This window comes from Parafrankia colletiae, from assembly GCF_001854655.1.
In the GTDB taxonomy this organism is placed as follows: domain Bacteria; phylum Actinomycetota; class Actinomycetes; order Frankiales; family Frankiaceae; genus Parafrankia; species Parafrankia colletiae.
On record NZ_MBLM01000117.1, the window covers coordinates 1 to 57,671 of the forward strand.

A 57,671-nucleotide genomic window follows, 5' to 3' on the forward strand; every position below is an offset into this window, starting at 1 on the left:
TCACGGTTTGCCCGGCGAAGCTCCCTCAGGTTCACGACCGCCCAGTGCCGCGGACCCCGGCCGGCCAGGTCGATCTGCCTTACGACGTCGATGTCGAGGCCTGACGGGAAGCATGTGAACTCGTCGAGGACGCCAAGTGCCTCCAGACCAAGCATGGTCCGCAGGCACTTCTCGCACCGACCGCAGTTGTAGTCGCCGTCCGGATTCTCCCAGCAGACCCGAAGATTCTGCTGGACCATCGGATGCCGGGCGATGAAGGCGACCTTGTCATGGCGGGTGGCGTCACACCCGTGGTGTTCGATCGCGACCTGATCGCCGGACAGCAGCGGATCGGTCAGCGGATGGGAGGCAAGTGGCTGGAGCTCGTGATACGCCAGGGTCCCCGCGATCAGAGCCCGGTTGAAGCGCCGCGACAGCACGTGTGCCACCGTCGCCAGACCCGAGGAGACATAGGCCGGCCAGGTGACGTGCGGGTCCGACATCCTACGGAGATCCGTCTCAAGCTCGATGAGCTCCTTGCCGAGCCCGTTCATCGTCCGGCGCAGGCTGCCAGCGACGAGCGACCGGAGCGCCGTGTCGTCGACGCTCACATCGAACCCGTGGACATAGACCGCCGCGTCCACCCGGTCGATGTTGCGCAGGAGGGTGTAGAAGYTGTCGACGCCGCCGGAGAAGAAGCAGAAGGTTTCACTTCCCTCGGCCCGGGCCGGCTGCCGGGTAGCCGCGAGGACCTGCACCGGCTTCAGGCGGGGATACCACCGGGATATCAGTGCCTGATAGTCGTCGGCCCTGGCCGAAAGCACCCGACTGATCGGCTGCATGATTTCGAGAGGTTCTCCGCGGCTCATAGCGAGAGTCAGAGCCGCGGTCAGGCCGGCGTCCGCCGTCTCGGCGAGCTCCGCCTGCGAGGACCGAAAGTAAATGTCCTCCACCCCGCTCAGACCACGCGCGGCCAGGGAGACGAGGTCCCCCGACGATGACGACACAGTCACCTTCATGATCTTCCCCCCACGTGCGATCACCATAGTGCGGTCCCCTGACGACCGAGCCAAGCATAACGAGGCGGCGTCCCGACGCCTCCCCCATACCGGGATTGCCTCGGCGCCGGCCGCCGAGGCGGGAGTCGCTCGGCGGGGCCTCCAGCGCTGGTCACCGAAGCTTCGCGCCAGGCCTCCCGGCACCATCTGTGACCTGGCGGCGGGCGGAGGGGGCCRCATTCTCGTCCGACGGTTGCCATAAAGAAATCCGGTCGCCTGTCGCCCTCCCAGGAATGCCGTCCGCCTGCCGGGCACAAGCCGGGGTGCGGGACATTCCGGATGACGACCGGATGCCTGCGACAGCGCCCCAGACAGAAGTCTGCGTTGCCGGGTCCGAACGCCACGTGGTCGGCCCGGGCGTGGTCCCGACCTGGGCACGGACGGCCTGGCCGCCGCCCGCCGAATACCCGCAGCACCGCAGCAGCGCACCGCGACCGCAAAGCGGAATTGCACTCAGTTGATCACGGAAGGTGATGGGAACCTGCCGCTCAGCTCATGCCCCCACATGTGTTCTAACCCGTCCAGGTGTGTGCTTAAATCATGCCTGTTCTCAGGGGGAGGGAGCCCGCGACGTGGGGCCGCTGGCTACGACCAGCACCACACTCTGGCATGTCGCTGATTACAGAGCGTAACCAGACCGCGAATCGCAGGTTCTCGAGCCGGACGAACGCCGGGAACTCTGGGTGTCGCGTTGGCGACACCCGTCGACAGCAGTTGTGTCAACGCGTGGTTTCGCGTTGATGGGGGGAAGGCAAGGAACGCATGATTGTCCGTCGAAGTATTTATGACCTGAGCCTGTCCGAAGTGCAGGCGTTCACCAGCGCACTGAATACTGTGAAGCTGTCGGGCGCCTACGACGAGTTCGTGCGCCGGCACCACATCGCGATGATGACGCTCACGCCGACGACGCAAGGGATTCGGAACGCGGCCCACAAGGGTCCRTCCTTTCTCCCCTGGCACCGTCAGTCACTTCTCGAGTTCGAAGCGCTCGTGCACACGGTCCTCCCGGACTTCGGCATCCCCTACTGGCCCTGGGAGCTCGACGCCGCACTGCCCAACCCCAAGGTGGCGACGATCTGGACCGCGGCCTACTTCGGCGGGAACGGCGCGTCGAACCGGAGCTGGTACATCCAGGATGGGCCCTTCGTCAACTGGCAGGCCATCATTCYGGACAGTACGACCAACCAGCTCGTTCCGCGTTCGAGGGTCGGCCTCGTCCGCAAGTTCGCGAGCGACGCCGGTGCGTTGACTCTGCCGACACAGGCGGACGTGGTTGACTGCCTGACCGAACCTCAGTATGACGCGGCCCCGTGGTACGACTCACAGACCACGAACCCGAGTTTTCGCAACCGGATGGAGGGCTTCCTCCGCCACGGTAGCGAACCCGCAAACCAGGCACGGATGCACGGCAGGGTGCACCGCTGGATTGCTGGCGACATGGGGGCCAGCACGTCCCCGAATGACCCGATCTTCTGGCTGCACCACGCCAACATCGACCGCATCTGGTCGGTCTGGCAGGCGAACGGCCACGCCACGGACTACCTCCCGGTCTCGGGAGGGCCGTCCGGTCACAACCTGAACGACCCGATGGTGGGTCTCGCAACGTCGGGTGTGACGCCCGCGTCGGTGCTGGACATCGCTGCCCTCGACTACAGCTACGCATAGGGGGATAGAGACATGAGTGAGATGTCCCGCCGCCGGTTGCTGACCAGCACCGGAGTTGTAGGCCTGATGGCAGCGACCGGGTTCGTCGCCACGCAGCCCGCGACCGCGACAAGGGTCGATGCCGCTRTCACTGATCAGTTCGGCCGGTTCCGAGCCGGCCAGATCAAGGATCTCAAGGTCGGCGGACGGCTTGTGAGGATCGGTGAGAGTTCCTCCGACCTGGTCGTCACGGTGGACGGTCGCCAGCTCAACCACGTGCAGGTTCACCGGGAGTCCCCTCGCGGACGCTACCTGTCGCATCTGTTTCCTCACCACGAGTTCACCGATGCCCAGTCCCTGGTGAAGATGCTGATCGAGGGCGACAAGACGCTTTTCCTGCTCTGACTTTGCCGCGTAACCATCCTGCGACCGCAAAGCACCAGTACGTAACGTCAGTACGCACGACTGTGGGCTCCGGCTTGTACAAGCCGGAGCCCACAGTTCGTCCTGGCGAATGTCAATTTCTGCCGACCAGCGAGGCGGACGCCTAGACCGCCGCCTCGCGGCCAAGGATGGCCCTGGACAGCCAGTCTCGGCACCGACCAGGCGGCAGAAGTCGCATCACCTCACTTGCATGAGGGGTCCTCGTTGACGGGACGCCCTGTGTCGGCCCAGACATTCGAGTTGTCAAACTTCACCTGGGAGTTCTCCCGGAAGTACTTGATTCCCCAGATGCAGTTACGACCGAACCGGTTGTTCACAAAGGTGACGTCACCGGCGCCGTTCAGAGTGTAGCCGCCACCGTTGATGAAGTTGCCGTCGAACGTGACCTTCGCGATTGGGCCGAAGTTCTGGCCGAACATGTAGCCCGCGTTCATGGACTCGCCGGTCGACTCGTTGATGGGAATCAGGGTGTTCCGCCGCAGCACAATGTTACTGCCGCCGGTGGACTGYACCGCGTCATTGTGGCTTTCGCCGATCCGGGCAAGATGATGCACGTAGGAGTCCTCGATCAGAACGTTCTCGTTGACGTAGAAACCGTCAGCGCTGTTCGAGATGTTCACCCGTCGCGCAGTGAAGTTTCCGGGTGCCAGACCGGAGCCCGATCCGGCCTGTCCGTCGATGGTGACGTCCTCCACCACCAGGCCGCTACCCACGGTGTAGATCACCGGACTACCGCCGCCCCGGCAGGAGACCTTCGAGTTCCGGATCACGACGTTGTCCGCCTCCACGCGGATACAGCCTCGGACGTCCCGGTTCTCGATCACGGTTCCGGCCCGGGTGATCCGCTGGTCGCCGGAGAGCACGGTCAGGACCGTTCCCGGCCGGACACCGGTGTTCGATGCGTTGGGCATCCCGGCAGGAATCGGCGTGTAGCCATTCCCTGGCGCTGCTGTCGGCGGCGCCACGGTAGGCGGCGCTACTGTCGGCGGCGCCGGGCTCGGCGGTGAACCGGGGCCCTGCGTCGGTGGCGGGCTGGCGGGTGCCGTGGGCTGCTGGCCCCCCGGCTTCGCTATCAGGAGCGACGCGTCGTCAGCGTAGACGAACTTGCCTGCCGGCACGTTGTTCGYGATGACGGTGAAGTCCATCCGGTGGYCGGTGCCAGCCGCTTTCAGGGAGACCTCGATCCGCTGCCACCGCTGGTCGGTCAGCGTGATGTTTGTCCACGACCGCGCTGCCGTCCGCCGTCCGTCCATCTCGGTCAGCTTGAGCTGCACCCGAGTTCCCGGCGCACTTGTCTGTACCCAGATGTTGCCGATGTAGGTGAGTCCACGACCGGTCCAGGAAACTGCGTCCGGAGTGTCGGTCAAGGTAACTGTTGTCGCCCGGTCGATGGCAGTCAGCACCGCCGCGCCGGAACCGGTCCGCCCCGGAACCGTATGGGTGAGTCGGCCCATGGGAGCAGGGCTGGCCGACCATCCCGTGACGTCGTCGTCGAATCCCGGATTCCGGAGGAAGTTTATGCCGGTCTGGAACCTCGGCTCGGCGTCAGCGAGTTGAATGGTCCGTTCCTCGGCCTTGTCGTCTCCCAGGACGGACTGCAACACCACGCCGCCTGTTCCCGCGAGCAGTGCGGTGACCGCGAGGCAGGAAAAGAGAATCTTGCGCCGTGCCGACAGGATGGCACGGTCACGGGTACGGCGGTCGCGCCTCCGTACCCGTCTGCGGGGGGTACTAGAGCTCTCTTGCGGACCGTCCGACACTGCTTCTTCCTGGATGGCGCCCCGATGCATTTATAGCCAACTCCACAGTAGATGGACGACCGGATCCTCAGGCGACTGCYCGGACCGGTTGGCAAAATGTGCACCCCCCCGATGAGCTTTCCAGCCCCCCGGTTCTCCCGGAAGTGGCCGGACACGCGATCGTTATGCAATCAATACAGCCCTCCTGATCTTCGATCGCRGGAGTACGTTATGAAATCATGTGAGCCCCCGCCACTCATACACATCTCGACCCGCGGCCAGCCGATTCCGTTGCGGAGATCGCCGAACTCGTGGACAGGACCTCACAGCGTACCGTGGAATCGYGCACTGATCTACGGGCGACAGAACAGCTGGCGAGATCTTCGCACTCAGCCGGCAGTGTCACCGACCAGGTAGGTCGCACCGACCTCGGAAGGTGATGACGACGCCCGCCGTGTCGGCGTTCGATGAACAGACAGTGAGGAATTCGACGCCGAACCTGAGGCGAATCCAGTGCGAGGCGGAAGTTAAGGATCAGCTGACGCGGCGCACGACGATACGAAAGATTTAGCTGCTGACCCATCAGGTGATTCGCAATGCGTGGGTCGACAGGGCGCGATATCGAAGGGCGGCTCGTCAGTGTCTCCCCCCCGGTCGGGCTGTACGCATGTCAGACCGGGATTCCGCCTGACCACACCGTCTGGCGGCCAGCCCCAGCAGCACCGCTCTGTGGGCCGCGTCGCGCCATCCTCACCGCACCGCCGGCAGCATGCCATCGGCGATGACCATCACCGCCGCCCAGCGCCACACACGCCGAGTTACGGTCGCTCACCAAGCCAGCGAGGGTGGCGACACCAAAGATCAAGCGACCCTCAACGCTGGCAGCATGCCAGAGCGACAGTGAACTAGCGATCGGGTCTCAGGTTACCATACGCAGCGACTCGAACACCCCCGAGTTTCCCAATTCTCAAAGAGAATCCAAACGGGACGACACTCCCGCACACCCTGTCGACCAAGTAACGGAAAAATATTTACTTCTTTGTCGACCGTCAGTCATGTTCACTGATCGTGCGGGCCTGCGGAGCCACACTCTGCCGCCTGATCGTCGCGGGATACATCGGCGTAGCCCCCGGGTGCATCCGTGGCCTGATCGGCATCTCGTGCGGCGAGGACGGCAGCGTAGACCTGCCTGGGCGACAGGGAGTGCCGGCCGGCGACCGTTTTGCGGGCGTCCTTCGGCAACATGCCGCTCCCGGTGAGGGCCGCGACCTCCGCCGCAAGGTCCGCCGCGGCGCCGGCGCCGGCCGGGTCCTGACTGCCGGCCCGGCTCGGCCCGCCCTCGACCACCAGGGTGAACTCGCCGCGGATCTCCCGGCCGTCCGTCGCCCAGTCCACCAGGCCGGCCAGATCCGTCCGCACGATCTCCTCCCAGGTCTTGGTCAGCTCCCGGCACAGGGTCGCCCTCCGACCGCCGCCGAGGACGTCGGCCRCCTCGCGCAGCGCTGCCACCAGACGATGCGGGGACTCGAGGAACACCATGGTGCGGGGCTCGGCCGCCAGGCCGCGCAGTCGGGAGCGGCGCTCACCGCCCTTGCGGGGCAGGAACCCCTCGAAGGTCCATCGGTCCGAAGGGAGCCCGCTCACCGCGAGGGCCGCCGTCACCGCGGACGGGCCCGGCACGACCGTGACCGGCACGCCGGCCTGTGACGCCGCCGCGACCAGGCGGAAACCCGGGTCCGAGACCGCGGGCATGCCCGCGTCGGTGATCAGCGCGACGGTGGAGCCGGCGAGCAGCTGCTCGGTGAGCATCGCGGCGCGCGCGCCCTCGACCGCGTCGTAGCAGGAGACCACCCGGCCCCGGATCGTGATCCCGAGCGCATGGGCGAGCCGGCGCAGGCGCCGCGTGTCCTCGGCGGCGATGACGTCCGCGGTAGCGAGCACCTCGGCGAGCCGAGGGCTGGCGTCGCGTGGGTCACCGATCGGGGCACCGCACAGCACCAGGGTCCCGGACACCCGACCAGTCTGCCAGGGCCCAGGACCTACCCTGATCGGTGTGACGGCGACGACGGCGCATCTTTCCCGTTCCGAGACCGGACCGCCGGGTCCCGACGCGGACGTGGACGCGGGTGCAGACGCGCCGACTGCCGCCGTCCCGGCCGGCCGGGCGGAGCGGGAGCGGCAGGAACGGCGGGCGAAGCTGTGCCCGCCGATGCCGGGCGACCGGCTGGTCGGCTGGGTCGCCCCGGTGCTCGTCGCCGTCGCCGCCGGCGTCCTGCGCTTCTGGCGGCTCACCGAACCCCGCGGGCTTTACTTCGACGAGGTCTACTACGTCAAGGACGCCTGGGGTCTCATGACCGCCGGGTACGAGATCAACTCGAAGACCTGCGACGGGCCCGCGTACGTCGTCCACCCGCCGCTCGGCAAGTGGCTCATGGCCGCGTCGCAGTGGCTGTTCGGCTATGTCGACTGTGCGGGCACCGCACACGGCAGCCCCGAGCTGGGCTGGCGCTTCTCGTCCGCGCTCGCCGGCACGCTGGCCGTCCTGGTGCTCGCCCGGGCCGCGCGGCGGATCTTCCGCTCGACGCTGCTGGGATGCTTCGCCGGCCTCCTGCTGGCGCTGGACGGGCTGGCGTTCGTGCAGAGCCGGATCGGCATCCTCGACATCTTCCTGATGACGGGCATCGTCATCGCGCTGGCCTGCCTGGTGCTCGACCGCGACGACGGCCGCCGGCGGATGGCCGCCCGGCTCGACCGGATGGAGCCGGGCGCGGCCGGGTCCGCCGACGCACGATTCGGACCGAGGCTCGGCCCACGCCCGTGGCGGATCCTCATGGGGGTCGCGCTCGGCGCGTCCATGGGCGTGAAGTGGAGCGCGCTGTACACCGTGGTCGGCTTCGCGGCGCTGGCCCTGGCGTGGGACGTCGGTGCCCGCCGCACGGCAGGGGCGCCGTCCCCCTTCCTGGGGGCGCTGCGCCGTGATCTGCCCGGCTGGCTGGTGGGCTTCGTCGCCCTGCCCGTCGTGACGTTCCTCGCGACATGGACGGGCTGGTTCGTCACCGACGGCGGCTGGAACCGGGACGCGCACGGTGACGGCTTCGTCAATGCCTGGCACAGCTGGTGGGACTACCAGCGGCAGGTCCTGAAGTTCCACGAGGGGCTGTCCGACTCCCACCCGTTCCGCTCGACACCGATGAGCTGGCTGGTGCTCGGACGTCCGATCGCCTACTTCTACAGCTCGCCGGCGTTCGGCGCCGAGGGCTGTACGGCACCGGGTGGCTGCTCGCGGGAGGTCATCGCGCTGGGGAACCCGGCGATCTGGTGGGGCGGCACGGCGGCGCTGGTCGGCTCGCTGGTGCTGTGGGTGCGCCGCCGCGACTGGCGGGCGGCGCTGGTGCTCGTCGGGTTCGGCTCCGCGTTCCTGCCCTGGCTGTTGCTCCCGGGCCGGACGATGTTCTTCTTCTACGCGCTGCCGTCGCTGCCGTTCCTGGTACTGGGCCTGACGGCGATGGCGGGGCTGGCGCTGGGGCCGCGGGAGGCATCCGACGTCAGGCGGCTCACCGGCGCGCTGGCAGTCGGCGTGTACACGGTGGCTGTGGTCCTCCTGTTCGCCTATTTCTATCCGATTCTGGCCGCCGAAGTGATTCCGTACTCGTCCTGGCGGATGCGGATGTGGTTCCCAGGATGGATCTGACCGTTTTCGGCAGCTTGCTGCTCCCGAGCCGGCACGGACAGCTGCTCCCGGGTGCCGCGGGCGACGGTGCGACCGCCGCAGTGCCGCCGGGAGCGGAAACAGGACGCAGGATGCCCCTCAAAGAAGACCACGGTCGTGTCCCATGTCACCTTTGCCGAAAACTCCCCTGAATGCCGGCGACGCCACGAGATGGGACCATCACCGAGAGATGACCTCGGTCAGGCGAGGTCGGCACGGGGGAGACGTTTTCGACCATGGCAAGTCACCGAAAGTCCACAACGCCGACGGCTACCAGCATCGCCACATCCCCGAACGAGGGGGGTCACGCACGCGCCGACAAGCCGATCGGGGATCGTGGATCGGTCACCACGTCCCTTGGCCGCGGGGATGAGGCGGTCCTCAAGGGCCTCCTCGGCACGATCGGCCACCGGCCACGGGTGTCCGGGGGACCTGAAATGGGAGGAAAGAGCATGGCGGATGTGTCGGTACGCTTCGCGATGACCGATGACAGCGAGATCGTCCTCAATCTCTCGCTCACCCAGGCAATCCGGCTCACCGAAGCCATCGCGTCGAAGGTCAGCCAGGCCATGACCGAGCAGCCGCGCGCGGGCATGAACGGCAACGCCTACAGCCCGGGGGTGCGTCCGGGGCCGTACTCGACTTCCTGAGCGCGCGCGGCCCCGCCCTCGGGGGCCCTGAGTCCGCGGCGGTCCGGGTCCCCGCCCCTCCCGTCGGTTGACGGCCAGCGGCGCCGCGGCTCTCTCACCACCGGATCAGGCGCACCGGGCCGACGCGGTCCCCCGGCTCGCGATCGGTGCGCCGGGTTGTCTCCGGGTCATCTCCGGGGCCGTGCCTGCGGCCCGGAACCGGGCAGCGGGCCCGTCCCGGGGTTCGCGGTCGCCCTGCCCGGCGGGCCGGCCACCATGTCCTCGATATCCATGTCCGGACGTCCGACGAACACGTCAGGGCGCCCGCCCGGGTCCGGGTGGACCTGCGGGCCCGTGGCCGCGCCGTCACCGGGTCCGCCGACCATCACGTCGGGGCGAAGCACCGCGGCCGCAGGCCGCTGCCCGCCCTCGGGACGCTGCCCACCCTCAGGGCTCTGCCCACCCTCGGGACGCTGGCCGCCCTGAGCGCGCCGCGTCATCCCGTTCGGCTGCGCGGGCTCAGCCGGCAGGTATCCGCCGACCACGACCTCGCCCCCCGCGGGGGCGGACCCGCCCGCGGCAGGTCGGGCCGGTTCCCCCGGCCCCGGGATCCGGGGACGGAAGCCCGGCGGGACGGCGTCAGGACGTCCCACGCTCACCCCCGACCGGGGCACACCGACGCCCGGTCGAGGCGCGTTCCCGCTCTGACCGCCCGGCGCAGCGCCCGGGCGCCCGACCGCCGCCGCTGGACGCCCGGCGTTCGGGTTCCGAGCACGCTCCCCGCTCGTGTCGGCGGGCGCGGGGACCGGGGGTGGAGAGACAGCGGGTGGGGAGACGGGGGATGCGGGGGCAAGGGGCGCGGTCCCGGTCGGCGTGACGGCGGGCATCGGTCYGGCGGACCCGGTGCCGGCGGCTGTCCTTCCGGTGGGCGCGACGCCGGTGCCGGTCATCTCGGCGATCAGAGCGTTGAGCAGGCCGAGGTCCCTGCGCCGCTGCTCGGCCGCCGAAGCGGCGTCGGTGTGGCCCGGCGTCAGCGCGGCGCGCACCCGGCCGAGCCCGGCACGCAGCGCGATGACGGCCTCGGGGGGCAGCAGGTCCTCCTGCAGCACCAACACCACCTGCCCGCCGTGGTCCACCACGTCGCAGGGCTGGTTCATCGGCATCGTGACCACGCGGATGCCCACGGGAGCCTCCTGGTCGTAGACCAGGCAGAGCTTGTCCTCCGCCAGCACCTCCGCGGAGCCGTCGTCCCACAGCACCGTCGCGCGGGCGCACCCGGAGGTGGCAGCGGGGGTGGCGTCCACCCGCACGCCGCCGGACGAAGGCTGCATCTCCTCCCACGACAGCGGGTGCACGGACAGCACCGTCCCACGCCTGGACCACACACCGCCGCCGAGGTCATCCACCGGAAAGACCCTGTCGCCGCGGGCGAACATGACAAGGCCGGCTCGGCCGTCCGCGATGGCCGGCCACTGCTTCGTCATATCGTGATCGTAGGGTGCCTGCCCGGACGCCGGACACCCAAGACCCCGGGCCCGTGCGGGACCACCCGCGCGGTCCATGGTCGCCGCGGTCGCCCCCGAAGGCGACCCGACTGTCAGAACTGGCGGTTCATCTCGCCGGAACCGGTCCCCGCCCGCCCGGCCGGGGCAGGCCGTCGCCACCCCGATCGGGTGGTCGGGGGCACCTTCGGCGGTGCTCTCCGGCCCGCCGGAGAGGCCGGTCCGCCCGTCGGGGCGGGGTACCTTCGGCTAACCACGCCGACGTGGGCGCAGTGACCACCCGGTGGAAGACGCACGGAACCTTCAAGGACCTGCCGCTTCCCAGGACTTGCCGCACAGCCCGTCTCTCCGGCTCGTCCGGACATCCCACGCGCGGAGAACTGCATGCCCGGATCCGACTACCCGCCGATCGAGGAGCACGGGGTCATCGGTGATCTCCGCACCGTGGCCCTGGTGGCCACGGACGGAACGATCGACTGGTACTGCCCGCAGCGCTTCGACGGCGCGTCCGTCTTCGCGAGCCTGCTGGACGCTGACCGCGGCGGCTCCTTCCGGATCCACTGCGGCGAGTCGAAGGCCAAGCAGCTCTACCTGCCCGACTCGAACATCCTGATGACCAGGTTCCTCACTCCGTCCGCGGTGGGCGAGGTCGTGGACTTCATGGTCCCGGTCGACAACGACCGCACCGAGACGCCGCACGTGATCGTCCGGCAGGCCCGCGCCGTGCGCGGCACGGCCGGGTTCCAGCTGCGCTGCGACCCCCGTTTCGACTATGGACGGGCGTCCCACACGGTGACTCTGGTGCCGGGGTCGGGGGCGGTCTTCGAGTCGGCGTCCGGCCGCCTCGTCCTGCGCACGGCGCTGCCGCTGCGGGTGGTGGGAACAGCGGTCGCCTGYGACTTCGAGCTGGCGACGGGCGAGACGTCCGACATCGTGCTGGAGTGGGACTCCGAGATCCGGCCGCTGCAGACCGGGGAGGCGGACACCCTGTTCGCCCGGACCCTCGGGTACTGGCAGACCTGGCTGCGCTCCGCGCGGTACCAGGGCCGCTGGCGGGAGATGGTCCTCCGCTCGGCCCTGGTCCTGAAGCTGCTCGTATACCGCCCGACCGGGGCACTCATCGCCGCCCCCACGACCTCCCTGCCGGAGGAGCTCGGCGGAGTGCGCAACTGGGACTACCGCTACACCTGGATCCGGGACGCCGCCTTCACCACCTACGCGCTCATGGCACTCGGCTTCACCGACGAGGCCGCGGCGTTCATGGACTGGCTGGAGCAGCGGTGCAAGGAGGCACCCCCCGATCAGGGCCTGCGTGTGCTTTACAGCGTGGACGGCAACGCCGACCTGGACGAGATCGTGCTCGAGCACCTCGCGGGCTACCGCGGGTCGAAGCCCGTCCGGATCRGCAACGGCGCCGCCGACCAGCTCCAGCTCGACATCTACGGCGAGCTGATGGACTCGGTCTACCTCTACAACAAGCAGGTCCCGATCTCGTTCCAGCTCTGGGAGGCGCTCGGRCGCCAGCTCGACTGGCTGGCGCAGCACTGGGAGCAGCCCGACGAGGGCATCTGGGAGACCCGCGGYRGGCGGYAGCGGTTCACCTACTCGGCGGTGATGACCTGGGTCGCGTTCGAGCGGGCCTGCCGGATCTCCCGCCAGCGCGGTCTTCCCGGGCCCACCAACGACTGGAAGGACCACGCCGGCCGGGCCTACCGGTTCGTCCAGAACGAGGCGTGGAATCCCCAGCTCGGGGCGTACATGGAGTTCCCGGGCTCGCCGCGGCTGGACGCGTCGCTGCTCTGCATGCCGCTGGTGAAGTTCTCAGGCCCGACCGACCCCCGCTTCCTGTCGACCCTGGACCGGGTCGGCACGGACCTGGTCAGCGACAGCCTGGTGCGCCGGTACGCCGCCGACGGCAGCGACGGGCTGACCGGGGACGAGGGCACCTTCAACCTCTGCTCGTTCTGGTACGTCGAGGCGCTGACCCGGGCCGGGCGTACGGCCGAGGCCCGGCTGGTGTTCGAGAAGATGCTCACCTACGCCAACCACGTGGGGCTCTACGCGGAGGAGATCGGCCCGTCGGGTGAGGCCCTGGGCAACTTCCCGCAGGCGTTCACCCACCTGGCCCTGATCAGCGCGGCGATCCACCTGGACCGGGCGCTCCCCTGACGACGGTGCCCGGTGCCCGGTTCCCGTCGCGGCACCGGGCCGGCCGGGTCCTGTCTTGCCACGGACATCCGGCCCGGACGGGGGGTCTACCGACCTATCCTGGCAACCCGGCCAGGGAAGACGGCGTCAGGCCGGCAGGTCGGATCTAGGAGGCACCGGCGGTGATCGGCGCGCAGTCACCCCGCGACCGGCAGCCCCGCCCCGGCGGCCGCCCCGACGGGCACCCCACCGCACGTCCTGACGACCAGCCCGACGACCCCGCCGACGGGCCGACCACGTTCCTCGCGGGCCCGGTGGCCCCGCCACCGYAGCCGGCACCGCCCACACCCTCGCGACCGCCCGCACCGCCCGCTCGGCCCGGACCACCGCCACCAGCACCGGCCGGACCGCCCGTACCGCCCGGCCGGACCAGGTCTCCGGCCCCCGCGCAGGCCAGCCACCCAGCCCCGGTGCGCGGGGACCTCACCCCCGCGCTGGTGGAGACGTCGGTCTGGACGGACGGCATGCTGGCCCAGGCGGGCATCCCCGTCCACGACACGCCCCTGGTCACGGTGGGCGGCGGCATCGGCTCGTTCGTCCTGGTCGACTACCTGCGCATCGCGGGGGCGCCGACCTCGGCCATCCGGGTGCTTTCCAACATCGAGACGCCGTGGCAGACCTACCGGTACCTGACCCGGGTCTCCCAGATCCCCGACCACGAGCGGATCCGGTCCGATTCGGGGTCGACGCCGGACAACATCTGGGCGTTCCCGTCCTACGCCGTCCGGGAGGCGTTCGCCGCCCGCGGCCTGCGCGGTTTCGTGGAGCCGCTGTTCCGGGTCGCCACCGAGCCGCTGCTGTCGGACTACTTCACCCCGCGGATCGGGGCGGTCCTCGACAGCATGGCCCGGGAGGCGGCGCGGATCTCCTACCCGCAGATGCTGGTCCCCGGCCAGGTGCGGATGGTCCGCCGCCGCGCCGGCGGCGGCTACTTCACGGTCATCACTCCCCCGAGCGGGCGGTCCGAGACCCGACGGGTGGCGTTCCGCAGCCGGCACGTCCACCTCGGGGTCGGTTACCCGGGCCTGAAGTTCCTCCCGGACYTGCAGGAGTACCGGTCGCGATACGGGGACGTCCGCCGGGTCGTCAACGCCTACGAGCCGCACGAGCACGTCTATGACGAGCTGATCCGCCACCCGGCGACGGTGGTGGTGCGCGGCGCGGGCATCGTCGCCTCGCGGATCCTCGACCGACTTATCACCGACCGTGACCGGCATGGCGCCCGGACGCACATCGTGCACCTGTTCCGCACCTACGTGCGCGGGTCCCACGGGCCGAGCGTGTTCATGCGCCGCCGCGGTGGCGACGGCTGGGCCTACCAGGGGTTCAACTATCCGAAGTCGGTGTGGGGCGGCCAGCTCAAGGCCCGCATGCGCGCGCTCGAGGGCGAGGAGCGCAGGGCGCTCTACGAGACGATCGGCGGGACGAACACCCCCCGGCGGCGCAAATGGCAGGAGCAGCTCGCCCGCGGCCGGCACGAGGGCTGGTACGCGACCAGGGTCGGCGAGGTGGAGCGGCTCACCCCCGGACCGGGCGGGACGGTGGTCACCCGGGTCCGCACCGCCGACGGCATGCTCGAGGTCCCCGCGGCCTACGTCATCGACGCGACCGGGCTGGTGGCGGACATCCGCGAGCACCGGGTCCTCGCCGACCTCCTCGACCACTCCGGTGCCGGTCACAATCCGCTCGGCCGCCTCGACGTGGAGCGCACCTTCGAGGTCCGCGGCACGCGCAGCGGTTCGGGGCGGCTCTACGCGTCGGGCGCGGCGACCCTCGGCGGGTACTTCCCCGGGGTGGACACCTTCCTGGGGYTGCAGATCGCCGCCCAGGAAATCTGTGACGACCTGGCTTCGCAGGGATTCGTACCCCGGTTGGGGGTGGCCCGTTCGGTGTCGCAATGGGTGCGTTGGATGCGCAACCAACCGGTCTGACGCCRTACCGATCGGAGAATGTGAACGATGGTGCCGACACTGGCCGGACGACTTCAGACCAGGCTGTTCCTGCTGGCCACCGTCGGCACTCTTCTGACGGTGCTGATCACCCCCGTGCTGCCCACCGACGCACCGCTCGGCGCGGCCTGCCGGGCGAGCTTCGGGGTGCTGTTCACGGTCGCAGTGATCGGGCTGGGCTGGGAGCTCGCTTATCACGGCCTGCAGCAGTTCCGCTGGGAGAAGGACTGGCCGATGCTGTTCGGCCTRCTCACCGCGCTCAACGAAGGGCTGCTGGTCTGGCTCGCGGTGCGGGCCGGCGCGGTGCCGGGGGCGGACGGGCTGGCCGGCGCCGCCTTCCTGGTCCACTTCGCGGTCGTCTGGCTGGGCGTGTGGCTGACCGCGAACGGCCCCATGCGCGTCCCGTTCCTGCGGTGGCGCTTCCGCGGCGGGCGGCTCATCTGAACGCCCCCGGGCCAGCGCCCGGCGGGGCGGCGGTGTCCGGCCGCGCACTGCCCGGTCTGACGATCACGCCAGGCCGCGTCCGCGCGGGTGATACCACGGGAGAGAAGGCGGCCGCACGGACACCCCGACCGGAGGTGAACATCGGACATATCGGCTTACCGTGGCGATCCGCCCGGCAGGATAAGTACGGTACGGCGCGCGGGGGTGCCGCTAGTCTGAAGATCGGTACCGTTTGCACGACGCGGAGAAGCGGCGAAGGGCGAGGCAATGGCGGGACTGGACCGTTTCCGGGTCGTGGTCGGCACCGGGCACGGCGGGCAGGCAGGTGTGGTCGTCAGGCGGCCCGGTGTGCTGGTCGTCGCCTCCGTGAGCCGGCCGGAGACCATTGAGACCACGAAACGGCTGCTCGCGCTGTGTGCCGAGGTCACCAGCGAGGCGGGCAGCCCGGCCACCACTGGTTCCCGCCTCGTCCGCCGCGTGGCCGGCCTCCTCGTCGATGCCGAGGCCGAGCGGGTCCCCGACTTCGGCCTGCTGACAACTGTCAACGACCGGATCGCCGCGCTGGTCCACGGCGCGATGGACGTCGTCACCGGCGGCCCCACGCCAGTGTCCCTCTCCGGGGTGGACTCCGCGACCTGGGTGGACCGGCTGCTGCCACTCGAGACCACCAGGGTCGACATCGGGCCGACCGAGGCGATGCCCGGCCTGTTGCATGCGGGCCTCGCCGGGCTCACCGGCCTGCGCGGGCTCGACGACCTCGGCTTCCCGCTGGACCTGCGGGTCGGCGCCGTGCCGGGCACCGCTGCGAGCCTGATCGTGGACGACGACGCTGCCGTCGCGGCCGCGTCCCTCGGCTCCGGCGACGCGTTCCTCTCCGGGTTCGAGCCGCCGCGCGAGCCGATGACGGAGGCCGCGCCCATCCCCACTCCGGGCCGGCGGATGCCCGATCAGCTGTCCACCGCCCCGCCGGCGCTCACCCCGCTGCTCAGCAAGGACGACGAGGCGCACCGCCGGCTCGCGGCCGCTGCCGAGCCGACCCAGGCCGCCGACTTCGACGAGCTGGACGAGGACCCCCCCACCACGCTCGCCGCGCGCGAGCTGGCCGCCCGCAGCCAGGGCCACGACGGGCACGGTGCGGAGCACCTGCACGACGACCTCCACGACGATCTGGACGACGACCAGGACGCGCTCACCCAGCTGCCCGGCGACCCGACCTTCACGGTGTCGGACCTCATCGAGGACGACGACGCCGAGACGATGCTGCCGAACGCGGCGCAGCCGCAGGTCGAGGGCATCATGTGTGCCAACGGCCACTTCAACCACCCGCAGGCGCCGTACTGCGCGGAGTGCGGGATCTCCCTGGCCCAGCAGACGAACCGGACCGTGCTCGGCCCGCGGCCGCCGATCGGCGTGCTGGTGTTCGACGACGGCCAGACCGTCAACGTCGACATGGATCTGGTCATCGGCCGCCAGCCCGACCGGGACGAGGCGGTCCGCGCCGGCAACGCCCGCCCGCTGCCCGTGGAGGACGGCGAGAGCGCGGTGTCCCGCGTCCACGCGGTGATCACCCTGAACGGGTGGGACGCGGTGATCACCGACCGCGGGTCGGCCAACGGGACGTACATCGCCCCGCCGGAGGCGACCGTGTGGACGCCACTGAGCCCGCACCAGCCCGCGCCGCTGGTACCCGGTACCCGGGTGCAGGTCGGCAAGCGCACGTTCGTCTTCAACTCCCACATCCAGGTCTGACCACTCGCCGGACGGAACCCGGGGCCGGGTGGCCCGGCGCTCCCGGGCAGTTCGCCCCTGACCGGGCGCCGCCGGTGGGTCAGACTGGACGGTGATGAGCCGATCCGACGACGATCAGGGCGTGTCCGCCATGCCGCGTGAGCACCAGACCACCAGGGACGTGACGACGCCCGAGGAGACCGCGCCCGAGGAGACGACGCTCGCGGAGGCGACACTCGCGGAGGCGACACTCGCGGAGGCGACGGCGCCCGAGGAGACGACGCCCGAGGCCGCTTCGGGCGCGGCGCCGGCCGAGCGTTCCCCCGCCTGGGTGCGGCTCTGGTGGACGCCGCTCGTGCTGTTCGCCGTGGTCGGGCTCCTCGCCGCGGGCGCCGGGCTGCGCGGGCTGCTCGACCGCCCACCGGCTGACAGCTCGGTGGACGTCGGGTTCGCCCGGGACATGTCCGAGCACCACTCGCAGGCCGTCCAGATGGCCATGGTCGAGTTCAGCCGGGGCGATGACGCCGTCATCCGCAGCGTCGCCCAGGACATCGCGCTCGGCCAGCAGCAGGAGATCGGCGTCATGTACACCTGGCTGGCCGGCTGGGGCCGGCCGCCGACCTCCGCCCGTACACCGATGGCGTGGATGACCGACCCGAATGACCCGGCCGGTCAGGGCGGCGGCCACCCCGGTCACGGGGAGATGCCCGGCATGGAGGGGAACTCGCCGGCCGGGAGCGCCTCCGGCGGGGGCGCCGCTGCCGGGGGCGCGGCCGCCGAGGAGACAGCAGCAGTGCGGATGCCAGGCATGGCCTCCGAGGCGGAGCTGGCTCAGCTGGCCGCGGCCAGCGGGCGTGACCTGGACGTCCTGTTCCTGACCCTGATGATCCGTCACCACCGCGGCGGGGTCGAGATGGCCCAGCACGCCTCGCTGCACGCCGCCGACGACCGGGTGCGCGCGCTGGCTCGGGCGATGGTGGTCAACCAGGCCAAGGAGATCACCACCATGCAGGCCGACCTTGAGCGGCTCGGAGCGCCGCGGGCGTGAGCAGAGGGCCCGTAGATCCGGTTCGAGGGGCTTTGTATCGTCATATCTGACCTACCGGAAGAGTAGGGGATGTCCTCCGCCGTGCGGCCGGGGCACCGTCGCCCGGCCACCGGGCCACCCGGGCCCATGCGGCCGGAGGTGGTCCGCGCCGGGGCCGTGTGCCGGCCCGTCCAGGCGGGAGCCCCGACAACCCGACCGGTTCATCCCGGATGGTGTCTCGACCGCACCACCACCTCGCGCCTGTGAGAGTTCAGCGTGCCTGAAATGTCCCTGGGCCAGCCCGGGCCCGCCGCCGCCCGCACCCGCCCGCTTCTCGTGCGGGTGCGGGCGAGGCTGCCCAGGCTGGCCGGGGCGGCCCGGCCAGCCTGGCCAGGGCTGCGCACGGTCCGGGTCGAGCTGCTGGCCGGCCTGGTCACCGCACTGGCGCTGATCCCGGAGACCATCTCGTTCTCGGTCGTCGCCGGGGTGGACCCGAAGGTCGGCCTGTTCGCCTCCTTCACGATCTCGGTCGTGATCGCCGTCGCCGGCGGCAGGCCCGCGATGATCTCGGCCGCGGCCGGGTCGATGGCCCTGGTCGCGGCCCCGCTGGTGCGGGAGCACGGCCTGGACTACCTGCTCGCGACCACCGTCGGCGTCGGCGTGACGATGTTCGTCCTCGGTCAGCTCGGCGTGGCGCGGCTGATGCGGTTCGTCCCCCGGACGGTGATGATCGGCTTCGTCAACGCGCTGGCGATCCTGATCTTCACGGCGCAGATGCCGCACGTGATCGGTGAGTCCCCCGCGGTCTACATCCTGGTCGGAGCAGGCCTGGCCGTCCTGCTCACCGTCCCGCGGATCACCCGGGCCGTGCCGCCGCCGCTGGTCGCGGTGGCGCTGCTGACGCTGACCGCCGTCACGTTCGACCTCTCGGTGCCGACGGTCGGGGACGAGGGAAGCCTGCCCAGCTCCCTGCCCGTACCCGGGCTCCCCTCGGTACCGATGACCTGGGAGACCCTGCGGATCATCGCGCCGTACGTCGTCACCCTCACCGCGGTCGGCCTGCTGGAGACGCTGCTCACCGCGCAGATCGTCGACCGGATGACGGACACGTCCCACGACGCCAACCGGGAGGCGTGGGGGCTGGGGCTCGCCAACATCGTCAACGGGTTCCTCGGCGGCATGGCGGGCTGCGCCATGATCGGCCAGACGATCGTCAACGTGTCCTCGGGCGGCCGGACCAGGCTGTCGACCTTCGCCGCGGGCGGGTTCCTGCTTCTCCTTGTGGTCCCGCTGCGCGAGGCGGTCGGCGTGATCCCGATGTCGGCTCTCGTCGCCGTGATGATCCTGGTCTCGGTGATGACCTTCGAGTGGCGCAGCATCGCGCCGCGCACGTTGCGGCGGATGCCCCGCTCGGAGACGCTCGTGATGGTCGTGACCGTGGGGGTGGTCGTGCCGACCCACAACCTCGCCTACGGGGTGCTCGTCGGGGTGGTGCTGTCAGCTCTGCTGTTCACCCGGCGGGTCGCCCATCTCACCAAGGTGACCAGCGTTCTCGACCCGGAGGGCGGCGAGCGGATCTACGCCGTGAGCGGCCCGGTGTTCTTCGCCTCCAGCAACGACCTGGTCAACGCGTTCGACTACGCCCACGACCCGCCGCGAGTCGTCGTCGACCTGTCCGAGGCGCAACTGCTGGACTCCGCCGGCGTCGCCGCGCTCGAGGACGTGCAGCACAAGTTCCGCGAACGCGGGATCACGGTCCGGTTCGCCGGGGCGGCCGGTAACACCGCGGCGATGCTGTCACGCTGCTCGGCGCCGGAGGAGCCCGCCGTCGGCTCGACGGCGGAACCGGAGCCGGAGGAGCCGGCTGTCAGCCCGCCGCCGCCACCGAGGGCAGACGTCCCCGGGTCGGACGCGGAGGCCGAGCCGCCCAGCGCGCCCCGCGGGTAGCACCGCAGCTCAGGCGGCCATGGCGACGAGAACGGACGGCGACGCCGCCGGCAGACGCGAGCGCGGCAACGTGGCGGAGCGCGACACGCCCCTGACACCGCATCATCAGGTTCCACTCAGGTTGTGTGTGCAACATTGCCGCCAGGAACGTTCGGACCTTCACAAGGCGGGTGACCGGTGGCAGACAGCACGCCTCGCGGAAAGCGGCGCTGGCCGCTGTACCTCATCGGCGCGGTCCTCGCGGTGGCCGTCCTGGTCGTCGGCGGTACCGCGTTCTACATCAACGTCATCAAGGAGGACGCCCCGGAGGAGTTCGCGCTCGACGACCAGGYCACCGGGACGTCGACCGGGGGCTCGACCGCCGAGACGGCCGCCGCCGGATCCCTGGACGGTGCCTGGAAGGTGACCTCGGGCTCGGAGGCCGGCTATCGCGTCGAGGAGGTCCTCTTCGGCCAGAACACGACGGCGGCCGGCCGCACCTCGGACGTCGCCGGCACGATGACCATCTCCGRCACCGAGGTCTCCGAGGCGAACTTCGAGGTCCAGATGGCGACGGTGCGCAGCGACGAGGACCGCCGCGACAACCAGTTCCGCAACCGGATCATGAACGTCGACACCTACCCGGTGTCGGAGTTCACCCTGACCCGGCCGATCGAACTCGGCTCCGTCCCGGCCGGCGACGAGAAGCGCACGTACAAGGCCACCGGCACCCTGAACCTGCGCGGGGTCTCCCGCGAGGTGACCATGGACCTGCAGGCCCAGCGCCTCGGCGACCAGGTCCAGGTGGTCGGCCAGATCCCGGTGACCTTCTCGGACTACGACATCCCGAACCCGAGCATCCCGGGTATCTCCACCGAGGACCACGGGATCATGGAGGTCTCGCTGCGCTTCGCGCGCGGCGAGGCGATCGAGTAGCAGCCGCCGGTGCCGGCCCGACGCCCAGCCCGACGTCCGGGCCGGCTCCGACAGCATGAGCAGGACTTCGCCGGTGCCGGCTCGGTTGCCGGTGCCACGGCGGTGGGCGCCGGGCCGGCAGCGGCCGCTGCGGCGGCACGCCGTGCACCCGCTCCAGCTCGATCTCCTCCGCGTCGGGCACCCGCGGAGCCGGTTTCGTCAGGTCGAGGGATCAGGCGGAGGTCACGCCTCCGCGAGGGCCTCCAGCCGCTCGCGGTCCCCGCGGGGCTGCTCGGCGATCGTCACCGGCACCGCCGGTGGACGTCCGGGAAGCAGGCATGCGACCACGCCGGCGAGCAGCAGAAGCCCGGCCGAGATCACGAAGGCGAGGGAGTACCCGGAGGTCAACGCCTCCGCCTCCAGCGTGCCGGCCGCGAGCCGTCCCTCGCTGTGATGGTGCGCGATGGTCGCCAGGAGCGCCAGGCCGACCGCCGCACCGATCTGCCGACCGGTGTTGAGCAGCCCGGACGCGAGACCGGCGATCTGCGGCGGCACGCCGGACGTCGCCGCCGTGGTCACGGCGACCATGTTGATGCCCATACCCAGGCCGAACAGCGCGAGCGGGCCGAAGACCTGCGTCCAGTACGAGCCGTCGGCGCTCAGGGCGCCGAGCCAGGCCATGCCGGTCGCCGCGGTCAGCGTGCCGGCGATGACGAGCGGACGCGGGCCCAGGCGGCCGACCGTCCGCGAGCTGAACTGCGAGCCGACAATGATCAAGAGTGGCATCGGCAGCATCGAGAGACCGGCCTCGAGCGGCTCCTGGCCCTGGATCCGCTGCAGATACAGGGTGAGGAAGAAGAACAGCCCGAACATGACGGTTCCCATGATCAGAATGATCAGGTTGGCGTAGCGCAGCGCACGGCGCCGGAAGACACCCAGGGGCACCAGCGGGTTGGCCGTCCGTAGCTCGATGACCACGAACGCGGCAAGCAGTGCCACCGCGGCGGCCAGCCAGCCGAGAGTGACCGGGGAGCCCCAGCTGCCCGACTCCGTCCGAACGATGCCGTACACCAGCGCGACCAGGCCGCCGGTGACCGTGACCGTGCCGGGCACGTCCAGATCCCGCACCCCGCGTGCCTGGCCGCGGGACTCGATGAGCGCGATCCGCGCACCCGCGATCAGCGCCAGCCCGATCGGCACGTTGACGAAGAACACCCAGCGCCAGTCCGCGATCTGGGTCAGCAGGCCGCCGGCCAGCACGCCGAGCGCGCCACCGCCGGCAGCGGTCGTGCTCCACAGGCCGAGCGCACGAGCCCGCTCACGCGGATCCGGGAACGAGGTCATCAGCACGCTCAACGTGGCGGGCGCGAGCACCGCGCCGCCGAGCCCCTGCACCGCGCGCGCCGCGATCAGCGTGGCCTCGGTGGTGGCCAGACCACCGGCCAGGCTCGCCGCGGTGAACAGCGTCAGCCCTGTGACGAAGACCCGGCGCCGACCGAACAGGTCCGCGGCCCGCCCGCCGAAGAGCAGGAGGCCGGCGAAGGCGAGGGTGTACCCGTTCACCACCCACTGCAGCCCGGACGCGGAGAGTCCCAGGTCGGACTGCATGGACGGGAGCGCCACGTTCACGATCGTCACGTCCAGGACGACCATGAACTGGGCCAGGCAGCACACGGCCAGCACCGCCCACGCCGGCGCGCGGCGTGCCGGGCCGCGCTTCGGAGCCTGCGCCGCGGCCGGGACCTCCTCCGGCGGCTTCGCCGCCGCAGGTTCGGCCGTGCGAGGCTCAGCCGCTTCAGCTGTTGTCGGCACAGCGGCCGCCGCCGTCCCATCGGCTGCCGCGGAAGCCACCGGAGGAACGGCCGCCGTGGGCTTCTCCACCGCGCCGCCTTCGTCGCCGCTCTCCGCTCCGCTCCCTGCCAGTGCCCCGTCGTCCGCCATCGCGCCTCCCACAGCCCACGCCTGTCGTCGCTGCGGCGGTCCGAAGCTCGGCCCCGCCGCACCGCCCGCCCTGTCCGCGTACGCTTCGTACGCTGTACGGGCAACCAGCCGGTCGAGCGTACGCCGTACGATTGACGCCCCACAAAGACGATGTCCCTGGCGGGTGAGATGAGCACCACAGGCACCGTTCCGGCCGACGTCGAGCGCCCATCCGGCGCGGCCGGAGAGCCGCCCGGTCTGGTCGGCGGCGAGCTCGACGCGGCCCGCGCCGAGCCAGACGCCTTCGGCGACCCGGTTCCCGCCTTCGGCGACCCGGTTCGCACGGACAGCGGGCAGGGCGCGGCGCCCAGACCGCCGACCCGGGCCCGCGAGCGGCAGGCCACGCCCCGCTCCTCCCTCACCTCCGACCGGATCGTGGCCGCCGGCCTGGGGATCGCCGACGCCGAAGGGCTGGAGGCGGTCTCGATGCGCCGCGTCGCGGCAGCGCTCGGGGTCGGCACCATGACGCTGTACACCCATGTCCAGGACAAGGACGCGCTGCTCGCGCTGATGCGGGACGCGCTGTTCGCCGAACATCTCGTCACCGACCTCGGCCCCGACTGGCGCACTGGTCTCACCCGCATCGCCCGGCGGACGCGTGAGTGCCTGCTGAGCCACCCCTGGGTGCTCGCCCTCGGCCTGCGCCCCGCGCTCGGTCCGAACAAACTGCGCCACATCGAGCAGGTACTCGCCGCGGCCTCGGGGATCACCAGCGACACGGCGGCCCAACGGACGATCATCCACGCGGTGGACGACCTCGTCATCGGGTGCGCGACGCAGGAGCTGGCCGCGAAGGCACTCGGCGCCGACGTCCCGCAGCCGATGTGCGGACTGCGCCGCCGCATCGACGCCGACCCGGCGCTGCGCGGGCTCCTCGACAGCGGGGTGTTCCCCCACCTCGCCCAGATGCTGGCCGACGACGCCCCGTTCGCCGCGGAGCGGTTCGAACAGGCGCTGACCTGGCTTCTCGACGGCATCGAACGGACCTACCGCGACGGCACGTGAACACCCGCCCGCGCGCGGGTCAGGACCACACCGGCGGGACCAGCCGTACCGGACGGGGACGATCCGGGCTTCACGGAAACGACCCGAACGACTACCTTCGACCGGGTGAGCACCCTCGGTCAGCCCCGCGTCACCCGTGAAGCGCCGGTATGACGACCGGCCTGCCCTGGCATGCCCAGCCGCCACTCGCGAGCGACCCGACCTCGGTCGGGCCCTACCGCGTGCTCGGCCGGATCGCGCAGGGCCCGGCGGGGCCCGTGCTCCTCAGCCGCGCCGTCGGCGGCGCCTGGGTCGCGCTCCATCTGCCTGACCCGGCCACGGTCCAGGGCACCTGGCCCGAGCCCGCCGCCCGGGAGCAGGCCAAGAAGCGGCTGCGGGCACGGTTCACCGCGGTCGCCGAGCACGCTGCCGCCGCTGCCCACCCCGCCCTCTGTGCTGTCCTGGACGTCGGAGTCATCGGCGACGGCAGCGTCGGCGACGGCCTTCCGTACCTGGTCACCGAGTACGTCGACGGCCCGACGCTGGCCCAGGAGGTTGCCGAGCGCGGGCCGCTGTCCTCCACCGAGCTGAACCGGGTCGCCGTCACCCTGCTCGACCTGCTGGCCTCGCCGGCCGGCGCCGACATCCGGGCGGGTGTGCAGTCGGCCCCGGCGGCCGAGGAGATCGTCCTGTCACTCGCCGGGCCGCGTGTGGTCTCCCTTGGTCTCACGTCCAGGCCGCCCGACGGGAAGGCCGCGGCGGATCCGGCGGGCACCGCCTGGGCCCGTGTGGTCGCCTTCGCCAGTACAGGGCAGCTGGCCCCGCCCGGCTGGCCGCGGCGCAGCGCGGCAGTGGCGGGCACCCGACGCCGCGGCTCCCCGGCGGTCGACCGGACCACCGCGGCGGTCCTCGACGCGCTGCCGCACGGCCGGGCCCGCACGGCGATGCGGGCCGCGGTGGCGGGAGCACCCTGGCTCCCCGACGTCGCAGCGCCGGCGGAACAGCCCCGGGCACTCGCGGCGGGCATCGCCCGGCCGGCCCCGCCGCGGCCCGGCTGGCCGTTCAGGTCCGTCCGCACGGCAGAGGCCGTCCGCACGACGAAGGCCGCACTCGCAGCGGAGCCCGCACGCACTGCGGAGCCCGCACGCGCAGCAGAGCCTGCCCTGGTGGACGGGCGGCGGCCGAGGCCGGCCGCGCGGTGGCGCCCGGTCTCGGCCGCCGCGCTCTGTGCGGTCACAGCGGTCGCGGTCGCCGCCGTCGCCGGCCCCTCGGCCGGCCCGATCACCGCCACCGCCGCGGCACGCACCACGGCGGTGCTGCCCGAGCCGGCCGCGGCCGACCGCCCCGCCCCGCCGCTTCCGGAGCGCCCCCGGCGCGGCGCCACGCCGCGCCCCGCGGCGGAGGAGGCGGAGGTCCCCGGTGCCGGCACCGCCGTCGCACCGGGCAGCTCCGCGAGCATGCCCCCCACGGGCGCCACGGAAGCAACAGAGCCGGCTCTCCCCGCGCAGCTCCCGCAGGCCCCGCCGCGGGTGGCCGCCGCGGCGGAGGTCGCGCCGGGCCCGCAGGCGCCGCGCCCCAGGCCGGCACGGGTTCCTCAGCATGCGGTCCGCCCGGCACCTGACGCTCGACCGGTGCCGGGTGCGGCTGCAGTGGCCCAGCCCGCTCCGCCAGCCCCACCACCACCGGCCGCGGCCGCCGGCACCGGCCCGGCCGGCGCGGCGGTCACCCCCGCGGCCCCGAACCCGCCGCCTCCGGCGCCCGGCCCCACCAGCGGCCTCACGCCGGTACAGATCAGTGTGGTGCCGCTGGCCCCTCGCTGACCCGGGCGATCACCGAACGGGTGACTGCTCGACCGGGCGGTCAGTCGCGCACGGCGCCCTGCGGCCACACCACGTGGACCGGCTTGTTCCTGCTTCGTGCGTAGGCGACGACGTCGCCGGTGCCGGCGTAGTCGCGCGCGGGGCGGCCGTCCCAGACCGCGATCAGCTCGTCCGACTCGTCGACCATCGCCCGGCTGGCGGCCATCAGCGCCTCCAGGTCGACCTCGGCCAGCTCCAGGGTCCGCACCCGGATCGCGGCGCCCCGCAGGCGGTCGTACTCCGGCCGGTGCTCGGCCGGCAGGAAATCCCGGTAGTTCCGTGCGGGGACGACGGCGACGAGGCTGCCGCCGATGGTGAGGATCAGGTCGGCGAAGGTGCTGTCGGTGCCTTCGGCGAGGCAGCTCACCCCGACCAGGTCACCGGACGGGTGCCGGCGTAGCAGCCGCAGCGTCTCGGCGGTCGTGTACTCCGTGATGGTGGGTGACAGGACGCGGTGCCCGGTGATTCCCACGACTGCCATCGCCGATGACATTCCTCTCGTCGGGATACGGCCTCCGTTCGAAGCGTATGCGCGATCTGTCCGCGACCAGGCCGCCTCCGTCAGGGATGCAGCCGGAAGCGCGACACAAAGGCCCAGATCGCCTCGTTCGCGTCGAGATCGCCGTTTCCGCGCCCGAGGATCTGCCCGGGGAGAAGCGGGTCCCCGCCGGGCCAGAGATGGCCACCGCCGACGATCTCGTCGAGGATGACGGGGGTGCCCGGCGGGCATCCGGTGAACTCGTGGCGCACGACGGTGGTGCCGTCGGCCCGGTCGCGGTCCGGCAGCGGGGTGTCCAGGGTGGTCTGCGCGCAGCCGGCGGCGTCCGCCCAGCCGCGGGCACCGGCCTCCGCCTGCCCGTAGTTGATCACCTTGTCCTCGCGGCCGTGGATGACCAGCATCGGCACCGGCACCGGCACCGGCGGCCGGGACGGGCAGCCGACGCCGGGGGCCGACCCGGCGACGGTCGCGAACGCGGCGAAACGGTCCGGGTACCGGCAGGCGAGGCCCTGGGTGAACAGGCCGCCGTTGCTCATGCCCGAGGCGTACAGCCGGGACGGGTCGGCGCCGTACCGGGCGACCACCAGATCGGTCAGCGCACGGACGAAACCGGGGTCGTCAACGGACGGCGCGTCCTGCCCACCGGGTACGCCCTGCCAGCCGATCCCCTCATGCTCGGGGATCACCAGGAGGTAACCCGCACGGTCCGCGAACGCCGCCAGCCCGGCGGAGGCGTTCGCGATCTCCGGCGTCTCGAACATGCCCGGGAAGTGGAACAGCGCCGGCAGCGAGCTGCCCGCCAGGGCCGCCGCGGCCGGCAGATGCACGACGGCGTGGCGGTCGACCCCAGCGTGGCGCAGCCGGATCAGATGCTCCCCGGGGCCCACTCCCGCGCCGGCACCCACCCGACCGGGCCGGGTGGGTCCATCCGCACTTGCCGACGCCGGGGTGAGGCAGGCCGCGACCGCGAGGACAGCCGCCGCAACCACCGTCCTGCTCGCGACCACCGTCCTGCTCGCAGCCGTCGCCTTACCCGCGGCGGCCACGCCGGCCACCCCACTGCCCGTTGCCGCCCAGCAGCGCGCGGACGGCCTCCTCCAGCAGGTTGACCTCCGCCTCCCACAGACCGGCGAGATCTCTGGACCCGGGCAGCCCGGCGTCCGCCGCCGTGCCGACGCTGACGGTGTCGCCGAGGCCGCTGAGATGGCAGGCCAGCCGCTGCCCCGGGAACAACGTCGGGATCGGTACCGCCGCGGTGATCGGCTGACCGGCGACGGCCAGCGGGCCCGGTGCACCAGCCTGGTTGGACACCGACAGCGCGGACGACCGCCCGCTCAGCCCGGCGCCGAACAGGCGGGGGCGGATCCGGGCGGGCAGCAGCTCGAACAGCAGCCGCTCCCCCACCCCGAGGGTGCCGCCCTGCTTGAGCCGGTCGGTGCGATCCCGGACGGCCAGCAGCCGATCGAGGGGCAGCGGCTCGGCGCAGGGCAGGATGATCCGCGCCCCGGCCACGAAGTTCGCGAGCATGGCACGCTCCCCCGGCTGGCGGGTGCTGACCGCCATCGCCACCGGCAGGCCCTCCGTGGCCTGGCCGGTTCCCCCCCAGCGCCGCAGCGCCCCGGCCAGCCCGGCGAGGAAGACGTCGTTGACCGTGCCGCCGACCGGGGCGCCGATGGCCCGCAGCCGGGCCAGGGAGGTCGTGGCCCAGCTGTGGGTGGTCCGCCCGAGCCAGGGGGCGGTGAACGACGCCGACCTGGTGGTGGGAGCCAGCCACTGCAGTGAGCGCGCGACGGCCGCACCGACCTCCCGCGACCGGGCCCGCCCCGGCTCCCGGCGCTGCGGCGGCACGAACGCCGTCGGGTCGGAGCCGACCCCGAACAGCGCCGACAGCACCAGGTTCTTGGCGGTGCCGTCCTGCTGGATGTGGCTCGCCCGGTACAGCAGGGCGAACGCGGTGTCGTCCGCGGAACGCAGCAGCCACAGCTGCCAGGGGGGCCCGGCAACGGGGACGACCGCGCCGCTGCGGCGCTCCACGAAGTCACGCAGCTCCGTGCCGGCGAAACCCGGCTCGCCGGCGCCATCGCCCCCGCTGGGGACGCCGGCGGGCGGGTGCTCCCGAACGAGGTGGCCGAGGTCGACGTYGGGATCCGCGCGCCACCCGTACCGGGCCCGGCGTCCGGGCAGGCAGACCAGCCGCTCGGTGAGCAGTGGGAACCGGAGCAGCCGCTCGGACACCCAGGCCCGCAGCGCCTCGATACCGGGTGCCGGGCCCGTCCCGACGAGCAGGCAGTTGACGTTGATCGGCACGTCGGCGTGCAGAAGCTGGTAGTCGAGCAGGGCGGTGTCGAAGGCGTTGAGGGGGCGGATCCGGTCCATCGGCTGACGCTCGCTTCCTGCCCCGAGGCCACCGACGGTGCGGAGYCACCGCCGGCTCGGAGCTGCTGCGCGGGCTGGACGCCGTCCGGAAACGTAACCCCGGTCCCCGGCCCCGGCGACCCGGCGGCCCGTTTCCGCCCCGCCGGGGCACTCGCCCGGCCGGCGCCACTCGCCCCACTCGCCCGCACGCGCGGGAGGCTCCGCGCGCCGGTCGGCCGCCGCCCGGGTCAGGCAGCCGAGAAGGTGGTCACGGTCAGCTGGTGGACCGCTGGGTCGCGGCAGGTCTGCACTCCGTCGGCCACCGGCGCCAGCACACTGGCCCGGTCGTCTGGCGGGTAGACCCGAAGGCTTGTCCCACGCACCGTCTGATCGGTGCTCTCGCACCCCGGCAGCAGCCCGGGCTGCGTGATGGCCAGCGTCGCGGTCGCCCGGCCACCCGGTGCCAGCGTCACGGGTTCACCCGCCGGCCCGGTCCGGTCGGCCGGTGCCCCGATCTGCCGACCCGCGTCGTCCACGACCGAGACACCGGGGTACCCGGTGATCATGCAGGACGTCGAGCCGTTGTTGGTGAGTACGAGGTGCCCGTACACGTGGCCCGCCGCGCCTTCGAGATCCGCCACGGCCGCGGTGAGGCCGGACGCCGCGCAGGCGGGCGGGCCGTCGCTCATGCCAGTCACCGCCGTGGTCGCCGGGCCGCCCGCGGCCGGCCGGGACGGCGCGCTCACCCCCGCGGTGACCGGGGCGGGCTCGACGGCCTGGTCAGCCTCGCCCTCTCCGCCGCATCCGGTGAGCAGCACTGCGAGTGACGTCACGGCGGCCAGGAGAAAGGGGCCGGATCTGCTTCCAGTGGTGCGCATGCAGACCTGCCTACCCCGCCGCCGTGCCCAGTGACCACCGGGCGGGCCGGTATGACCCCCTTCGGCCTCCCCGGTCGCGCAGCGCCGCACCCGACACCCGACACCCGGCACCCGGCATGACGTGACCGGCCCGGTTCGGTCAGGACGTCCTCGTACCCGGCCGGCGTGGAGACGGCAGGTCCGGCTCGGACTGAGCGGCGGCACCGCCGGTCCGGCGCCGGTACGCGGACGGCTTCTCACCGCAGTGCTGGGCGAACGCCCGCGCGAACGCGCTCGGGTTCTCGAAACCCACCGTGGTGGAGACCTCCAGCACCGACATCGCCGGGTTGGCGAGCAGCGCCATGGCACGCAGCAGCCGTGCCTGCAGGAGGTACTCCCGCCAGGACATGCCCAGCGTGGTCTGGAACTGGCGGCGCAACGTCCGCTCGGAGACCCCGACCGCCCGGCCGACCTCCCCGACCGAGACGGCGTCGAGATGYGCCTGGGTGTAGGCGATCGCCGCCGCCACCACCGGGTCGGACGAGGTCGGCAGGCTCAGCGGGGCCTCGTGCTCCAGTGCCTCGGCGACCAGGTGGCCGAGCGTCCGGAAGAAGCCGTTGGAGACCGGGTCGCCGCCGGGCCGCGCGATCGGCCAGCGCACCGCGTAGATCATCATTTCCCGGATCAGTGGCGGCACCGCCAGGATGCGGGCTCGGGCGTCCGAACGGGGGATGATGCCGGGGTCGAACAGCACGGCGATCGTGCGGGCCCCGGGGTTGAGCGTGGCCTGGTGCTCGAGGCCGGCGGGGATCCACGCGGCCTGCTGGGGCGGGAGCAGGTAGTGGGCGCTCGCCGTCTCCACCTCGACCACGCCGGCCATGGCGTACTCGATCTGGTGCAGGTTGTGGGAGTGCCACCCGGTGACCATTCCCGCACCCTCGTGCAGGTAGCTGCCGCCGAGCGCGGTGCCGCCGCGGCGCATGTCCACCAGGCCGACCCTGACCGTTTCTGCCGGTCTCTCGGTCAGATGAGCAGGTACGGCCATCTCGTCAGGGTAACGGAGCCACGCACCGGCCGGACGGCTTCCACGCGGCGCGTGACCGTCCCGCGACTATGCTGTGCGGGTGCCGAGCTCCTCGCCTCCGGGAACCGGGGAGGCCAGCGCCACCGGCACGGCCCCGGCCCGCCGTCTCGGCGGGGAGGACTCGAAGACCCGCGCGGCGCTCCTCGACGCCACCGCGCAGATCATGCTGGAAGAGGGGTACGCGGCGGTCAGCTCACGCCGGGTGGCCTCCCGGGCGTCCATCAAACCGGCCCTCGTGCACTACTACTTCCGCTCGATGGACGACCTTTTCCTCSCCGTCTTCCGCCGCGGCGCCGAGACGAACCTGGCCCGCCTGCAGCGCGCGCTGAGCTCACCGCGCTGCCTGCGGGCGCTGTGGGCCATCGACATCGACCCGCGCGGAACGGCGATGATGGTCGAGTTCATGGCCCTCGCCAATCACCGCAAGACCATCCGGGCGGAGATCGCCGCCTACGCGGAGCGGTTCCGCGAGGCGGAGCGGGCCGCCCTCGCCACCGTGCTGGCGGCCCGCGGCGTCGATCCCGCCACGCTCCCGCCGCTGGTCGCGACGGTGCTGATGTCGAGTATCTCGCGCGTCCTGGTCATGGAAAGCGCGCTGGGGTTGTCCCTGGGGCATCAGGAGACCCTGGAGGTGGTGGAGCGCTGGCTGGAGGCGCTCGAACCCGCGGATCCCGCCGCGGGCGTAACGGCCGGGCCCGGGACGGTAACGGCGACGGGTTCGGGATCCAGCGGTCCCGGCTGAGACCGACCCGACCAGCTGCGACCCAGCCGACGGCCGAGGCGGAGCGCGCCGGTCACGACGAGGGCGACGGCGGCCCCGAGGAACGGGAAAGCCGGCGGCACATACCGGTAGTCGAAGCCGGCGGTGGCCGGCGGCAGGAGCAGTGCCAGCAGGGCGACCACGGCCAGCAGCAGCAGGGGCGCGCGCAACGCCCGGTCGCGGAGGGAAAGCAGCGCACCGGCCAGCGCCGCCGCCAGCAGCAGCCCGATGGCCGGCGCGGGGACGCGCACGTTCCGCTGGTAGGAGACCAGCCAGCCGGCCGCCGGGTCGTGCGCCGTGGTGATGAACTCTCCCCGCTCGTAGGCACGCAGGTCGGCGGCCTCGGTGGCCTTGCCCGTGATGGGAACCATGGACCCGGCGAAGGAGTAGCGCTCGGCCACCATCCGGCTCGGGTAATCGCTGAGGCGGGACTGGAACGTCCGGCGAAAGTCGTGGGCGACCGTGCGCAGGTAGTCGCCCGGCTGCCGGGTGATCGTGAGGACCGCGAACTCCCGGGCCAGTGCCTCCTTCTCCGGGCTGAACGTGTAGCCGGGAATGTCGAACAGCGGCGTGTCGCCGTGCCAGATGTAGTTGGACGGGACCTGCCGCTCGCCCGGCGGCTCGGCCGGGCACAGTACTCGCAGCCGCTCCGGCGGGTTGAGGACCGAGCAGTCCGCGAACGTCGCCGTCCGGGAGTACAGGAAGACTCCGGTGCTACCGGAGACCGCGAACGTTCCGTGCTCGGCCTGATGCCAGCCGCAGTAGGCCGCGAGCGGCAGCGCCAGGGCGGCCGCGAAGACGCCCGCCGGCCGCCAGCCGGGCCATCGCACCAGCAGCCAGAGCGCGGCCACGGCCGCCAGCGGCAGGCCCACGGATCTGGTCACCGATGCGGCGCTCAGGAACAGGCCGGCACCGAGCGCCCCGAGAACGCCGACCCGCCGGTTCCAGAGCAGACAGACAACGGCACCGACCATCAACGCGGTGAAGAGCGTCTCGGAAAGAATCATGTGTTCGAGCGCGACCTGGTACGCGTCGAGCAGCTGCGGGGCGGCGCCGGCGGCGGCGAGCCAGGCCGGGGTGCCCAGGCGCAGCAGCAGGACGTAGATCGCGACTCCGACCGCGAGCCCGACGAGATGCTGCACGATCACCACCAGCTCGAAGCTGTGGAACGGCAGCAGCAGCCGTAGAAAGAAGCTGTAGCCGGAGGGCCGGACGACATACGGCTCGGGCCGCAGGGCCACGCCCAGGTAGTCGTAACTGTCGTTGAACCAGAGGGCCGGCCGGTACCCGGCAACCGCCACCAGGCGCACCGCGAGACCGGCGGCGAGCAGGACCAGGAACGGGATGTGCCACCAGCCGCCGGTGCGACRCCAGACGGCGCGAAGCGTCGGCCTGTCCCGCTGGGCGCGATGCCTCGCACGTAACACGAGAACCTGGCCCGACACGGTCCGGAGCATAGCGACGCCCGACAACCCAGGCAAATCACTTAGCTCACCCGCTCACGCACTCAGGCGAAAGCCGGCACAGCACTCCGCACACCGGCGACTACATCGAGCCGGCGAAACTTCGAAAAGCGCCGGACCTGCGTTTTCACACAGAACCCGAAGAAGGCGGGGTGAACCCGGCGTTGCCACCAGTACCCGGTTGCCGGCACTGGTGATCCRCGTGGGGAACGATCCATGAACAGTCACCCGAGGGCGCTTCCGGCTTCCGCGCCAGGCCGTAGGAACCACCCATGACCCGACTGAACCGACGGCACGTCCTGCTGGGCGGGATAGCCGGGGTGGGGACGGCGGTGGCCRGCGTGTCCGTGGCCCGCGCCGCGTCCTATCCCTTCACCCTGGGTGTCGCCTCCGGTGAGCCCACCGCGGACGGTTTCGTCCTGTGGACCCGTCTCGCGCCCAGCCCGCTCAGTGCGGACGGCCTCGGCGGCATGTCCAGCACGCCGGTCACCGTGGAGTGGCAGGTGGCGAACGACCAGTACTTCACCCAGCTCGCCGCCAGCGGCTCGGTGAGCGCGGTGGCGGCCTGGGCGCACAGCGTCCACGTCGAGGTCGGCGGCCTGGCCCCGAACCGGGAGTACTGGTACCGCTTCCGCGCCAGCGGGCAGATCTCCCCGGTGGGCCGGGCCCGCACCGCGCCGGCCGTCGGCACCAGCCCGGCACTGACGATGCTGTTCGCCTCCTGCTCGCACTACGAGGCCGGCTACTTCACCGCCTACCGGCGGATGGCCGAGGAGAACCCGGACCTGATCCTGCACCTCGGCGACTACATCTACGAGGGCGGCGCCGGCTCCGGCGTGCGCTCCCACGTGCCCAGCGCCGAGATCAGCTCTCTGGCGAACTACCGGGTGCGGCACGCGCTGTACAAGACCGACGTCGACCTGCAGGCCGCGCACGCCGCCGCGCCGTGGGTGACGGTGTGGGACGACCACGAGGTCGAGAACAACTACGCGAACCTCGTCCGCAACGACGCCAGCCCCGCCGGTGACTTCACCGCCCGGCGCGCCGCCGCCTACAAGGCGTACTACGAGCACATGCCGCTGCGCTCGGCACAGATTCCCGTCAACCAGAACCTGGCGCTGTACCGGCGGCTGCGCTGGGGCAGCCTGGCCACCTTCCACATGCTCGACACCCGCCAGTACCGCAACGACCAGGCCTGCGGCGACGGGACGAAACTCTGCCCCGCCGCCGACGACCCRGCGCGCACACTGACCGGCGCCGCCCAGGAGGCGTGGCTGCTCGACGGCCTGGGCCAGCATCTCGGCACGTGGGACATCCTCGGCCAGCAGGTGTTCTTCGCACAGCGCCTCGCCGCCGCCGACGGCTCGAAGAGCATGGACGCCTGGGACGGTTACACCGCCAACCGCGGTCGCATCCAGCAGGGCTGGCAGGCCCGCGGCAACACGAGCACGGTGGTGCTCACCGGCGACGTCCACCAGTCGTGGGCCGCCGACATCATGGACGACTACACGACCCAGAACCAGGTGATCGGCACCGAGCTGGTGACCACCTCGATCACCTCCGGCGGGGACGGCACCAGCGCCGGGACAGGGCTTTCCAGCCTCAACCCGCACGTGAAGTTCAACTGGAACCGGCGCGGCTATGTCCGCACCGTCACCACTCCCACCCAGATGGCGGTGGACTTCCGCGCCCTCAACCAGGTCACCGTGCGCGGCGCCGCAGTCAGCACGGCGCGCAGCTATGTGATCGAGGCCGGCAACCCCGGCCTGCAGACGGCGTGAGTCGGAGGCCAGACGTGACCAGGAACCAGAATCCGAACCAGAACCAGCAGRCCCGCCGTCGGCGCGTCACCCGCGTGGCGGTGGTCGGGGCCACGGGCATGGCCGCCCTGGTCAGCGCGCTCGCCGCCCCGGCCTCGGCGGACGGCACCACGACCGCCGACGTCACCTGGACGGTCGCCAACTCGGTAGCCACCGGCGACCAGGACAACGCGGAGGTCTCCGCCACCCGCAACGGCTACACCGCCGTCGTCTGGGAGGACGACAGGGACGCCACCGCCCCTGAGAACACCGTGCACACCGAGGTCTTCCTGCGGCTCTACCGCGACGGGACGTCCCTGTTCGAGAAGAAGCTGTCGGCGGGCGGGAGCGGCAACTGGCGGCACGTCCAGCCGGACGTCGCCCTGCACGAGGACGGCACCGCGGTCGTCATCTGGGCCGAGGACCCCGACGGCAACGGCTACTACAACATCGCGGTGCGCGCGGTGAACACCGCCGGGACCGTCACCGGCTCCGCGCAGGCGAACGCGAACGCCGACGGCCAGCAGCTGAACGCCCACGTCGCCGCCGACCCCGACGGACCCGGCTTCGCGGTCGCGTTCGAGGACGTCCAGGGCACCGCGGCGCCGACGGTGCGGGTGTCCGGCTTCGCGTCGATGACGYCCAAGACCTACGAGGCCCAGGTGCACGCGACGGGCGGTACCCATCACCGCCCCGACGTGGCGGTGGACGGCGCCGGCAACGCCGTCGTCGTCTGGGACGAGGACGGCGACGCCAACGGCTCCTTCAACGTCGGCCGCAAGATCCTCACCCCGTCGGGCGGGGTGCGGGTGGCCCAGGCCGTCGCCAACGTGACGACCGGCGGCAACCAGGTCCACCCGTCGGTCGCGACGAACCTCAACGGTGACCAGGTCGTGGCCTGGGAGACCAACCAGAACGGCAGCGCGCAGGTCGGTGCCCGCTCGTTCAGCGCGGCGAACGCGGCGGGCCCCGAGGTCATCCTCCCCGGCACGGACCCACAGACCGGTATCGATGACCAGCGCGGCGCGGTCGTCGCCTGGGCGCAGGACACCGACGTCCACGCCCAGGGCCTCAACCCGGACGGCACGACCACCGGGCGGCTGCCCCGGCTGCGGGTGCACACCACCGCCACCGGGCGCCAGGACGAGCCGGCGCTCGGGGTCAACCCGTGGGGCCAGCTCGTGATCGCCTACACCGACGACAACGACGGCAACCTCTTCGACCAGGTCTACCTCGGCACCGGCCTGGTCAACAGCACCTGGTAGGCCGACCGGGACCCGGCGTCCCAGGACCCGGGGTTCGGGGCTCGACGGTCGGCGGTCGGCGGTCGGCGGTCGGCGGTCGGCGGTCGGCCAAGGTGACATTCATGCCAGAGGACGGCCTCTTCTGCCCGTCGACCGAGCCCACGAACACCATGATCATTGCGTTGGGATTTCTCCAGACGCGGGATATCCGGCCGTTGGACACGGTGGATCTCTGCGCGAGGCCGACGTCCACYAGTGGTGCACCAGACGGGCCCCGCCGACCGCGCCCGTTCGCCCGCCACCGACGACGCACCGCAGGCCTTTCCTGGGTGTCAGAGAACAGCTGGTCAACGGCCTGGCGGCGTCTCTGAAGGACGTCTGAGCGCAGTGGGCCGGTGCGGCGGGCAGCCATCCGTGCGCCGGGGTGGGTGCGGACGTCCCGCGGTCAGCTGCCGGCATGCGCCAGGCAGGTTCTCCGTGTCTGGACGCCGTTCCGGCCCGACGATAGTGCTGTTGGTCGGGGCATCCGGGCGATGGCTGGGGGCCAGTTTCCGACACTGGTGTCACCAGGTGCGGGAAGCACCCGGGCTGCTCCGTGAGCGGCGCGGGGGCCGGCAGGGCCCAGCAGAGCGTGCCGGCGATCGCGATCTCGCCGGAGAGGGTTCGCACCTTCACCGGAGCGTGCGGCCGCCGGCGAAGGCGTGCCGGCAACGATCGACCAGCTCCGAGGCCGCGGGGTTGCGCCCGGCGCGCCAGACGAGGGACAGCAGGGCCGGGGCCTGTACATCCGTGATCGCCACCGCGGTGAGTCGGTCGTGATGCGACTCGACCATCGACCCGACCATGATCGCCACTGCGACGCCGCGAACAGCCAGCGCGGCCAGGGCGCCCGCGGTGCTCACCTCCAGGGTGATCGTGGGCTGGAGGTTCTGGGCGGCGCAGGCCTGGTCGACCATGGCACGCAGCCCGGTGCCGGCGGGCATACAGACCAGCGGGTGGGCGCACACCTCCCGCAACGGGGCGCGTTCCGCCCGGCCCGCCAGCGGGTGCCCGGGGGCGACCGCCGCGACGAGCCGGTCACGGAGGACGACGCAGGAGTCGAGCCCGTCCGGGAGGGGCGCTGCGGCGGCCATCCCGACCAGCGCCACGTCGACGGCACCGTCGCGCACCTGTTCCACGAGACGGTCGGAGCGGCCCTCCTGCAGGTGGATCTCCACTGCCGGCCGCGCCTGGTGGAAGGCTGCGAGCGCGTCGAACAGCGGCTCCAGCGTGCACCCGCTGACCATGCCGAGGGTGACGCGCCCCTGGAGCAGGCCCGTCACCTCGCCGACCGACCGGCTCACCGCGCCGGCGGACGCGAGCGTGACACGGGCGTGGTCGAGGGCGACCCGGCCAGCGGCGGTGAGGGTGATGGCCCGCCCTGAGCGGTCGAGGAGCTCGGCGCCGAGCTCACGTTCCAGCTGGCGGATCTGCGCGCTGACGCCGGACTGGCTGATCCGTACCCGCTCCGCCGCCCGGGTGAAGCTGCGCTCCTCGGCGACCGCGACGAAGTACTCCAGCTGACGCAGCTCCATAACCTCTGATTATAGATCTCAGCAGAACCAGCTGTTGGACTTCTGATCTCAGAAGCGAGACCGTGAACCGGCCCGATCCGCCGATCCACCGACCAGGGACACAGGTACCGCTATGCGCAAATGGTTGCCGCTGCTGACGGTCTGTCTCGGCACCTTCATGCTCCTGGTCGACGTCACGATCGTGAACGTCGCCCTGCCGGACCTGGTCGTCGACCTGGGGGCGTCCCTCACCGCACTGCAGTGGGTGATCGACGCCTACGCCCTTGCCCTGGCCGCGCTGCTGCTGGGCGTCGGTTCGATCGCCGACATCGTCGGGCACCGGCGGATGTACGTCGCCGGGCTGCTGCTGTTCGCCGTCTCGTCACTGCTGTGCGGCCTGGCGCCGAACCCGGAGATGCTGATCGCGGCCCGGGCCGTGCAGGGGGTTGGTGCCGCGGCCATGTTCGCCACCACGTTCGCCCTCCTCAACAGCTCGTACGCGGGGCGGGACCGCGGCACCGCGTACGGCGTGTGGGGGGCGGTGTCAGGGGCGTCCAGCGCGGTCGGGCCGATCCTCGGCGGGCTGCTCACCGAAGGCGTCTCCTGGCGCTGGATCTTCTTCGTGAACCTGCCGGTGAGCGTCGCCGGGATCGCGTTGTGCCTGCTGGTGCTGCGGGACGCGCACCCGCCGCGGCGGGTCCGGGTCGACCTCGGCGGCATCGTGACCTTCACCGGGGCTGCGGGCGGCGTGACCTATGCCCTGATCCGCGCGAACGAGGACGGCTGGTCCGACCTCGGGGTCTGGGTGCTGCTGGCGGCCTCCGCGGTGCTGCTGGCCGCCTTCGTGGGTGTGGAGACGCGGATCCGGGAGCCGCTGTTCGATCTGACCCTGCTGCGTGACCGGAGGTTCGTCGCCGTGCTGCTCACCGGCCTGCTGATGACCTTCGCCGCCTTCGCCGCGTTCACCTACACCTCGATCTGGATGCAGTCCGTCCTCGGCATGGGCCCGCTCGCCGCCGGCCTCACCGGCCTCCCGCTGTCAGCCGCCGCCTTCGCCGTCTCCGCCGGCCTCGGCCGGATGCTGCACGAGCGGCGGCCCGACCGGGTGATCTCCGCGGGCCTGCTGCTCGTCGGCCTCGGCGCGCTGCTCGTCGCCGCCCTGGTGCACGGCTCGGCGCGCTGGGGAGCGGTGCTGCCCGGCTTCGCGGTGATCGGCCTCGGCGTGGGTCTGGTCATCCCGATCCTCGGCTCGGTGTCCATGTCCTTCGTGCCGCCGCAGCGCGGCGGCATGGCCGCGGGCGCGGTCAACACCGCCCGCCAGCTCGGCTACGCCATCGGCATCGCCGTGCTCGGCAACGTCTTCGCCGCCCGGGCGCACGACATCCTCGCCGGTCGGGACGTCCCCCAGCCCGCGCAGGTCGCCCACGCCGTGGCCGGCGGCGGCGCCCCGCAGGTCCTGCAGGGCAGCCCGCCCCCGGCCCGCGAGGCCCTGGACGCAGCGGTGCACGCCGCGGCGGTGGGCGGCGTGCAGCTGACCTTCGCCGTCGCGGGCGCCGTCGGCGTCGTCGCCAGCCTGCTCGTCGCCTACCTCATGCGCCCGCATCCAGCCGACGCCGCCGCGCCCGCGACCGCCGCGCCCGCCGCAACCGCCGCGCCCACGAGCGCCGGGCCCGCGGACACGGACGCGGACACGGACACGGACGCGGGCCCGGCGACTCCAACCGTCGTGGCCCAGGGCCCAGGACGGAAGGACCACGAGGAGGCGGTCAGCACCACGGCGGCGCCGGTACCGGAGGCGCGGCGCCAGGACCAACCGCCGGCTCCGGAATCGACCCCCGCCGGCTGACCGGCTCGCCACCGTCGGTGGGGGGCTCAGACCGCCCAGCCAGTCATCGCCGTTCCCGTGGCCTCACGCGCCCCCGGGACGGCCAGCGGCGGGCCCGAGAACAGCCGCCACGACCGGGCGGAACAGCGCGATGGCATCCGCGAGGAACCGGGTCGGGCGGACATCGAGCAGCCGCAGCGCAGCGCCGTGGTCGGCGGCCACCGCGGCGGCCGCCGGCAGGAACAGCATCCACCAGGCGGCGGCGAGCCCGGCTCGCACCGCGGCGGGCCGCGCCGCGAGATCCACGCGTAGCCGCTGGACGTGGAACGGGACGTGCTGTTCCTCGTCGGCGAGCACGCGCGCGGCGACCTCGCGGGCCAGCGGGTCGGCGGCGCCGTCGCGGACCGCACGGTAGTACCGCAGGGCACACACCTCGGCGACCATCAGCACCATCAGCTCGCGGGAGACGCCGGCCCGGCGGCGCAGTAACCGGAAGACCGAGTCGCTCCAGTGTGCGGCCACAGTCGGTCGGCCCGCGACCGCGAGCAGTCGGCCGAGCAGCCGGGCGTGGTCCTGTTCCTCGGCGACGAACAGGCGTGCCGCCGCCAGGTAGTCGCCGTCGCCGGCAGCCGTGGCGGCCCCGATGAGTCCCGCCCCGTCGCTGCCCTCGCCGAGCTGGAACCGGGCCAGGCTCCGCGCGAGCGGCACGGGAAGCTCCGCCGGCCGCCAGGCGGGATCGGCCCGGCCTCGCCTGGCGACAAACCCCCGGTGCCACTCCTCGAACCCTGCCGGCCCGAGTTCGTCCAGGCGCCCGGGTCGTGCCTCAGGTCCACGCACGGTCCGATGCTGGCCAGTAACAAGCAGGTATGGACGGATGTGTCGGCTTTGCGTCGCCGGGCTGTCGACGGGCCGGACCCGGACCCGGAGCCCGCAGCACGAAGCCCGGCGGGCCGTCCGGAGCGACGGCGGATCCACAAAGTGTCCACTTGCCATCAAGAGAACCGATCTACCGTTCGTTCCTGCCATCACCGATTTCCGATCACCGGCACCGGCACCGGCACCGGTGGCGCTGGCGCTGGCGCTGGCCCGCGCAAAGAGGTTTCCGACCCGTCCCGCGATCACGAGTCGCGCAGAATGCCCAGGAGGGCCGTGATGTTCGAGCGACTGGGGCGGGCGATGTTCCGCCGCCGGTGGCAGGTCATCGGCCTGGCCGTGGCCTTCGTCGCCTTCGGCGGCATCTGGGGTACGCAGGTCTTCGGCTCGCTGACCACGGGCGGGTTCGACGACCCGGCCAGCGAGAGCGCCCGGGCACTCGACCGCGCCGAGGAGGCACTCGGCCGGACAGGCAACGACCTGGTCGTGCTCTACCGCAGCCCGGACGGGACGGTCGACGACCCGGCGTTCCGGCAGGCCGTGACCGAAACCCTGGATGCGCTCCCGAAGGACGTCGTGACCAGGGCGATCACCTACTGGGTTACGAACAGCCCCGCCCTGGTCAGCGAGGACCGGCGCTCCACCTACGCCGTCCTCACCATGGCCGGTGACGAGCCCGAGCGCGTCGAGGCRCTGAAGGAGATCGACGACGACCTGGCCGCCCCAGGCCTCGACACGAAGCTCGGCGGCATCACAGCGGTCAGCCGTGACATCGGCGAGCGGGTGGCGTCGGACATCGCCCGCGCCGAGACGCTCTCCGTACCGGTGCTACTCGTCCTGCTGGTGGTCGTCTTCGGTGGCGTGGCCGCGGCGAGCCTGCCGCTCGTGCTCGGTGGCCTGGCCATCCTCGGCGCCTTCACCGCGCTGCGGGGGCTGAGCTACCTGACCGACGTCTCGGTCTTCTCGATCAACGTGGTGACGATCCTCGGGCTCGGCCTGGCGATCGACTACGGCCTGTTCATGACCGGGCGGTTCCGGGAGGAGATCGCCCGCGGGCTGGGCGTCGAGGACGCGATCGCCCGCACGATGGCGACCGCCGGCCACACCGTCGCGGTCTCCGGCGTCACCGTCGCGGTCTCGCTGTCCGCGTTGCTGATCTTCCCGATGACCTTCCTGCGCTCGATGGGTTTCGGCGGCCTGTCCGCGGTCGTGATCGCCATGGCGGCAGCGCTGACCGTGCTGCCCGCCCTGCTCGGCGTCCTGGGCCACCGGGTGGATGCGCTCTCCCTGCGGCGGTCGCGCCGCGGGCCACGACCCGCGGTTCCCACGACGGACGGGACGGACGGGACGGACGGGGCCGACCACGGGTTCTGGTACCGCCTCGCGCACAGCATCATGCGGCGACCGGTGATCTACGTGGTCGGGGTGCTCGCGGTCCTGCTGCTGGCCGGCTCGCCGTTCCTGCGCGTCGAGTTCGGCGGTGTCGACCCCAGAGTGCTTCCGGCGGGCACCGAGAGCCGGGTGGTCTCCGAGATCGTCGACCGGGACTTCGTCCGGAACAGCCAGCTGCCGATCGAGGCGATCGTAACGACGTCCGGCGGGGCCGGTCTGGAGCGGTACGTCGCCGCGGTCCGCGACATCGGCCGGGTGACCGGCGCCGACGTCACCAGCCAGGCCGGCGACGTCGCCCGGGTCACCATCAGCTACGAGGGCGACCCGATCTCGGCGCAGGCGCGGGAGCTGGTGACCCGGGTCCGGGACATCCCGGCACCGCCCGGCGGCGAGGTGCTGGTGGGCGGTTTCACCGCGGAGCTGGCCGACCAGCTCGGCACCACCGCCGACCTGCTGCCCTGGATGGCGCTGATCATCGTCGGCGCGACGTTCGTCCTGCTGTTCCTCGCCTTCGGTTCGGTCGTGCTGCCGATCAAGGCGATCGCGATGAACGTGCTGTCACTCGGCGCCTCCTTCGGCGCGCTGGTCCTGATCTTCCAGGACGGCCATCTCTCCGGCCTGCTGAACTTCACCCCCACCGGGACACTGGAGGCGACCCAGCCGATCCTCGTGCTCGCGATCGTGTTCGGCCTTTCGACGGACTACGAGGTGTTCCTGATGTCCCGGATTCGCGAGGTGTATGACCGGACCGGCGACAACGCCACAGCGGTCGCGGTCGGGCTGCAGCGCAGCGGCCGGATCATCACCAGCGCCGCGGTGCTCATCCTGGTCGTGATCGGACTGTTCTCGATCTCCGGGATCACCTTCATCAAGCTGATCGGAGTGGCAATGATCATCGCCGTGCTGGTGGACGCGACGATCGTGCGGGCGCTGCTCGTTCCGGCCACGATGCGCCTGCTCGGGAACCTGAACTGGTGGGCCCCGGCGCCGATGCGGCGTTTCCACGCCCGCCACGGCCTGCGCGAGGGTGCGGACCTGCCCCCGCCAACAGCTGATCTCCGCCCCGAGCCGGCCGGCGCACAGACCGACTGATCGGCCCTCGGCGCCGCCCGTCAGACCGCGCTGCACACGGTGCGAGGGAGGCGGGCGCCAGGCAACCGGTAATCCGTCCTCATCACATCGGGAGTGGGAACCAGGCGTGGCCGGGTCATTGCCTCCTGTCCGTGCCGGCAGCTACGAACGGCAGCCCTCCGGCGGACATCTGCGCCTCCAGATCCTCGRCCCGCTGCGGCTGTGGCGGGGCGGCRTCGAGCTGGATTCCGGGCCCCGGCAACAGGCCTACCTGCTCGCTCTGCTCCTCGCCCGCGCCGRCCGGCCGACAAGCACGCGCGAGCTGATCGATCTGATCTGGGACGACGACGTCCCGGCCTCGGCGCGCAACATCCTCCAGAAGTACGTGGGCGCGCTGCGGCGGCTGCTGGAGCCGACGCTGCCTGCTCGCGGAACCGGCACGTACCTGCAGCGCCGCGGCAGCGGTTACCTGTTCGCGGCCGCTCCCGGCATGCTGGACGTCGTCACCTTCCGGGAGCTCGTCCAGGCGGCCGAGGCCTGCCTGACCCGGCAGCGCGTCGATGAGGCGCTCGACTGCTATGTACAGGCACTGGAGCTCTGGCACGGCCCGGCGGGTGACGGGCTGGCGCACGGATCGACCACGATCTCGATCTTCGCCGCCCTGAACGACGAGTTCCTCGACGCGTGCGTGACCGCGGCCGAGCTCGCGGTGACGCGGGGCAGGCCCGAGCGCGTGCTCCAACCCCTGCGCCTGGCCGCCTGGATGGCACCGCTCCATGAGGCGGTGCAGGCGAGCCTCGTCTTCACTCTTGCCGCCGCCGGCCAGCAGGCGGACGCGCTGTCGGTGTTCGGTACGGTCCGCGCCCGGCTCGCCGACGAGCTCGGCATCGATCCCGGACCCGCGTTGCGAGCCGCGCACCTGCGGGTCCTGGGCCAGCCTCCGGCATCCGCAGCGGGGCCGGCGGGGACGGCGACGATCGGTGCGGAGGAGGGCTCGCCGGCCGGGTCGGCCGGGCCTGCCAGGCCGGCGGCGCTGCCCGTGCTCATCGGCCGAGCCGAGGAGGAGGCGCCCTGCGCACAGCCACGCACACCTGCCCTCGGGACTCCCCCCACCGACGGTCTGATCGGTCGAGCCGAGGAGCTCGCGGTCCTGCGCCGCGCGGTGAACTCCGCGTTCGCCGCCGGCACAGGCCTCATCCTCGTCGAGGGCGAACCGGGGGCGGGCAAGACCTGCCTGCTGGAGGAGGCCGGTACCGAGGCGGACCGGCGCGGCGCGCTGGTGGTCTGGGGCCGCTGCCTCGAGGGCGACGGGACGCCGTCCATGTGGCCGTGGGTGGAGGCTGTCGGCGCCGTCCTCGCCGGCCTGCCGGCAGCGGCACGGGAGGAGTGGCACGCCGGCGAGCTCGGCCGACTGGTGGAGCCGCGTGGCGGCGTCCTCGCCGGGCCGGTCCTGCCGGACAGCGGCGCCCAGTTCCGCCTGTTCGAAGGGGTGGTCGCGCTCGTCGGTCAGGTCTCGACGCGGCGGCCGGTGGTACTCGTCGTCGACGACCTCCAGTGGGCCGACGCCGCCTCGTTGCAGATGTTCGGTCACCTGGCGGCCCGGCTGCCGGTCGGAACGGTGATCATCGGCGCGCTCCGCGACCGCGGGTCCGTGGCCGGGTCGGAACTGGCGCGGATGCTCGCCACGGCGAGCCGGCTGCCCCGTCACCGCCGGATCCGGCTCGGCCCTCTCGATCCGGCCGAGGTCGCCGAACTCGTCCGCCGCGAGACCGGTCAGGTCCCCGGCTTCGGCGTGGTGCACAGCATTCACGCCCGCACCGCGGGCAACCCCTTCTTCGTCCGGGAGCTGTCCCGCTTTCTCGCCGACGGCGGCGTTCTGACCGAGGACGCCGCGGCGCGAGCCGGTGTGCCGTCCACCGTGCGGGATGTCGTCCGCGACCGGATGGCCGGCCTCGACGACGACGCCCGGGGCCTGCTGCAGATCGCCGCGCTGATCGGCCGGGACGTCGACCTCGGCCTGCTCGCCTGCGCAGCCGACCTCGACGTCCGGACCTGCATCGATCGCCTTGAGCCGCTGGAGGCGCTCGGCCTGCTCGAGCCCCGGCCCGGCGACCCGTTCTCGTTCCGTTTCGCGCACGACCTCGTCCGTGAGTCGGTCGTTCGGACGACGCCGCCGCCCCGCGTGACCCGGCTCCACCTGCGTGTCGCTGACGCACTGGAGCGCTCCAACGCGGACGGCGAGTCAGTCGTCGAACGCCTCGCCCACCATCTGTGGGCCGCCGGCCCGCTCACGGACCCGGCCCGCAGTGCGGGTGCGCTGGAACGCGCCGGGCGCCGCGCGGCGGGCAAGTCCGCGTTCGAGGCCGCCGCCCGGCAACTGGAGGCGGCCGCGCAGGTCGCGCGGACAGCGGGCCTGGCGGAGCTGGAGCTTTCCGCCCTGTCGCAGCTCACCGCCGTCGTCGGCATGCGGTCCGGGTACGTCGGCTCGGCGGCCGACCTGCTGGAGCGCGCCGAGCAGGTGGCGCGCAGCCTCGGCCGGGATCGGGCGGCCGCCGACTTCCTCTTCTCCCGCTGGGCCGCACACTCCCAGGGCATCCAGCTCGACCGCAGCGGCCGGCTGGCGCGCCGGCTGCTCGAGCTGGGCGAGGCGTCCACCGACCCGGTGGTGCGCGCCTACGGCCGGCACGCCTGGGGCATCCACCAGTGGGATGTCGGCAACATCGGCGAGTCGTTCCGCTACCTGAGCCAGTCGAACTCGACCATGCGCGACGACCTCGCCCAGCGCGAGGAGGACCCGCTCCGGCACGACCTGCAGCTCCTCTCGCCTGTGATGCTCGCGCTGATGACCGCGCTGCACGGTGACGTGGACGGCGCGCAGGCACAGCTCGACGGCCTGGAAGCCGCCGCGGGCGACGACTCCTACGAGGTCACGGTCTGGGCCGCCTTCGCGGTCACGGCAGCGGCGCTTGCCGACGACCCGGCCGGGGCGCTCCGCGCGGCGCAGCGGGGAATCGCGGTCGACCCGGAGCACACCTTCGTCTTCCTCGGCAGCTACCCGCGGCTGGCCCGGTGCTGGGCGCGGGCCGTGACCGGCGAGGACCCGGTCGGCTCGGCGGCGGCCGCCCAGGGGATCATCGCCGCGACCCTGCTCGACCCGCCCCGGTCGGGCCTGGCCACCTGGTACGGACTGCTCGCCGAGATGTGGCTGGCGGCCGGCATGCCCGCCGAGGCCGCCGCCGCCCTCGACCGGGCCGACTCGTCCCTCGACACCCACGGCCAGYGCTACCCCGAGGGCCTGATACTCCTGTTGCGGGCGCGGCTGATGGCGGCCCGTGGGGAGCCGGCCGCGGTCGTTCGGGCCGCCGCCGAACGGGCTCGCACGCTGTCACTCGAGCGCGAGGCCCACCTGTTCGCCCACCGCGCCGAGAAGCTGCTGGCCGGGCTGGCGGACTGACCTGCCCCGGGCCCCGGGCCCCGGCCCACGCCCCCGCCCGGGCCGGCTCGGCGTGTCGGGCGCGGAAGCACCGCCGCCTACCGGGGCAGGCCCCACTCGGGTGCCCAGATGTCAGCGTCGGGCCGGCCGACTCGTGTGGAGGCAAGGTAATCGACAAGGGTGCCGAGGACGGGATGGGCATTGTCCCGGTGCCAGACCAACGAGTGCGGGTAGACCGGGGTCGGGCTACGGACGGGGATTCGGCGCAGGTCGTAGTGGTCGGGCCACAGGTACCTGGTGTGCTCGCCGGCAAGGTTCGCGAGCGTCGAGGACTCGGCGAGCACGTCGAGGAGGTGCTCGGTGCCGAAATGGGGGCCGACCCGCTCGATCGTGAGCCCGAACGCCTCGGCGAGGTCGTCGTAGTAGAGGTCCCATTCGCTTCCCCGGAGCATGCCCGGCATCCAGATCCGCTGCCCGACGAGGTCCTCGAGCGTCACCGAGCGGGCGCCGGCCAGCGGGTGGGCCGGCCCCACCAGCAGCTGGTGAGCGTCGTCAACAGCTGACATCGCCTCGACTCCCGGGGGCAGCCGCGAAGCCGGGGAGCCTACTGCCCGGAACGAGGCGTCGATGGTCCCCGCCTGGATCGCGGCGATGGCAGCCTGGGCGCTGTCGACGATGGTCACGAGGTCAAGCTCGACGTCGGGATGGGCCCGGTGGAAGTCACGCAGCACCGCGGACGGCGCTGTCCGGTAACTGAGTACGTCGACGCGGAGGGCACGGCGCCCCGGCCGCACCGAGTTCGCGGCCCGCTGTTCGACCCGCAGCAGTTCGCGCGCGTGCGGGAGGAACGCCTGGCCGTCGAGGGTGAGCCGAGCCCCGCCCGCGGTACGGGTGAACAGCCGCACACCGAGATCGCTCTCCAGCGTGGCGAGACGTTTCGACACGGCCTGCTGGCTGATGCCGAGGTGGGTGGCGGCGAGCTGGAACTGCCCTTCCTCGGCGACGACGACAAACGCCCGAACCGCTTCCAGATTCACGTCACCTTCATCCCGCACACAACCAATAGTTGTCCATGGCCACCAGGTAGTTGTTTGATAGGAAGAAATTACACCGATTCAATCGGCACGTGCACACCCACTGGTTGACGCGACGCCCACTGGGCCGGCGGTTCGGCTGGCTGTGGACGGCCTATGCGATCAGCGCCTACGGCTCCGGGCTCGGGTTCGGCGCGCTCCCGCTGATCGCCGTAGTGGTCCTGCAGGCCAGCCCGGCCCAGGTCTCGGCACTGTCCGCCGTGGGGCCGGCAGTGGGCGCCCTGATCGCGGTGCCGCTCGCGCCCTGGGTGGAGTTCCACCGCAGGCGGCCGGTGATGATCGCGATGGATCTGACCCGGTTCGCGGTCATGGCGACGATCCCGGCCGCCTATGCCTTCGACCTGCTCGGCTTCCGCCAGCTGCTCGCCGTCTCGGCCGTGGTCGCGGCGACCAGGATCGCCTTCAACGCGGCGAGCGGCGCCTGTCTGAGAGACCTTGTCAGGCCGGATGACCTGCTCGTCGCGAACGCTCGGTTCGAGTCCACCACCTGGAGCTCCATCGCGGTCGGACCGCCTCTGGGCGGTGCGGCGATCGGCCTGTTCGGGCCGATCACCACGGTGTTGGCCGACGCGCTCAGCTACCTGTTCTCCGCGCTGGCCATCACCGCGATTCGCGGCCGCGAGGAACAGCCACCGAAAGCCGACAGGAACCGGGTCCGAGCCGGGGATCTCCTCGACGGCTGGCAGCACCTTCTTTCCCATCCCGCCCTGCGGGCGCTCTACCTCAACAACATGCTCGTCGCCGGGCTGATCATGGCCACCGAGCCGCTGCTGGCCGTGCTCCTCCTCCGCCAGCATGGCTTCCCACCCTGGCAGTACGGCCTCGCCTTCGCCGCGCCCTGTCTCGGCGGACTCGTCGGCTCCCGCCTGGCCCGGCGTGCTGTGGACCGCTACGGCCAGCACCAGGTCCTGCGAACCGCCGGCACGCTGCGCGCCGTCGGGCTGATCGGCCTGGCCTTCGTCCGCCCCGGTGTCGCCGGCCTCCTCATCGTCATCACCGTCGAGCTGACGATCATCATCGGCATGAGCCTGTACAACCCGGTACTCGCCACCTACCGGCTCGAACACACCCCCGGGCCGCGCATCGCCCGTACCCTCTCGGCCTGGTCGATCGGCCAGCAGGCCTCCATCGCCGTCCTCACCGCGCTCGGGGGGCTGCTCGCCGACATCACCAGCCCGCACACCGCTCTCACCGTTGCGGGGCTACTCATCCTTGCCAGCCCGCTGCTGTTGCCGCGGCGCGACGGCATCTTCTGACTCGTCCCGCCGAACTACGCGAGCGCGGCGGCGACCTCGTCGAGGTGGGCATGGCCGACGGCGAGGACGACGGCGAGGACGACGGCGATGTCGGGCGCGACCAGGCCGGTGAGCTCGGCGATGTCGCCGACGTGGCGAGCTCCCATCTCGAGCACAAGGAACCGGGTCGCCGCGTCGGCGCGCAGCATGGTGAGCGGCACGCCGAGCTCGTTGTTGAGCGAGCCGATCGTGGCGATCGTCGGCGCGGCGCTCGACAGCACCGCTGCCAGCAGGTCCTTGGTGCTGGTCTTGCCCTGGGAGCCGGTCAGCCCGAAGACGGTCAGCCCGTCGCGCAGCCGGGCCACGACGTGGGCGGCGAGCGTCTGCAGCGCGGCCTGGGCGTCCTCGACGACGACGGTGGGCAGCGGCGTGGGCCGGGAGCCGAGGGCGGTGTAGTCAGCGCCGAAGAGCTGCTGGCGCGGGCCTGGGATGAGAACGCAGACCCTTTCACCAATGCCGTGCGCATCACGGTCACTGCTCCTGCTCAGCCGCGCCGACCAGCGGTCCTTCGCCCGGGAACACGTCGACCTGTCCCTCATAGCGGAAGAGGCCACCGAAACGCTCCTCCCCTTCACAGAAAAGCGCGACATCACCATCGAGACCGCCGGCGACATGACCCCCACCATCGACTCACACGCCCTCCTGCTGCAGTTGACCACGAACCTCGTACACAACGCGATAGTCCACAATCTGCCCGACCAGGGCAACGTGTTGGTCACGACCCGCGTTCACCTCGACGGTGTGYTGATCACCGTCGAGAACACCGGCGAGAAACTCACCCCGCAGTTGGTGTCCACGCTTGGCGAGYCGTTTCTTCGCGGCACCAGACGCATACGCACCGACCACGCAGGTTTCGGCCTCGGCCTGGCAATCGCCAAAAGCATCACCCAGGCACACGACGGAACCCTCTCCCTCGCCTTCCGGGCCACCGGGGTCTACGCGTCACAGTGCAACTTCCTGCCGCGCCACCACGCACCAGCTGGCATCGGCACGGCGGATCCGCACCCGCCACTGGCCCGACTCCCCGACTGTCACACTCGCCCACGGCGACGCCAGACCCACAGCGGACAGACAAAACGCCGCCCGGGACTTCACCGGACGGCGCATTGCTAACTGAGACACAGAGAAACCATGATCAAGATTCGAACATGGCAACTCCGGCGGAGCTGAGGGGATGGACCTTGAACCCCAATCTTGCCCGCTACCTGCGGGAACGCGGAGAACCCAGGCGAGCCGACAGCAGAAAGTAACGTTCAAACTTCGGACAGTGTAGGGTTCGCTGCGAAAGTTCCCTGGTGGGTCCTCCACGTCTCGCGGCTCGCCTATCAGCCTCCGCGGCGGCTCTGAGAGCCTCCGGCCATGTTGCTGCGCGCGCTGTTGTGAAAGCTGACCGATCCGGAATGCGGACGGAGAAGTTATTTTCTCCGAACCGGCAATCTCTACTTCCGACATTCCTTGACGGCCGCTGCGATCTGCCGGGAGGCCTGGGCGGGCGTGAGGTGCGTGGTGTCGACGACCTCGGCGGCGTTGTGCAACCAGGTGCGGGCTGCCTCGGCGTAGGGCTCAAGGTGRCCGAGGCGGAACGGGGAGACAGCATGCTCGCCCAGGATGCGCCCGCGGATGACGTCCTGGTCGGCATGGAGGACGAAGTGCCGAACCGGTATGTCATGGTGCGCGAGGCCCGTGCTGATCTCGCGCCAGTACTGCTCAACCAGGACCGTCATCGGCATCACCAGGATGCCGCCGGTGTAGTCGAGCACGCGCCGGGCAGTCTCGACGACGAGCGGACGCCACGGCGGCCAGTGCTGGAAGTTGTCCGTCGCGGGCAGCCCCGGCGAGATGTCCATGAGCGTCTCGCCCACCTTCTCGGCGTCGAACACCCGTGAGTCCGGAATCAGCTGCTGTACGAGGGCGCTGGTCGTCGTCTTGCCTACACCGTGGGTGCCGTTGAGCCATACGATCACGGCGCCGGATGCTACCGCTGCGGGCCGCACCGTTCTGCCCGCTCCGCCCCGGACAGCTCACTCGCCGAGCGATCACAGTGTTACCGATCGCCAACTCAGCTGCCCGCCACATGTGCCGGACCCCTGCCACCAAGCCAGACCCACGCCGGCCGGACAGGGGGATCGGGGGTCGCCCCCGGAAAACACCGCGGCCCGCCGCGAAGCTGACCAAGGTCAGCAAGCACGACGGGCCAGCTCGTGGAGGTGAGGGGACTCGAACCCCTGGCCTCCTCCGTGCGAGGGAGGCGCTCTACCAGGCTGAGCTACACCCCCTGGAAGCAACTGAAGCTTACAGGACGCCGACAGCAGACGGGTGACCGCCCCCGGGTCGTTGCGGACGATCCTGTCGGTCACGGGCGGGCGGCGGCCCCGGTGCTGTCTCGCGACGTCTGCCGCACCGTCCCGGCGGTCGCTGTGGCGAGGGCTGCGTACGTCCGCAACGGGCGGATCGCGGCGTCGGGTACCGGCGTCGCCAGGTCGACCGGCTGGGGCAGGTGGGAGCCGGGCGGACGAGGCGTTACGGACCGGGTGTGGGGCTGGCGGGGTCTGGGTGGTCGTGAGGCCTCACCGGCAGCCGTGGCCAGGCCGGCGGCCACCAGCATGGTGTCGAAGATGGCGGCTGCCTCCGCTGCGGGGAGCAGCCCGGCTTCGTGGTTTCGCCAGCCGAGGGTCTCGGCCCCGTCCAGCACGATCTCGGTGTCGGGCTCGGGATCGGCGCCGGCCGCGACGAAGACCAGGCGGCCGCCGGCGGGGATCTCGCGGTCCCGCAACGGCCGGTTCTCCCACAGCTCCAGCGACTCCTCGGGGGACCAGCTCTCGTCCCGCAGCGGGGTCTGCCAGGCGGCCCGCCCCGGCCGGTAGACGTGGAGGCGGATGCGCACGCCGCGGCAGCGGAAGTGCAGGCCGGTGCCGTCGTGGGCGACGGCTCTCATGTCGACGGGGATGCCGCTGCTCGCCGGGCACGTGACGAATCCCCGGTCCCGGAGCCGGGCGAGCCATGATTCGAACGTCAAGGCGGGGTCTCTCCTCCTGCCGCGGGCCGCTCCGCCCGGCGCCGCCACTGCCCCGGCCGGCCACCGAAACGGGCCCGGACGGAGGACGGGGCGGGGGCACCGGGCGCGGGCGGGCCCCGACGGCACGACATCGGGACGCACGGACGCGCCAAGGACCGAACGCGCTGAGATACGGGCGGAGCTCACGGCGAGCGGTGCTCGGCACCGCGCAGCTCCGGGACGGCACGTGATCACGTCTCCGGCGACGGCCGGCGCGACCCGGCTGGCTTCAGCCTGGGCGCTGGTCCGCTGGGCGGAACGTGATCCGGAGGCCCCTCACGCCCTTGCCCGACCGACGGAATCCGTCCGGGCGACGCCGGGCGGCCGATCTAGGCGGAACGCGGCGTCAACGGGCGCGAGGGCAGGGACAACACCGCGGACAGGCAGCCGTCAGCTCCAGACACCGGAAGCCGGTGGAGGAAGCGGACTGCAAGCGGAGTGTCACCCGACCATTATGCACGCGGACACGACCGCCAGGCGCCAGACGCCGGGCACCCGACACCCCGCATGATCACCGTCGTTGCCTCCACCTGGGGTGCCCCGACTCGGGGTCCGCTGACCGACCTGACTGTGACGAGAGTCATGTAGTCGGGTACAGCCGGACGGGGTGAGTCAGGTGGGTGAGCGACGCGGGCCCGGCGGTGGGCCGGACGGGTGGTTGACGCGGCCGACGGGCGGGACGGACGAGTGATCGGCGTGTGGCGGGCGTCGGAAGGTGGGGTCGGCTGCGACCGTCCGTCAGCTGCCGACCGCGTGGCGGCGCAGCAGCGTCTCCAGCTCGTCCGGGGCCTGCTCCTGGGCCGCTGGCTTCCCGGTCTCGGCCGCGGGTGTGGCAGTGGCCTCGGTGGCAGCGGGCTGGATCAGGCCGCCGTGCGTGCCGGGCGGATGAACCTGGACGCGCCCGGGGCGCGAGGTGTTCGGGCGGGCCCCGGGCCGCGGCACGGGGCGGGCCGCACCGCCGGGGCGGTAGGTGCTCCCGCCGGTGGCGGCGGGAGCGGTCCCGTTCCCGCCGCTCTCTGCCCCGCTCTGCGCGCCGGCGGCGTACTCGTAGTAGGCGGCCTGCTCGACGTCGCCAGCCTGCCCTGCGTACCCGGCGTGGTCCTGCACCGCGTATCCGGCCTGCTCTGCGTGGGCAGCCGGCCCGGCCGGCTCGACGTACTCGGCCTGCGCTGCGTACTCGGCCTGCTCGACGTACTCGGCCTGCGCTGCGTACTCGGCCTGCTCGACGTACTCGGCCTGCGCTGCGTACTCGGCCTGCGCTACGTGGTCCGCGACGAGGTCGGCTTCGGCGGTGTACTCGACGGGGTCCGCCCGGACGTACTCGACGTACTCGACCCGGCCCATGTGGTCGCCGTGTCCGGGGTGCTCGCCGTACTCCGCGTAGGCGGTGCGCAGCACCGTCTCACCGGTGTAGGGGTCACCCGCCTCCGGCTGGGGGACGGCCACCGCCCCCGAGCCGTCGCCGGCGGCATCCCCGTAGCCAGCCTCGGCGTAGCCAGCAGCATCCGCGTAGTCCGCCGCTGCGTAGCCAGCTGCCAGGTAGCCGCCGGCGGCTGCGTGGTCGGACTCGTCGTAGCCGGTGTCCTCCTCGTAGCCGATGTCCCCGTCGTGCTGGGTGCCGATGGCGTAGCCGCCGTCCGCGGCGGCGTCGTGGTGGTCGAGCGGGTCGTGGTGGGGGGCGCTGTCATCGTCCGCGTCCTCCTCCGCCGAACCGGCGTCGTAGGAGGCAGCGGCCCCCTGGGAGCGGTCGACGAGGGCGCTGAGGTCGACGGTCTCGGCACGGGCGTGGGCGAGGTCCTCGGCGGTCAGGCTCTCGTCCGTGCCGTCGGAGGAGAGCCGCACCGGCTCGTACTCGGCACCGCGGCTCGTCCCGCCGGTGCCGGACCGCGGCGCACCGTGGCCGCCGCCGGACCAGCCACGGATGCCCCCGCGGGCCCGGGCGGCCCGGTCGGCGGCGATGCGGCGGTCCAGCGCGGCTCTGGAGCGCACCAGCCGGCGGTGGACCTGGGCGGACCGGCGCAGGTGCAGCATGTAGCCGGCTGTCGCGACGTCCATGATGATCTGCACGACGATCCACATGCCGCCGAGGGTGGCGGCGAGGATGGCGCTGACCGGCAGCGCGACGAGAAGCATCAGCAGCCGCTGCCGACGCAGCCGGACGAGCCCCGCGTGCTCGGCCTGCACCGCGCGGACGGCCCGCTCGGCGGAGACGTTATGGAGGGCTCCGGACCTCGGCCCGAGCAGGCGGGGGGACTCCCCTGGCTCCTCGTAGGCGCCCGTCTCGTCGGACTCTCCGGCCGGCGCCGGCGCGGACGTCCCGGCTGCCGGTGGCACCGGCGCCGCGGCACGCGACTGGGCGGTCTCCGGCGCAGAGCTCACCGGGCCCACGGCGGATCCGTCAGCCCCGGCCTGCCCGTCGGCGGCCGAGACCCCGGAATCCGCGAGACCGCGGGATTCCGGCTGGCTGGCGGCGCCGTCCAGCCCGCCGCCCGGTCGTTCACCGGAGCGCGAATGCGCCATCCCTGTAGCCTCCTGTGGCCCCATCGCCGGGCCCTCCGACGGGGCCCGGGTCAGCGGGCTCATCCCGCCGCGCTGGGAACCGCGCCGGGAGAGCACCCGCATGGCGGCGGAGAAGCGGTCCGCGGACCGCTGTTCCACCGCGGAGTCATGGTGACGTAGCCACATCGGGATGAGGACGAAGCCCCAGACAGCGACGATCGCGAGCCAGATGATCGCACTCACACGGTCACTCTCCGCAATGCCGTCAGGGCGTCGTCTGGTGGTCGGACGTCCTGCGGGCGACGCACATCGGCACCGGTGCCGGCGGGGCAACTCGCCGGGTGGCAGGCAAGAGGGGATCTGGTCCCCGCCCGCCCGCCGCGAACCAGGCGCGGACCAGACGCGCCGGGCGCGGGATGCGCGAGCGAGCGGACCATCTCCGAGGCCTCTTCTCGATGTCGTCGTTTACGATTTCGTGCTCGACGCTAGTGAGCGGAATGCGTGCGGTCACCGACCGGAACCCCGCGTGTCGCACTCGTCAGCGAGGTTCGCCGGCCGGCTGACTACTGTCAATGCGAGGGGGCACCGATCCGGGCCAGGCGATATCACCACCCCGCCCGCATGACCACAACCACGAACACCCAACACCGGGCAGCCAGGTCGCCAGGGCGTTCTCGTCAGCCCTGGAGCATGCAGAGGCTTACCGAAGCCCGGGCGTTGTTGAAGGGAAGTGGCGCCGGAGGGCGTCCGGGAGAAGCCCCGACGGCTGCCCGGACGGTACGGAGCACGGTCCGAGGACTGGTCACGGCGGGACCATCGGCACCCGCCGGTCGGACGCAGGCCCCGCCCGCGTGACGCTTCCCGAGCCTCGGGAGCTTCAGGGGTGGRCTGAACGGGCGAGGTTCCAGCGCGCCAGCAATCCGTCGGGGACGTCCTCGGTCGTCAGCGCGTAGCAGATATGGTCGCGGTACTCGCCGTCGATCGCGAGATATCTGCGGTGCAGGCCCTCCTCGCGGAAGCCGAGCTTCACCAGCATCCGGCGGCTCGCCGCGTTCTCCGGCCGCRCGTTCGCCTCCAGCCGGTGCAGGCCCACCGGCCCGAAACAGTGGTCGGTGACGAGGRCCAGCGCGGTCGGGGCGATGCCCTGCCCGGCGTGTGCTCCGTCGATCCAGTAACCGACGTGGCCGCTGTTGAAGGCGCCGCGCACGACCGTGGAGACGGTGAGCTGCCCCACCAGGCGGCCGTCGAAGGCGATGACGAAACCCAGCGCCGAGCCGGCCCGGGACTGCGCCCGCAGCCGGTGCATCATCCGCGCGTAGACGCCGACGGTCTGGCGCTCGTCCCAGGTCGCTCGGATGGGCGGTGACCCGGGCCGGGTGGCCTCCCAGGGTGCGAGCCAGTCCGCGTTTCGGGTGCGGACCTCGACCCAGGCTCCGGCGTCGCGCAGCCGCATGGGACGGACGACGACGTCGTCGTGACGCAGAACCGCCGGCCAGCCGGGAGCGCTCACCCGGCACCATCCCCCGCCGCGGAAGCCGGCCCGGAAGGGAGGAGGTGCCCGGCGCCGGAGCGGCTCGGGCCAGCGTGGCTCGGGTCCGAGTGGCTCGGAGCGGCGTGGCTCGGGTCGGCGTGGTTGGTGTCGCCGCGCAGCTGGGCGATCGCGTGCGCGATGACCGGGGTGAGCACACCGATGCCGTCCCGGACACCGCCGGTCGAGCCGGGCAGGTTCACAACGAGCGTGGCCCCCACGGTGCCGGCCAGGCCGCGGGAGAGGACCGCGGTCGGCACCTTGTCCCGCCCGGCGGCACGCAGTGCCTCGGCCAGGCCGGGCAGCTCCCGCTCGAGCAGCCCGCGGGTGGCCTCCGGTGTGACGTCCCGGGGCCCGAGCCCGGTGCCGCCCGTGGTGACCACCAGGTCGGTGCCGGCGTCCGCGGCGGCGCGGATCACCGAGGTGATCTCGGCCCGCTCGTCCGGGACGATGACCGCGGCGGGCACATCGAAACCGAGCTCGGCCAGCGCCTCCACGAGCAGCGGCCCGGAGCGGTCCGGGTAGACGCCGCGGTGGGCCCGGTCGGAGACGGTGACCACCAGTGCCCGGGCGCCGGCCGGCGGCGCCGGCTGGCCGGTCACCGGTCCCCGCCGCCGCGGTGCCAGTCCCCCGTCTTCCCTCCGGTCTTGGCGACGACCCGTACACCGGTGAGCTCGGCCTCCGGATCGACGGCCTTGATCATGTCGTGCAGCGTCAGGCCGGCGACGGCGACGGCGGTGAGGGCCTCCATCTCCACCCCGGTCCGGTCCGTGGTGCGCACGGTGGCGGTGATGTCCACACCGTCGTCCAGCACAGTCAGCTCGACCTTCACTCCGGAGACCGCGATCGGGTGGCAGAGCGGGACGAGGTCCGGGGTGCGCTTGGCCCCCATGATCCCGGCGATGCGGGCGACGGCCAGCGCGTCTCCCTTGGGGACCCCCTCGCCGCGCAGCAGTTCGATGACGGCCGGCGTGGTCAGCAGCCGGCCCGCGGCGGTGGCCGTGCGCGTCGTCACGTCCTTGGCGGAGACATCCACCATCCGGGCCGCGCCCCGCTCGTCGACATGGGTGAGCCGCGTCTGGTCGGTCACCCGAGGCCCTCACCGGGGCGCGCCCCGCCCGGGTGGAAGCTGTCGCCCTCCTGGGCGCCGGCGCCGGGCCCGGCCCATTCGGGGTCGGGCAGCAGCAGCGCGGGCAGCCTGGTGCCTGCGGACACCTCGGTGACCTCCTCGGGTACGACGAGCAACGCGTGGGCCRACGCCAGGCCCGACAGCTGGTGAGCGCCCTGCCCGCCAGCGGACGTCGCGACCAGTTGGCCGGAGTCGTCGCGCTCAAGGCGGACCCGGGGAAAGGTACGCTTTCCCGACGGCGAACGCATCGCTTCACCCACCGTCACGGTGACCGCGCCGGGGTGTGTATCCCCCACAAGGCCGGTTTCCGGTTTGCCGGTGGCCTTCCACGGCACCTGGGCGGCCAGGGGGGTGACACGGGGTACAAGCCCACGCATCCGCCGCAGTGCGGGGCGGACGAAAAGTTCGAAGGACACCAGGGCACTCACCGGGTTCCCGGGCAGCGTGAACACGGGCACGCCGTTCATGACCCCGAATCCCTGCGGTTTGCCGGGCTGCATCGCGATGGGCTCGAACCGCATGTCCGCGTACCTGCTCAGTACCTGCTTGACGACATCCCGGTCACCGACGCTGATCCCGCCGGTCGTGACGACGACGTCCGTGCTCTTCAGCAGCACCTCGAACGCGGCGGCGAACTCGTCGGGGTCGTCGGAGACGCCGTCGACCCGGCGGACGATCGCCCCCGCCTCGTGCGCGGCGGCAGCGATCGCGTGGCTGTTCGAGTCGACGATCTGCCCGGGGCCGAGCGGGGTGCCGACCTCGACGAGCTCGCTCCCCGTGGACAGGACGGCCACCCGGGGTCGGGGGTGGACGGCTGGTCGGGCGACGTTCACCGCGGCCAGCAGACCGATCTGCGCGGCGCCCAGCACCGTGCCGGCGGCGAGGACGAGGTTGCCGGGGGCGATGTCCTCGCCGGCGCGGCGGACGTGCAGCCCGCGCCGGGGGGCCTGGTGGATCCGCACGGTCCCGGTGCCGCCGTCGGTCCACTCGAGCTGGACGATCGTGTCGGCGCCGGCCGGGAGCGGGGCCCCGGTCATGATCCGCGCGACGGTGCCCGCGAGGAGCGGTCCCGGCCGCACCGGTCCAGCCATGATCTCGTCGGAGACGGTCATCGTCACCGGGACGGCCTCGCTCGCGGC

General features: G+C 72.1%; 40 protein-coding genes, 1 tRNA gene and 3 pseudogenes (1 of these 44 running past the window's edge). 22 read left to right on the forward strand and 22 right to left on the reverse strand.

What is annotated here, in order from left to right:
* A partial coding sequence (locus CC117_RS15845) for a hypothetical protein (RefSeq protein ID WP_241830140.1) occupies positions 1-1,025 on the reverse strand: 1,025 nt, incomplete at its 3' end.
* A gap of 774 nt (positions 1,026-1,799) precedes the next feature.
* On the opposite strand from CC117_RS15845, the gene CC117_RS15850 reads away from it, so the two are divergent.
* Together CC117_RS15850 and CC117_RS15855 are read left to right on the forward strand one after the other, a co-directional pair.
* Positions 1,800-2,702: a tyrosinase family protein gene (locus CC117_RS15850; RefSeq protein WP_071084884.1), complete on the forward strand. Its 903-nt coding sequence runs from the start codon at positions 1,800-1,802 to the stop codon at positions 2,700-2,702.
* Positions 2,703-2,714: 12 nt separating this feature from the next.
* Entirely contained in the window at positions 2,715-3,086 is a 372-nt protein-coding gene (locus CC117_RS15855) for a hypothetical protein (RefSeq protein ID WP_071084886.1), read from the forward strand.
* A 221-nt stretch (positions 3,087-3,307) separates the two neighbouring features.
* Here CC117_RS15855 and CC117_RS15860 read toward each other — a convergent pair whose 3' ends face one another.
* Positions 3,308-4,732, reverse strand: coding sequence for a right-handed parallel beta-helix repeat-containing protein (locus CC117_RS15860; RefSeq protein ID WP_241830141.1), 1,425 nt, complete (start codon positions 4,730-4,732; stop codon positions 3,308-3,310).
* A 1,191-nt stretch (positions 4,733-5,923) separates the two neighbouring features.
* Entirely contained in the window at positions 5,924-6,877 is a 954-nt protein-coding gene (gene rsmI, locus CC117_RS15865) for a 16S rRNA (cytidine(1402)-2'-O)-methyltransferase (protein WP_071084890.1), read from the reverse strand.
* 40 nt (positions 6,878-6,917) lie between these two features.
* Between rsmI and CC117_RS15870 the strand changes: the two genes are divergently transcribed.
* Positions 6,918-8,555 (forward strand): dolichyl-phosphate-mannose--protein mannosyltransferase, encoded by a 1,638-nt coding sequence (locus tag CC117_RS15870; RefSeq protein ID WP_071084892.1) that lies wholly within the window; start codon positions 6,918-6,920, stop codon positions 8,553-8,555.
* Between the two features lie 470 nt (positions 8,556-9,025).
* Positions 9,026-9,223 carry a hypothetical protein gene (locus tag CC117_RS15875; RefSeq protein ID WP_071084894.1) on the forward strand — a complete coding sequence of 66 codons (198 nt, stop codon included), beginning with the start codon at positions 9,026-9,028 and terminating at the stop codon, positions 9,221-9,223.
* A gap of 167 nt (positions 9,224-9,390) precedes the next feature.
* Here the strand turns inward: CC117_RS15875 and CC117_RS39070 are convergent, their stop codons facing one another.
* Positions 9,391-10,686 (reverse strand): hypothetical protein, encoded by a 1,296-nt coding sequence (locus tag CC117_RS39070; protein ID WP_071084895.1) that lies wholly within the window; start codon positions 10,684-10,686, stop codon positions 9,391-9,393.
* A gap of 402 nt (positions 10,687-11,088) precedes the next feature.
* Between CC117_RS39070 and CC117_RS15885 the strand changes: the two genes are divergently transcribed.
* The 7 genes from CC117_RS15885 (at position 11,089) to CC117_RS15915 (ending at position 20,922) form a co-directional block, all read left to right on the forward strand.
* Positions 11,089-12,873 carry a glycoside hydrolase family 15 protein gene (locus tag CC117_RS15885; protein ID WP_071084896.1) on the forward strand — a complete coding sequence of 595 codons (1,785 nt, stop codon included), beginning with the start codon at positions 11,089-11,091 and terminating at the stop codon, positions 12,871-12,873.
* A 161-nt stretch (positions 12,874-13,034) separates the two neighbouring features.
* Positions 13,035-14,843 (forward strand): FAD/NAD(P)-binding protein, encoded by a 1,809-nt coding sequence (locus tag CC117_RS15890; RefSeq protein WP_084132203.1) that lies wholly within the window; start codon positions 13,035-13,037, stop codon positions 14,841-14,843.
* A gap of 27 nt (positions 14,844-14,870) precedes the next feature.
* On the forward strand, positions 14,871-15,305 hold the full coding sequence (locus tag CC117_RS15895) for a hypothetical protein (RefSeq protein ID WP_071084900.1): 435 nt from the start codon (positions 14,871-14,873) through the stop codon (positions 15,303-15,305).
* Positions 15,306-15,572: 267 nt separating this feature from the next.
* The gene (locus tag CC117_RS15900) at positions 15,573-17,054 is read left to right on the forward strand and encodes an FHA domain-containing protein (protein WP_071084902.1); all 1,482 of its coding nucleotides are present in this window, start codon (positions 15,573-15,575) and stop codon (positions 17,052-17,054) included.
* A 94-nt stretch (positions 17,055-17,148) separates the two neighbouring features.
* Complete coding sequence (locus CC117_RS15905) at positions 17,149-18,081, forward strand: DUF305 domain-containing protein (RefSeq protein WP_071084904.1); 933 nt, start codon at positions 17,149-17,151, stop codon at positions 18,079-18,081.
* A gap of 264 nt (positions 18,082-18,345) precedes the next feature.
* Positions 18,346-20,007 (forward strand): SulP family inorganic anion transporter, encoded by a 1,662-nt coding sequence (locus CC117_RS15910; protein ID WP_071084906.1) that lies wholly within the window; start codon positions 18,346-18,348, stop codon positions 20,005-20,007.
* A 177-nt stretch (positions 20,008-20,184) separates the two neighbouring features.
* Complete coding sequence (locus CC117_RS15915; RefSeq protein ID WP_071084908.1) at positions 20,185-20,922, forward strand: YceI family protein; 738 nt, start codon at positions 20,185-20,187, stop codon at positions 20,920-20,922.
* A gap of 222 nt (positions 20,923-21,144) precedes the next feature.
* Here the strand turns inward: CC117_RS15915 and CC117_RS15920 are convergent, their stop codons facing one another.
* A complete protein-coding gene (locus CC117_RS15920) occupies positions 21,145-22,842 on the reverse strand; it encodes an MFS transporter (RefSeq protein ID WP_241830142.1) in 1,698 nt (565 codons plus the stop codon).
* A gap of 168 nt (positions 22,843-23,010) precedes the next feature.
* On the opposite strand from CC117_RS15920, the gene CC117_RS15925 reads away from it, so the two are divergent.
* The gene (locus CC117_RS15925; protein ID WP_071085015.1) at positions 23,011-23,886 is read left to right on the forward strand and encodes a TetR/AcrR family transcriptional regulator; all 876 of its coding nucleotides are present in this window, start codon (positions 23,011-23,013) and stop codon (positions 23,884-23,886) included.
* A gap of 149 nt (positions 23,887-24,035) precedes the next feature.
* Positions 24,036-25,685 (forward strand): protein kinase family protein, encoded by a 1,650-nt coding sequence (locus tag CC117_RS15930; protein WP_071084910.1) that lies wholly within the window; start codon positions 24,036-24,038, stop codon positions 25,683-25,685.
* Between the two features lie 40 nt (positions 25,686-25,725).
* Here the strand turns inward: CC117_RS15930 and CC117_RS15935 are convergent, their stop codons facing one another.
* From CC117_RS15935 to CC117_RS15955, 5 genes are all read right to left on the reverse strand, one after another.
* The gene (locus tag CC117_RS15935) at positions 25,726-26,205 is read right to left on the reverse strand and encodes a hypothetical protein (protein WP_071084912.1); all 480 of its coding nucleotides are present in this window, start codon (positions 26,203-26,205) and stop codon (positions 25,726-25,728) included.
* A gap of 80 nt (positions 26,206-26,285) precedes the next feature.
* Positions 26,286-27,269: an alpha/beta hydrolase family esterase gene (locus tag CC117_RS15940; RefSeq protein ID WP_241830143.1), complete on the reverse strand. Its 984-nt coding sequence runs from the start codon at positions 27,267-27,269 to the stop codon at positions 26,286-26,288.
* Positions 27,253-28,599, reverse strand: coding sequence for a wax ester/triacylglycerol synthase domain-containing protein (locus CC117_RS15945; protein WP_071084913.1), 1,347 nt, complete (start codon positions 28,597-28,599; stop codon positions 27,253-27,255). The genes CC117_RS15940 and CC117_RS15945 overlap by 17 nt, the downstream gene beginning before the upstream one ends.
* A 227-nt stretch (positions 28,600-28,826) precedes the next feature.
* Positions 28,827-29,456 carry a DUF4232 domain-containing protein gene (locus CC117_RS15950; protein WP_071084915.1) on the reverse strand — a complete coding sequence of 210 codons (630 nt, stop codon included), beginning with the start codon at positions 29,454-29,456 and terminating at the stop codon, positions 28,827-28,829.
* Between the two features lie 139 nt (positions 29,457-29,595).
* Positions 29,596-30,417 carry a helix-turn-helix transcriptional regulator gene (locus CC117_RS15955; protein WP_084132232.1) on the reverse strand — a complete coding sequence of 274 codons (822 nt, stop codon included), beginning with the start codon at positions 30,415-30,417 and terminating at the stop codon, positions 29,596-29,598.
* Between the two features lie 142 nt (positions 30,418-30,559).
* Here CC117_RS15955 and CC117_RS15960 point away from each other — a divergent pair, with 142 nt between their 5' ends.
* The 3 genes from CC117_RS15960 (at position 30,560) to CC117_RS15970 (ending at position 35,806) form a co-directional block, all read left to right on the forward strand.
* Positions 30,560-31,261 (forward strand): TetR/AcrR family transcriptional regulator, encoded by a 702-nt coding sequence (locus CC117_RS15960; protein WP_241830144.1) that lies wholly within the window; start codon positions 30,560-30,562, stop codon positions 31,259-31,261.
* Between the two features lie 1,753 nt (positions 31,262-33,014).
* Positions 33,015-34,523, forward strand: a complete 1,509-nt coding sequence (locus CC117_RS15965) for an alkaline phosphatase D family protein (RefSeq protein WP_071084921.1) — start codon at positions 33,015-33,017, stop codon at positions 34,521-34,523.
* Positions 34,524-34,621: 98 nt separating this feature from the next.
* Positions 34,622-35,806 (forward strand): hypothetical protein, encoded by a 1,185-nt coding sequence (locus CC117_RS15970; protein ID WP_071085019.1) that lies wholly within the window; start codon positions 34,622-34,624, stop codon positions 35,804-35,806.
* Positions 35,807-36,456: 650 nt separating this feature from the next.
* Here the strand turns inward: CC117_RS15970 and CC117_RS15975 are convergent.
* Complete coding sequence (locus CC117_RS15975) at positions 36,457-37,359, reverse strand: LysR family transcriptional regulator (RefSeq protein ID WP_071084923.1); 903 nt, start codon at positions 37,357-37,359, stop codon at positions 36,457-36,459.
* A 112-nt stretch (positions 37,360-37,471) separates the two neighbouring features.
* Between CC117_RS15975 and CC117_RS15980 the strand changes: the two genes are divergently transcribed.
* On the forward strand, positions 37,472-39,184 hold the full coding sequence (locus tag CC117_RS15980; protein WP_084132207.1) for an MFS transporter: 1,713 nt from the start codon (positions 37,472-37,474) through the stop codon (positions 39,182-39,184).
* Between the two features lie 63 nt (positions 39,185-39,247).
* On the opposite strand, the gene CC117_RS15985 is transcribed toward CC117_RS15980, so the two are convergent.
* Positions 39,248-39,871, reverse strand: a complete 624-nt coding sequence (locus CC117_RS15985; RefSeq protein WP_198541874.1) for a ferritin-like domain-containing protein — start codon at positions 39,869-39,871, stop codon at positions 39,248-39,250.
* Positions 39,872-40,315: 444 nt separating this feature from the next.
* On the opposite strand from CC117_RS15985, the gene CC117_RS15990 reads away from it, so the two are divergent.
* Both CC117_RS15990 and CC117_RS15995 read left to right on the forward strand, forming a co-directional pair.
* Positions 40,316-42,520 (forward strand): MMPL family transporter, encoded by a 2,205-nt coding sequence (locus CC117_RS15990; protein ID WP_071084925.1) that lies wholly within the window; start codon positions 40,316-40,318, stop codon positions 42,518-42,520.
* A 106-nt stretch (positions 42,521-42,626) separates the two neighbouring features.
* The gene (locus CC117_RS15995) at positions 42,627-45,953 is read left to right on the forward strand and encodes an ATP-binding protein (RefSeq protein WP_084132209.1); all 3,327 of its coding nucleotides are present in this window, start codon (positions 42,627-42,629) and stop codon (positions 45,951-45,953) included.
* 77 nt (positions 45,954-46,030) lie between these two features.
* Here the strand turns inward: CC117_RS15995 and CC117_RS16000 are convergent, their stop codons facing one another.
* Entirely contained in the window at positions 46,031-46,969 is a 939-nt protein-coding gene (locus tag CC117_RS16000) for a LysR family transcriptional regulator (RefSeq protein WP_071084927.1), read from the reverse strand.
* Between the two features lie 104 nt (positions 46,970-47,073).
* Between CC117_RS16000 and CC117_RS16005 the strand changes: the two genes are divergently transcribed.
* A complete protein-coding gene (locus CC117_RS16005) occupies positions 47,074-48,282 on the forward strand; it encodes an MFS transporter (RefSeq protein ID WP_071085025.1) in 1,209 nt (402 codons plus the stop codon).
* A gap of 35 nt (positions 48,283-48,317) precedes the next feature.
* Here the strand turns inward: CC117_RS16005 and CC117_RS39075 are convergent.
* Positions 48,318-48,707, reverse strand: a pseudogene (locus CC117_RS39075) (Mur ligase family protein); the annotation flags it as partial.
* Between CC117_RS39075 and CC117_RS40130 the strand changes: the two are divergent.
* Both CC117_RS40130 and CC117_RS39085 read left to right on the forward strand, forming a co-directional pair.
* Positions 48,702-48,800, forward strand: a pseudogene (locus CC117_RS40130) (response regulator transcription factor); the annotation flags it as partial. The pseudogenes CC117_RS39075 and CC117_RS40130 overlap by 6 nt on opposite strands.
* Positions 48,787-49,292 (forward strand): annotated as a pseudogene (locus tag CC117_RS39085) (sensor histidine kinase); the annotation flags it as partial. The pseudogenes CC117_RS40130 and CC117_RS39085, both read left to right, overlap by 14 nt.
* A gap of 468 nt (positions 49,293-49,760) precedes the next feature.
* On the opposite strand, the gene CC117_RS16020 reads toward CC117_RS39085, so the two are convergent.
* The 8 genes from CC117_RS16020 to CC117_RS16055 form a co-directional block, all read right to left on the reverse strand.
* The gene (locus CC117_RS16020; protein ID WP_071084931.1) at positions 49,761-50,285 is read right to left on the reverse strand and encodes an acyl-CoA dehydrogenase family protein; all 525 of its coding nucleotides are present in this window, start codon (positions 50,283-50,285) and stop codon (positions 49,761-49,763) included.
* A 238-nt stretch (positions 50,286-50,523) separates the two neighbouring features.
* A tRNA-Ala gene (locus CC117_RS16025) sits at positions 50,524-50,597 on the reverse strand.
* A gap of 77 nt (positions 50,598-50,674) precedes the next feature.
* The gene (locus CC117_RS16030; RefSeq protein WP_071084933.1) at positions 50,675-51,337 is read right to left on the reverse strand and encodes a hypothetical protein; all 663 of its coding nucleotides are present in this window, start codon (positions 51,335-51,337) and stop codon (positions 50,675-50,677) included.
* Between the two features lie 777 nt (positions 51,338-52,114).
* A complete protein-coding gene (locus CC117_RS16035; RefSeq protein WP_071084935.1) occupies positions 52,115-54,118 on the reverse strand; it encodes a gephyrin-like molybdotransferase receptor GlpR in 2,004 nt (667 codons plus the stop codon).
* A 634-nt stretch (positions 54,119-54,752) separates the two neighbouring features.
* Positions 54,753-55,385, reverse strand: a complete 633-nt coding sequence (locus CC117_RS16040; protein ID WP_071084938.1) for a GNAT family N-acetyltransferase — start codon at positions 55,383-55,385, stop codon at positions 54,753-54,755.
* A complete protein-coding gene (locus CC117_RS16045) occupies positions 55,382-56,005 on the reverse strand; it encodes a MogA/MoaB family molybdenum cofactor biosynthesis protein (RefSeq protein ID WP_071084939.1) in 624 nt (207 codons plus the stop codon). Before CC117_RS16045 ends, CC117_RS16040 begins: the two co-directional genes overlap by 4 nt.
* Complete coding sequence (gene moaC / locus CC117_RS16050; RefSeq protein ID WP_071084941.1) at positions 56,002-56,493, reverse strand: cyclic pyranopterin monophosphate synthase MoaC; 492 nt, start codon at positions 56,491-56,493, stop codon at positions 56,002-56,004. Before moaC ends, CC117_RS16045 begins: the two co-directional genes overlap by 4 nt.
* A protein-coding gene (locus tag CC117_RS16055) for a molybdopterin molybdotransferase MoeA (protein WP_071084943.1) crosses the window boundary here: on the reverse strand, positions 56,490-57,671 show its 3' portion. It continues 135 nt past the right edge of the window; 1,182 of the gene's 1,317 nt are visible here — the last part of the coding sequence; the start codon falls outside the window, past its right edge; it ends in the stop codon at positions 56,490-56,492. The genes moaC and CC117_RS16055 overlap by 4 nt, the downstream gene beginning before the upstream one ends.

Excerpts from the sequence above, each read along its gene's own strand:
- CC117_RS15875 (WP_071084894.1), top strand. The coding sequence starts at position 9,026 with ATGGCGGATGTGTCGGTACGCTTCGCGATGACCGATGACAGCGAGATC.
- CC117_RS15900 (WP_071084902.1), top strand. The coding sequence starts at position 15,573 with ATGGCGGGACTGGACCGTTTCCGGGTCGTGGTCGGCACCGGGCACGGC.
- CC117_RS15905 (WP_071084904.1), top strand. The coding sequence starts at position 17,149 with ATGAGCCGATCCGACGACGATCAGGGCGTGTCCGCCATGCCGCGTGAG.
- CC117_RS15910 (WP_071084906.1), top strand. The coding sequence starts at position 18,346 with ATGTCCCTGGGCCAGCCCGGGCCCGCCGCCGCCCGCACCCGCCCGCTT.
- CC117_RS15920 (WP_241830142.1), bottom strand. The coding sequence starts at position 22,842 with ATGGCGGACGACGGGGCACTGGCAGGGAGCGGAGCGGAGAGCGGCGAC.
- CC117_RS15925 (WP_071085015.1), top strand. The coding sequence starts at position 23,011 with ATGAGCACCACAGGCACCGTTCCGGCCGACGTCGAGCGCCCATCCGGC.
- CC117_RS15930 (WP_071084910.1), top strand. The coding sequence starts at position 24,036 with ATGACGACCGGCCTGCCCTGGCATGCCCAGCCGCCACTCGCGAGCGAC.
- CC117_RS15935 (WP_071084912.1), bottom strand. The coding sequence starts at position 26,205 with ATGGCAGTCGTGGGAATCACCGGGCACCGCGTCCTGTCACCCACCATC.
- CC117_RS15950 (WP_071084915.1), bottom strand. The coding sequence starts at position 29,456 with ATGCGCACCACTGGAAGCAGATCCGGCCCCTTTCTCCTGGCCGCCGTG.
- CC117_RS15975 (WP_071084923.1), bottom strand. The coding sequence starts at position 37,359 with ATGGAGCTGCGTCAGCTGGAGTACTTCGTCGCGGTCGCCGAGGAGCGC.
- CC117_RS15980 (WP_084132207.1), top strand. The coding sequence starts at position 37,472 with ATGCGCAAATGGTTGCCGCTGCTGACGGTCTGTCTCGGCACCTTCATG.